Origin of the sequence: Mesorhizobium sp. ESP-6-2, from assembly GCF_020164675.1 — a bacterium.
Classification (GTDB): Bacteria; Pseudomonadota; Alphaproteobacteria; order Rhizobiales; family Rhizobiaceae; genus Mesorhizobium.
Window position 1 is genome coordinate 386628 of sequence record NZ_JAIUGT010000003.1, and the last position, 56512, is coordinate 443139.

The 56512-nt window shown below is 63.5% G+C and carries 56 protein-coding genes (2 of these 56 only partly in view); 25 read left to right on the plus strand and 31 right to left on the minus strand.

Annotated features, from left to right (window positions below):
* On the minus strand, positions 1 to 268 hold the 5' end (the start) of the coding sequence (gene epmA / locus LB532_RS11405) for an EF-P lysine aminoacylase EpmA (protein ID WP_140637723.1). Its footprint begins 779 nt before the window's first position; the window shows 268 of its 1047 coding nt (coding positions 1-268); it begins with the start codon at positions 266 to 268; its stop codon lies off the left edge, out of view.
* Positions 269 to 391: 123 nt separating this feature from the next.
* On the opposite strand from epmA, the gene efp reads away from it, so the two are divergent.
* The gene (gene efp, locus LB532_RS11410; RefSeq protein WP_140637722.1) at positions 392 to 961 is read left to right on the plus strand and encodes an elongation factor P; all 570 of its coding nucleotides are present in this window, start codon (positions 392 to 394) and stop codon (positions 959 to 961) included.
* Between the two features lie 22 nt (positions 962 to 983).
* Here the strand turns inward: efp and LB532_RS11415 are convergent, their stop codons facing one another.
* Positions 984 to 1883, minus strand: a complete 900-nt coding sequence (locus LB532_RS11415) for an HNH endonuclease (protein WP_140637721.1) — start codon at positions 1881 to 1883, stop codon at positions 984 to 986.
* A 216-nt stretch (positions 1884 to 2099) separates the two neighbouring features.
* On the opposite strand from LB532_RS11415, the gene LB532_RS11420 reads away from it, so the two are divergent.
* Positions 2100 to 2642: a dihydrofolate reductase family protein gene (locus LB532_RS11420; RefSeq protein WP_140637720.1), complete on the plus strand. Its 543-nt coding sequence runs from the start codon at positions 2100 to 2102 to the stop codon at positions 2640 to 2642.
* Positions 2643 to 2739: 97 nt separating this feature from the next.
* On the opposite strand, the gene LB532_RS11425 is transcribed toward LB532_RS11420, so the two are convergent.
* From LB532_RS11425 to LB532_RS11445, 5 genes are all read right to left on the minus strand, one after another.
* Positions 2740 to 3609, minus strand: a complete 870-nt coding sequence (locus tag LB532_RS11425) for a patatin-like phospholipase family protein (protein ID WP_140637719.1) — start codon at positions 3607 to 3609, stop codon at positions 2740 to 2742.
* On the minus strand, positions 3606 to 4982 hold the full coding sequence (locus LB532_RS11430; RefSeq protein ID WP_140637718.1) for a M16 family metallopeptidase: 1377 nt from the start codon (positions 4980 to 4982) through the stop codon (positions 3606 to 3608). The genes LB532_RS11425 and LB532_RS11430 overlap by 4 nt, the downstream gene beginning before the upstream one ends.
* A gap of 2 nt (positions 4983 to 4984) precedes the next feature.
* Entirely contained in the window at positions 4985 to 6364 is a 1380-nt protein-coding gene (locus LB532_RS11435) for a M16 family metallopeptidase (RefSeq protein ID WP_140637717.1), read from the minus strand.
* A gap of 141 nt (positions 6365 to 6505) precedes the next feature.
* Positions 6506 to 7060 carry a 16S rRNA (guanine(966)-N(2))-methyltransferase RsmD gene (rsmD, locus tag LB532_RS11440; protein WP_140637716.1) on the minus strand — a complete coding sequence of 185 codons (555 nt, stop codon included), beginning with the start codon at positions 7058 to 7060 and terminating at the stop codon, positions 6506 to 6508.
* Positions 7057 to 9081, minus strand: coding sequence for a pseudouridine synthase (locus LB532_RS11445; RefSeq protein ID WP_140637715.1), 2025 nt, complete (start codon positions 9079 to 9081; stop codon positions 7057 to 7059). The genes rsmD and LB532_RS11445 overlap by 4 nt, the downstream gene beginning before the upstream one ends.
* 182 nt (positions 9082 to 9263) lie before the next feature.
* Here LB532_RS11445 and LB532_RS11450 point away from each other — a divergent pair, with 182 nt between their 5' ends.
* On the plus strand, positions 9264 to 9713 hold the full coding sequence (locus LB532_RS11450; RefSeq protein WP_140638294.1) for a nucleoside deaminase: 450 nt from the start codon (positions 9264 to 9266) through the stop codon (positions 9711 to 9713).
* A gap of 41 nt (positions 9714 to 9754) precedes the next feature.
* Here LB532_RS11450 and LB532_RS11455 read toward each other — a convergent pair whose 3' ends face one another.
* The 3 genes from LB532_RS11455 to LB532_RS11465 form a co-directional block, all read right to left on the minus strand.
* Positions 9755 to 10435 (minus strand): hypothetical protein, encoded by a 681-nt coding sequence (locus tag LB532_RS11455; RefSeq protein WP_140637714.1) that lies wholly within the window; start codon positions 10433 to 10435, stop codon positions 9755 to 9757.
* A 304-nt stretch (positions 10436 to 10739) separates the two neighbouring features.
* The gene (ileS, locus tag LB532_RS11460; protein ID WP_140637713.1) at positions 10740 to 13703 is read right to left on the minus strand and encodes an isoleucine--tRNA ligase; all 2964 of its coding nucleotides are present in this window, start codon (positions 13701 to 13703) and stop codon (positions 10740 to 10742) included.
* A 234-nt stretch (positions 13704 to 13937) separates the two neighbouring features.
* Positions 13938 to 14708 (minus strand): MipA/OmpV family protein, encoded by a 771-nt coding sequence (locus LB532_RS11465; protein ID WP_224556794.1) that lies wholly within the window; start codon positions 14706 to 14708, stop codon positions 13938 to 13940.
* Positions 14709 to 14936: 228 nt separating this feature from the next.
* Between LB532_RS11465 and LB532_RS11470 the strand changes: the two genes are divergently transcribed.
* Positions 14937 to 15491, plus strand: a complete 555-nt coding sequence (locus LB532_RS11470) for an HdeD family acid-resistance protein (protein WP_140637711.1) — start codon at positions 14937 to 14939, stop codon at positions 15489 to 15491.
* Between the two features lie 58 nt (positions 15492 to 15549).
* Here LB532_RS11470 and LB532_RS11475 read toward each other — a convergent pair whose 3' ends face one another.
* Positions 15550 to 16530: a bifunctional riboflavin kinase/FAD synthetase gene (locus tag LB532_RS11475; RefSeq protein WP_140638293.1), complete on the minus strand. Its 981-nt coding sequence runs from the start codon at positions 16528 to 16530 to the stop codon at positions 15550 to 15552.
* Positions 16531 to 16536: 6 nt separating this feature from the next.
* The gene (locus tag LB532_RS11480; RefSeq protein WP_140638292.1) at positions 16537 to 17397 is read right to left on the minus strand and encodes a TIGR01459 family HAD-type hydrolase; all 861 of its coding nucleotides are present in this window, start codon (positions 17395 to 17397) and stop codon (positions 16537 to 16539) included.
* A 247-nt stretch (positions 17398 to 17644) separates the two neighbouring features.
* Between LB532_RS11480 and LB532_RS11485 the strand changes: the two genes are divergently transcribed.
* The 3 genes from LB532_RS11485 to LB532_RS11495 all read left to right on the plus strand — a co-directional run bounded on the left by LB532_RS11485 (position 17645) and on the right by LB532_RS11495 (position 22472).
* Positions 17645 to 19555: a pilus assembly protein gene (locus tag LB532_RS11485; RefSeq protein WP_140637710.1), complete on the plus strand. Its 1911-nt coding sequence runs from the start codon at positions 17645 to 17647 to the stop codon at positions 19553 to 19555.
* 193 nt (positions 19556 to 19748) lie between these two features.
* Positions 19749 to 21725 (plus strand): TadE/TadG family type IV pilus assembly protein, encoded by a 1977-nt coding sequence (locus LB532_RS11490; protein ID WP_181169237.1) that lies wholly within the window; start codon positions 19749 to 19751, stop codon positions 21723 to 21725.
* Between the two features lie 114 nt (positions 21726 to 21839).
* Complete coding sequence (locus LB532_RS11495; protein ID WP_140637709.1) at positions 21840 to 22472, plus strand: LysE family translocator; 633 nt, start codon at positions 21840 to 21842, stop codon at positions 22470 to 22472.
* Between the two features lie 19 nt (positions 22473 to 22491).
* On the opposite strand, the gene LB532_RS11500 is transcribed toward LB532_RS11495, so the two are convergent.
* Positions 22492 to 23316 (minus strand): DUF2189 domain-containing protein, encoded by an 825-nt coding sequence (locus tag LB532_RS11500; RefSeq protein ID WP_140637708.1) that lies wholly within the window; start codon positions 23314 to 23316, stop codon positions 22492 to 22494.
* Between the two features lie 329 nt (positions 23317 to 23645).
* Here LB532_RS11500 and LB532_RS11505 point away from each other — a divergent pair, with 329 nt between their 5' ends.
* Positions 23646 to 24152 carry a CAP domain-containing protein gene (locus LB532_RS11505; RefSeq protein WP_140637707.1) on the plus strand — a complete coding sequence of 169 codons (507 nt, stop codon included), beginning with the start codon at positions 23646 to 23648 and terminating at the stop codon, positions 24150 to 24152.
* A gap of 38 nt (positions 24153 to 24190) precedes the next feature.
* On the opposite strand, the gene LB532_RS11510 is transcribed toward LB532_RS11505, so the two are convergent.
* The 4 genes from LB532_RS11510 to LB532_RS11525 form a co-directional block, all read right to left on the minus strand.
* Positions 24191 to 25723, minus strand: a complete 1533-nt coding sequence (locus LB532_RS11510) for a DHA2 family efflux MFS transporter permease subunit (protein ID WP_140637706.1) — start codon at positions 25721 to 25723, stop codon at positions 24191 to 24193.
* Positions 25724 to 26033: 310 nt separating this feature from the next.
* Positions 26034 to 27212, minus strand: coding sequence for an HlyD family secretion protein (locus LB532_RS11515; protein ID WP_140637705.1), 1179 nt, complete (start codon positions 27210 to 27212; stop codon positions 26034 to 26036).
* Complete coding sequence (locus tag LB532_RS11520) at positions 27209 to 27688, minus strand: MarR family winged helix-turn-helix transcriptional regulator (protein ID WP_140495025.1); 480 nt, start codon at positions 27686 to 27688, stop codon at positions 27209 to 27211. Before LB532_RS11520 ends, LB532_RS11515 begins: the two co-directional genes overlap by 4 nt.
* 368 nt (positions 27689 to 28056) lie before the next feature.
* A complete protein-coding gene (locus LB532_RS11525; protein WP_140637704.1) occupies positions 28057 to 29082 on the minus strand; it encodes a LacI family DNA-binding transcriptional regulator in 1026 nt (341 codons plus the stop codon).
* Positions 29083 to 29262: 180 nt separating this feature from the next.
* Here LB532_RS11525 and LB532_RS11530 point away from each other — a divergent pair, with 180 nt between their 5' ends.
* From LB532_RS11530 to LB532_RS11550, 5 genes are all read left to right on the plus strand, one after another.
* Positions 29263 to 30294: a Gfo/Idh/MocA family protein gene (locus LB532_RS11530; protein ID WP_140637703.1), complete on the plus strand. Its 1032-nt coding sequence runs from the start codon at positions 29263 to 29265 to the stop codon at positions 30292 to 30294.
* Between the two features lie 2 nt (positions 30295 to 30296).
* On the plus strand, positions 30297 to 31202 hold the full coding sequence (locus tag LB532_RS11535) for a sugar phosphate isomerase/epimerase family protein (protein ID WP_181169236.1): 906 nt from the start codon (positions 30297 to 30299) through the stop codon (positions 31200 to 31202).
* A gap of 84 nt (positions 31203 to 31286) precedes the next feature.
* On the plus strand, positions 31287 to 32291 hold the full coding sequence (locus tag LB532_RS11540; protein ID WP_140637702.1) for a substrate-binding domain-containing protein: 1005 nt from the start codon (positions 31287 to 31289) through the stop codon (positions 32289 to 32291).
* A gap of 85 nt (positions 32292 to 32376) precedes the next feature.
* Positions 32377 to 33174: an ATP-binding cassette domain-containing protein gene (locus LB532_RS11545; protein WP_140638289.1), complete on the plus strand. Its 798-nt coding sequence runs from the start codon at positions 32377 to 32379 to the stop codon at positions 33172 to 33174.
* Positions 33171 to 34214, plus strand: coding sequence for an ABC transporter permease (locus LB532_RS11550; protein WP_140637701.1), 1044 nt, complete (start codon positions 33171 to 33173; stop codon positions 34212 to 34214). Before LB532_RS11545 ends, LB532_RS11550 begins: the two co-directional genes overlap by 4 nt.
* Before the next feature lie 62 nt (positions 34215 to 34276).
* Here LB532_RS11550 and LB532_RS11555 read toward each other — a convergent pair whose 3' ends face one another.
* The 3 genes from LB532_RS11555 to LB532_RS11565 are packed head-to-tail and all read right to left on the minus strand — an operon-like array spanning position 34277 to position 37899.
* On the minus strand, positions 34277 to 35416 hold the full coding sequence (locus tag LB532_RS11555; RefSeq protein WP_140637700.1) for a DSD1 family PLP-dependent enzyme: 1140 nt from the start codon (positions 35414 to 35416) through the stop codon (positions 34277 to 34279).
* A complete protein-coding gene (locus LB532_RS11560) occupies positions 35413 to 36705 on the minus strand; it encodes a D-arabinono-1,4-lactone oxidase (protein ID WP_140637699.1) in 1293 nt (430 codons plus the stop codon). Before LB532_RS11560 ends, LB532_RS11555 begins: the two co-directional genes overlap by 4 nt.
* Before the next feature lie 12 nt (positions 36706 to 36717).
* Positions 36718 to 37899: an MFS transporter gene (locus tag LB532_RS11565; RefSeq protein WP_140637698.1), complete on the minus strand. Its 1182-nt coding sequence runs from the start codon at positions 37897 to 37899 to the stop codon at positions 36718 to 36720.
* 126 nt (positions 37900 to 38025) lie between these two features.
* Here LB532_RS11565 and LB532_RS11570 point away from each other — a divergent pair, with 126 nt between their 5' ends.
* The 3 genes from LB532_RS11570 to groL all read left to right on the plus strand — a co-directional run bounded on the left by LB532_RS11570 (position 38026) and on the right by groL (position 41064).
* Positions 38026 to 38652 carry a TetR/AcrR family transcriptional regulator gene (locus LB532_RS11570; protein WP_181169235.1) on the plus strand — a complete coding sequence of 209 codons (627 nt, stop codon included), beginning with the start codon at positions 38026 to 38028 and terminating at the stop codon, positions 38650 to 38652.
* A 393-nt stretch (positions 38653 to 39045) separates the two neighbouring features.
* On the plus strand, positions 39046 to 39342 hold the full coding sequence (gene groES / locus LB532_RS11575; protein ID WP_006203049.1) for a co-chaperone GroES: 297 nt from the start codon (positions 39046 to 39048) through the stop codon (positions 39340 to 39342).
* A gap of 69 nt (positions 39343 to 39411) precedes the next feature.
* Positions 39412 to 41064 carry a chaperonin GroEL gene (gene groL, locus LB532_RS11580; protein WP_140637697.1) on the plus strand — a complete coding sequence of 551 codons (1653 nt, stop codon included), beginning with the start codon at positions 39412 to 39414 and terminating at the stop codon, positions 41062 to 41064.
* Positions 41065 to 41176: 112 nt separating this feature from the next.
* Here the strand turns inward: groL and LB532_RS11585 are convergent, their stop codons facing one another.
* On the minus strand, positions 41177 to 41782 hold the full coding sequence (locus LB532_RS11585; protein ID WP_140637696.1) for a TetR/AcrR family transcriptional regulator: 606 nt from the start codon (positions 41780 to 41782) through the stop codon (positions 41177 to 41179).
* A gap of 97 nt (positions 41783 to 41879) precedes the next feature.
* Here LB532_RS11585 and LB532_RS11590 point away from each other — a divergent pair, with 97 nt between their 5' ends.
* From LB532_RS11590 to LB532_RS11605, 4 genes are all read left to right on the plus strand, one after another.
* Positions 41880 to 42890, plus strand: a complete 1011-nt coding sequence (locus tag LB532_RS11590) for a zinc-dependent alcohol dehydrogenase family protein (protein WP_140637695.1) — start codon at positions 41880 to 41882, stop codon at positions 42888 to 42890.
* A 37-nt stretch (positions 42891 to 42927) separates the two neighbouring features.
* A complete protein-coding gene (locus LB532_RS11595; protein ID WP_224556800.1) occupies positions 42928 to 43374 on the plus strand; it encodes an OsmC family protein in 447 nt (148 codons plus the stop codon).
* 17 nt (positions 43375 to 43391) lie between these two features.
* Positions 43392 to 43772 carry a nuclear transport factor 2 family protein gene (locus tag LB532_RS11600; RefSeq protein WP_140637693.1) on the plus strand — a complete coding sequence of 127 codons (381 nt, stop codon included), beginning with the start codon at positions 43392 to 43394 and terminating at the stop codon, positions 43770 to 43772.
* A 106-nt stretch (positions 43773 to 43878) separates the two neighbouring features.
* Complete coding sequence (locus LB532_RS11605; RefSeq protein WP_140637692.1) at positions 43879 to 44157, plus strand: hypothetical protein; 279 nt, start codon at positions 43879 to 43881, stop codon at positions 44155 to 44157.
* Positions 44158 to 44257: 100 nt separating this feature from the next.
* On the opposite strand, the gene LB532_RS11610 is transcribed toward LB532_RS11605, so the two are convergent.
* The 8 genes from LB532_RS11610 to LB532_RS11645 all read right to left on the minus strand — a co-directional run bounded on the left by LB532_RS11610 (position 44258) and on the right by LB532_RS11645 (position 49078).
* The gene (locus LB532_RS11610; protein WP_140637691.1) at positions 44258 to 44869 is read right to left on the minus strand and encodes a LysE family translocator; all 612 of its coding nucleotides are present in this window, start codon (positions 44867 to 44869) and stop codon (positions 44258 to 44260) included.
* Between the two features lie 75 nt (positions 44870 to 44944).
* Positions 44945 to 45277, minus strand: coding sequence for a YkgJ family cysteine cluster protein (locus LB532_RS11615; protein ID WP_140637690.1), 333 nt, complete (start codon positions 45275 to 45277; stop codon positions 44945 to 44947).
* 54 nt (positions 45278 to 45331) lie between these two features.
* Entirely contained in the window at positions 45332 to 45496 is a 165-nt protein-coding gene (locus tag LB532_RS11620; protein WP_181169234.1) for a hypothetical protein, read from the minus strand.
* 1 nt (position 45497) lies between these two features.
* Positions 45498 to 45905 carry a hypothetical protein gene (locus LB532_RS11625; protein WP_140637689.1) on the minus strand — a complete coding sequence of 136 codons (408 nt, stop codon included), beginning with the start codon at positions 45903 to 45905 and terminating at the stop codon, positions 45498 to 45500.
* On the minus strand, positions 45905 to 46132 hold the full coding sequence (locus tag LB532_RS11630) for a hypothetical protein (protein ID WP_140637688.1): 228 nt from the start codon (positions 46130 to 46132) through the stop codon (positions 45905 to 45907). Before LB532_RS11630 ends, LB532_RS11625 begins: the two co-directional genes overlap by 1 nt.
* Positions 46133 to 46466: 334 nt before the next feature.
* Complete coding sequence (locus tag LB532_RS11635; protein ID WP_010915421.1) at positions 46467 to 46676, minus strand: cold-shock protein; 210 nt, start codon at positions 46674 to 46676, stop codon at positions 46467 to 46469.
* 493 nt (positions 46677 to 47169) lie between these two features.
* Positions 47170 to 48303 (minus strand): metallophosphoesterase, encoded by a 1134-nt coding sequence (locus tag LB532_RS11640; RefSeq protein ID WP_140637687.1) that lies wholly within the window; start codon positions 48301 to 48303, stop codon positions 47170 to 47172.
* Positions 48304 to 48412: 109 nt separating this feature from the next.
* The gene (locus LB532_RS11645; RefSeq protein WP_140637686.1) at positions 48413 to 49078 is read right to left on the minus strand and encodes a TetR/AcrR family transcriptional regulator; all 666 of its coding nucleotides are present in this window, start codon (positions 49076 to 49078) and stop codon (positions 48413 to 48415) included.
* Positions 49079 to 49197: 119 nt separating this feature from the next.
* Here LB532_RS11645 and LB532_RS11650 point away from each other — a divergent pair, with 119 nt between their 5' ends.
* From LB532_RS11650 to LB532_RS11670, 5 genes are all read left to right on the plus strand, one after another.
* Entirely contained in the window at positions 49198 to 49980 is a 783-nt protein-coding gene (locus tag LB532_RS11650) for an NIPSNAP family protein (protein WP_140637685.1), read from the plus strand.
* A gap of 220 nt (positions 49981 to 50200) precedes the next feature.
* A complete protein-coding gene (locus tag LB532_RS11655; RefSeq protein WP_140637684.1) occupies positions 50201 to 50974 on the plus strand; it encodes an SDR family NAD(P)-dependent oxidoreductase in 774 nt (257 codons plus the stop codon).
* A 142-nt stretch (positions 50975 to 51116) separates the two neighbouring features.
* Entirely contained in the window at positions 51117 to 52514 is a 1398-nt protein-coding gene (gene fumC, locus LB532_RS11660) for a class II fumarate hydratase (protein WP_140549217.1), read from the plus strand.
* Positions 52515 to 52692: 178 nt separating this feature from the next.
* The gene (locus tag LB532_RS11665; RefSeq protein ID WP_140637683.1) at positions 52693 to 53115 is read left to right on the plus strand and encodes a DoxX family protein; all 423 of its coding nucleotides are present in this window, start codon (positions 52693 to 52695) and stop codon (positions 53113 to 53115) included.
* Between the two features lie 150 nt (positions 53116 to 53265).
* The gene (locus LB532_RS11670) at positions 53266 to 53670 is read left to right on the plus strand and encodes a DoxX family protein (RefSeq protein WP_140637682.1); all 405 of its coding nucleotides are present in this window, start codon (positions 53266 to 53268) and stop codon (positions 53668 to 53670) included.
* Positions 53671 to 54008: 338 nt separating this feature from the next.
* On the opposite strand, the gene ppx is transcribed toward LB532_RS11670, so the two are convergent.
* Together ppx and LB532_RS11680 are read right to left on the minus strand one after the other, a co-directional pair.
* Entirely contained in the window at positions 54009 to 55544 is a 1536-nt protein-coding gene (gene ppx, locus LB532_RS11675; RefSeq protein WP_140515513.1) for an exopolyphosphatase, read from the minus strand.
* A 2-nt stretch (positions 55545 to 55546) separates the two neighbouring features.
* Positions 55547 to 56512, minus strand: the 3' end of a protein-coding gene (locus LB532_RS11680; RefSeq protein WP_140637681.1) for an RNA degradosome polyphosphate kinase. It continues 1227 nt past the right edge of the window; 966 of the gene's 2193 nt are visible here — the last part of the coding sequence; its start codon lies off the right edge, out of view; its stop codon occupies positions 55547 to 55549.

Sequence of the window (56512 nt, forward strand, 5' to 3'; positions counted from 1 at the left end):
CGGCGAGCAGCTTCTTGCAGGCGAATTCCGGCGACGTGTGCAGATAGAGCGGCTTGCGCTGCCCGTCCGGCGCGACCGCCTCCGTGGCGAAGGCCGCCAGATGCGCCTCGTTGCCGGGCGATATCTGCAGGGCCGATGCCTGCACCTCGACGAAATCGCGGCGGGCGAACCAATCGCGCAAGGCGGCGGCAAGGCCGTTGCGCAGCATCAGGCGCGGGCGGCGATCGGCATGCACATGCGGCGTCCACCAGGGGGAAGCGGCGGTCATGGGCGGTTTGAAGGCGGGCTGGTTCGCGTTGGGGGCTGGCGGTTCGCGCCGAGATGCGCTAGGCCCCCATCCAGCGCCGCGCAAGCCGGCAAACGCCCGTCAACTCTCGCAGGATAAAAAACCGTGGTGAAAGTCATCGCCAGTTCGCTCCGCAAAGGCAATGTCGTCGACAAGGACGGCAAGCTTTATGTGATCCTCTTTGCCGAAAACATCCACCCAGGCAAGGGCACGCCCGTGACGCAGCTCGACATGCGCCGCATTGGCGACGGGGTGAAGGTTTCGGAGCGCTACCGCACCACCGAACAGGTGGAGCGCGCCTATGTCGAGGAGCGCGAGCACACCTTCCTCTACGCGGATGGCGAAGGTTATCACTTCATGAATCCGGAAACCTACGACCAGGTGGCGGTACCGGAAAGCGTCGTCGGCGACGCGGCGCCCTATCTCCAGGAAGGCATGCCGGTTCAGGTCTCCCAGTTCAACGGCATCGCAATCGCGCTGGTGCTGCCGCAGCGCGCCACTTTCGAGGTGGTGGAGACCGAGCCGACGACCAAGGGCCAGACGGCGTCGTCGTCCTACAAGCCGGCTGTGCTCTCCAACGGGGTGCGCACCACTGTGCCGCCGCACATCGCGCCGGGGACCCGCGTGGTGGTGATGACGGCCGATGGATCCTATGTGGAGCGGGCGAAGGACTGAGGGGACGGGCGTCAGCGGAGCATTACTGCTTAAAACAGTTTTCGCGATGCCATTGCAGGAAACGGGGATGCGGCCGCTCGAACGGCCGGCCCGGCGGAAGTGCTCGCCGAGTCTTGTTTATGAATGACTGCACGCTTCCGGGGTCATTGACCTGCCTCGATATCAGGATTTCCAGGTCATCGGATAAGCTGATCAATCCGCGATCGAACATCCAATGCGCGGTACCGGACAGTGCGATCCCGTTATTGATGACATCGGGTCCGTTCGCTTCGACCGACCGAATATGAGCGGCTGAAACCTCTGCTCGGCCGCCGCCATTTATCAACTTGAGTCCCGTAATCGCGCACCGCTCGTCATAGGCGCGCAAGACGATACGGCGGAAAATACGATCTCGTACGATTCGCGATCCGATGTAGCTCACGCGGTCACGGCTCTGCTCGAATTCAAATGGCGCCTGCACATCCTGAAAGCCGGCGGATGGATCGGCCTTATCCAAGCGTGGCAGCAACATCTCATTTGTGTCCAGGCCCAAATCGATGATGCGGTTGAAGTCGGCTGCACTAAGCGGGCGCACGGCAGATTGCGCACGACCGGAAATCCGCCCCTCGGGGTTGAGCAATGCTCGCTCCATGAGACCATCAGGTCCGTTAAATGGAACAGGATTGACGAAATCGAGGTAACTCCCGGGCTCAATCAGAGCGAGATACATGTCGGGTGCCACAGGATCGGAAATGACCTTCTGGACTTTCGCTACAGCGTAGTAACCCCGAGTATCGTTCACTTTGCTAGGTTCGTAGTAAATGATCCAGCTGCCGACACATTCTTCAACGCGGCGCAGATACGGGCGAGGAAACTGGTATTGCTCTGCGGGGCGGTCGTTGTATCGCGAATCCGAGCGGTGAATGAAGACGCCGAATCCCATGATCTTCCTGCGAGGCGTTCTTAAGAACAATTGCTTCAGACGCAGTACCAAAATCCGATCTTGGGGGCTTAGTCCAGGCCCGTCGTACTTTTCCCACGATATCGATCTTTCCTAAACGCGCTTAGATCCATCCTCTGAAGGGCGTTGCGATATTTTTCCCAAGCGTGTCGCAGAAAGCTGGCGCGGCACGTCCTCTGAGCGGAGAAGGAGAACGCCATGAGAAAGCTTATCGTCACCGAATTCATCAGCGTCGATGGCATTGCCGAGGTCGAGAAGCTGCCCGGCGTCACCTGGAACGACGAGATGGACAGGTTCAAGGAGGACGAGCTTACCGACAGCGGCGCCATGCTTTTGGGGCGCACGACCTACGAGATTTTCGCCGGCTCGTGGCCGAGCGAAACCGGAGACTTCGCCGACCGGTTCAACGCGCTGCCTAAATATGTCGCGTCCAGCAGTTTGAAGGTGCTCGACTGGAAACCGGCCGAGCTGCTCAGGGGGCCGCTGCCGGAGGCGGTCAGGACACTGAAGCAAGGTAGCGGCGGCAACATCTATGTGCATGGCAGCCTCAGCGTCGCGCAGGAACTGTTGCGCCATGGTCTGGTCGACCGCGTCAGGCTGCTGAGCTACCCCGGCACCGTCGGCCAGGGCAAAAAGCTGTTTCCGGCCGGCGATCCGGTGTCGCTTGAGTTGATTTACGCCAAGCCATTCAGCAACGGCGTGGTGGCGCTGGAGTATGCGCCGGTGCTGGCGAAATCGTGAACGGTTAGAGTGCCCATCTTCCAGAGAGGACTGGAGGGCGCCGGGCTTTCGGGATCAAAGCTATAGCGGTGACGTGAGGCAACCTATGGACCTCGCGTCACCCGGTCTGCTTTTCCCGTCTTTGCTCGACGGCAGCACTTTCCCTAGCCTCCACAACCCTCTCCACCTCGCGCTTCAATTGGTCCTTGATATCGGCGGTCTCGGTCATCAGGACCTCGATCTTCAGGAAGTCGAGCACGCGGTATTTGGACACCGCCGGGCGGATCAGGATATCGGGCTGGCACTGCTTCAGCTTGTTGGCGATGATCGACTGCATCATCAGTTGCGTGGCGCCGAACATCAGGTCGACGGAGGTCGGCCGCCTGCGGTCGGCCTCTTCCGGCGCGCCGACCACGTCGACGCCGATGATGATGTCGGCATCCTCCTCGATCAGGTCGAAGGGCACGGGGTTGTAGATGCCGCCGTCGATCAGCAGCCGGCCGTCGCGCATCACCGGGCCGAACACGGCAGGAATGGCCGCTGAAGCTGCGAGCGCCGAATGCAGGTCGCCTTCGGCGAACACGGCCAGCTTGTGGCCGAAATAGTCCGTCGCCGTCACCTTCAGCGGGATTTTCAGCTCGGCGAAGGTTTCTGGAATGGCTTCGGGCAGGAATGCCTTGAGGATGCGTTCGACATTGAACTGGCTGACGCGGATGCCGGCCTGCATGGCCTCGGCGATGGTGCCGGGCCGCGCCCGCCACATGCGGCTCGCCACCTCGGCGCGACGGCCGAGGATCGAGCGGGCATAATCATGAATATCCTTGCCGGTCATGCCTGAGGCCATACCGGCGCCCATGATGGCGCCGATCGACGAGCCGGCGATTGCGACCGGACTGATGCCCAGTTCGTCCAGCGCCTCGATAACATGGATGTGCGCCAGACCGCGCGCGCCGCCGCCGCCAAAGGCGATGCCGAAGGTGAGGCTCATCCCTTATTGGCTCCGGCCAAGGGCGGTCCGACGACCATAATGGTCGGCTCGGCCGACAAAAGCTTCTTCGCCGCGGCCTTGACCTGGTCGAGCGTCACTGCGTTGATGAGGCCGGTGCGGCGCTGAATGTAATCGACGCCGAGGTCGTCGAGCTGCAGCTCGACCAGGGTCGCGGCGATGGCGCTGGAGGAGTCCAGGTTGCTGATGGCGTAGGCGCCGATCAGGTATTTCTTGGTTGCCGCCAGTTCCTCCTCGGTAGGGCCGTCCTCGGCAAGCCGCCTGACCACGTCGCGCACGATGCCGAGGGTTTCGGCGGCGCGGTCCGAGCGCGTGCCGGTGGTGACGATCAGCGCGTCGGCATGGTCCTGGTTGATGAGCGAGGAGTTGACACTGTAGGCCAGCCCGCGCTTCTCGCGCACCTCCTGGAACAGGCGCGAGGTGAAGGTGCCACCGCCGAGGATCTCATTCATCAGAACCGTGGGGAAGAAATCCGCCGCCTTGCGTTTCACGCCAGGCCAGGCGAGCTGCAGCGAGGTCTGCGGCAGGTCGTAGTCGACCTCGACATGCTGCGCCAGATTTGGCTTGACGTCGGCGACCGGAGCTAGCGTCTGGTTCTGCGGCAGGTCGCCGAACACCATGTCCAGTTTCTTCTTCAGCGTTTCCGGGTCGATGGCGCCGACCACCGCGACATGCAGCCCGCTCCGCGCGAAGACCGCCTTGTGCAGCGCCTTCAAATCGTCCCGCGTGATGGCGGCGATGCTCTGCCTGGTGCCCTGGTCGGAGCGCGAATAGGGATGATCGCCATAGAGCGCGCGCGCCCATCTGTCCTGCGCGATCGTGTCGGGGTCGTTCTCTCCGGCGATGATGCCGGACAGGATCTGAGCGCCGATGCGATCGATCGGCGCCTGGTCGAAACGCGGCTCGTTGACCGCCAGCCGCAGCAGGTCGAACGCCTCGTCTCGCTGCTCGGCCAACATGCGCATGGAACCGTAGATGCCGTCGCGGGTCTCCTCGAAGCTCATCTCGGCGCCGGCGTCGTCGAGCTTCACCTGGAAAGCGTCGCTGTCCAGAGGGCCTGCGCCTTCGTCGAACAGACCGGTCATCAGATTGGCCAGCCCCTCCTTGCCCGGCGGATCCTGCGTCGAGCCGCCCCCAAAGACAAAACGGACGGCCACCATCGGCACCGAATAGTCTTCGACCAGCCAGGCGGTGACGCCCTTGGGCGAGGTGACCTGCTGGATGTCCATGGCGCGGGCGGCAAGCGCCGGCAGGACAAGGAAGAAGATGGTGAGGAGCAAAGTGACAAGCGCAGCGCGTGCCTTCCTTTCTCCCCTTGTGGGAGAAGGGAGAGAGCCGTGGTGCTCGCTATTCATCGTCAATTCCCCGCCCGTTGCTGCGGCAAGAGATAGCCGGTCGTCGACCGGGCCAGCACCAGGTAGCGCGCGGCGACGGCCTTGATCTCGCCGGCGGTGATCTTGCGGATGCGCTCCGGCCATTGCTCGATGTCCTGCACATTGCCGCCGGTGGCGAGCTCGGCGCCATAGATATTGGCCATTGAATCCTGCTTGTCGCGGGCGAAAACCATCGAGCGGACATAGCGGTCCTTGGCCTTGTCCAGCTCCTTGACGGTGACGCCGTCCCTGGCGATGCGCGCGACCTCCGCGTCGACGGCCGCCTCGACATCAACGAGCCTGGCGTCGCCGCGCGGCGTGCCATAGACGGTGAAGTTGGTGTCGTCCAGCATGGTGCCCTGGAAATAGGCGCCGGCGTTGGAAGCGATGCCTTGCCTGACCACCAGCGCCTGATAGAGCCGGCTGCGGTTGCCGCCGCCCAGTATTTCCGCCAGCAGGTCGAGCGCCTCGGCTTCGCCGGGCTTGGCCGTGTGGTAGGACGGCACCACCCATTGGGTGGAGAAATTCGGCACGCTGACGCGGGCGTCGGACAGCGTCACCGTTCGCCTGGTGTTCTGCTCCGGTTCGACCGGGCGCACGCGCGGCGGCAGGTCGGGCCCGCGCGCGATCTTGCCGTAGGTTTTCTCGGCCAGTGCCTTGACCGTGTCCGGCTCGACGTCGCCGGCCACGATCAGCACCGCGTTGTTGGGCTGGTAGTATTTGTTGTAGAAGGCGATGGCGTCGGTGCGGTTCAACTGCTCCATTTCCTGCATCCAGCCAATGACCGGAATTCGGTAGGGCTGGTTCTGCCACAGCGTGGCGTCGAGTTCCTCGTCGAGCACGGCCTCGGGACTGTTGTCGATGCGCGAACGGCGCTCCTCGAGGATGACGTCGCGCTCGGTCTTGATGACATCGTCGGTGAGGATGAGGTTGCGCATGCGATCGGCCTCGAAGCTCATCATCAGCTCGAGCGCCGACGGCGCCACCGTCTCGTAGAAGGCGGTGTAGTCGTAGGAGGTGAAGGCGTTGTTGGAGCCGCCTATGTCGGAGACGGCACGGTCGAACTCGCCTGCGGCGTGATTGGCAGTCGCCTTGAACATCAGATGCTCGAAAAAATGGGCGATGCCGGATTTGCCTGGCGGTTCGTCGGCGCTGCCCACCTTATACCACACCATATGGGTGACGATCGGCGAGCGATGGTCGGGAATGACGACCACTTCCATGCCGTTGTCGAGCAGGAAATCCGTCACCTTGAACTCGGCCGGCCGTTTGTCGGCGGCGAAGGCTGGGCCCGGCCCGGCAATGATGAAAGCCAGCGATGTCGCCAAGAGGGTCTTGCGCAGCCAGTCAGCCTGAAATGTCATCAATGGCTCCGGTTTCTCATCACGGACGATAGGCGGCGAGCCGATGTTGGGAAAGTGAATTGTTGATCATTGGCATGGCACAACCTGCTCCCTGGGAAAGAAGGGGTCGCATTCCATCTTCGCCTGCAAATGAAGCTTAACTCAGGCGGCCTCGACAAACCGGATCAGCGTCTCGCCATAGTGGCGCTCGTCGACAACTGAAAATCCCGGTCCCGGCTCGAAAGGCGCCGCCGCTGCCTCCTCGACCACGCACAGCGCGCCGGGACGCAGCCAGCCGCCTTGATTGGCCGACCTCAGCGCGCGCTCGCCAAGACCCTTGCCGTAGGGTGGATCGGCGAAAACGAGGTCGAACGGCGCCAGCGTGCCGGCCTCGCCCAGAGCCGTCGCATCGCGCCGGAATATCTTGGTGCGGCCGGTCAGGCCGAAGGCCTCGACATTGTCGCGGATCAGGCCCCGGCCTTCGGCCGATTCCTCGATGAAGACGCCATAGGACGCGCCGCGCGACAGCGCCTCGAGACCGAGCGCACCCGTTCCGGCGAACAGGTCGAGCACGCGCGCGCGCTGCAGCCGATCGGCAAAGCGATGCGCCAGCACATTGAAAACAGCCTCGCGGGTGCGGTCGGTCGTGGGGCGGATGGCGCTGCCGCGGGGCGTCGCCAGCGGGCGCCCGCGAAACTCGCCGCCGACGATCCTCATTTCGCCCTGGGACCCTTGGGACCGCCGCGCGGCCGCTCGCCGCCGCCACCCGAACGCTCGCCACGCGGCTTGCCGAACGGCTTTGGGCCGCCCGGCTTGCCGCCGGGCTTGCCATAGGCCGGCTTGAAAGACGCCTTGCGGGCCTTGGCTTCAGCGGCTTTGGCAGCATCCGCCTCCGCCCTGCCCTTGCCGATCGGCCGCGCGCCCGGCGCCATCCAGACATTGGCCTTGCGCTGGCCCGGCGGTTCGATCGGCCGCTGCTCGCGCTCGGATTTCTTGCCGCCCGGCTTGCCGCCAAAACCACCGCGCGGCTTGTCGCCGAAGCCACCGCGCTCGGGTCGCGGGCCGCGGTCGCCAAAGCTTTTTTCCGGCCTGGCGCCTCTGTCGGGGCTGGTCGACAGTTTGCCCAGCGCTTCGTCACGGCTGCCTTCGCGGCGCTTGCGGTTCTTGATCAGGCCGCCCTCGCCGATCGGCCGGTGGTCACCCTCGCGCGAAAATCTCGGCCGCTCGGCCTCCTCGCGGCGCGGCTCGACCCGCCGCACCGGCAGGTTGGAAAACGGCTTTGTTATCTCGGCATCGAAATTGGCGCCGGATTCCTCTATCAGGCGTTCGCCGAGCTGATCGCGCAAAACCTTGCCCTTGATTTCCAGCACATGGCCTTCGGGAAGATCCTCGAGCTGGAACGGACCGTAGGAGATGCGGATCAGCCGCGTCACGTCGAGGCCGAGCGCGCCGAGAATGTTCTTGACCTCGCGATTCTTGCCTTCGCGCAAGCCGATCGTCAGCCAGGCGTTCGAGCCTTGCTCGCGGTCGAGGCTCGCCTCGATGGCGCCATAGAAGACGCCGTCCACGGCAATGCCTTCGCGAAGGCCCGCAAGCGCACTTTCCTCGACCTTGCCATGGACGCGGACCCGGTAGCGGCGCAGCCAGCCGGTGGCCGGCAGTTCGAGCACGCGAGACAGGCCGCCATCATTGGTCAGCAGCAGCAGGCCTTCAGTGTTGATGTCGAGCCGGCCGATGGTCATCAGCCGGGGCAATTCGGCGGGCAGCACGTCGAAGACGGTCTTGCGGCCCTCGGGGTCGCGGTTGGTGGTCACGACGCCGGCAGGCTTGTGGAACAGGAACAGCCGGGTGCGCTCGATCGGCGGGATCTCCATGCCGTCGAGATGGATGATGTCGTCGGGCATTACATTGAAGGCTGGCGAAGACAGAACCCGGCCGTTGACCTTGACGCGGCCGGCCGCGATCAACTCCTCGGCGTCGCGGCGCGAGGCAAGCCCGGCGCGAGCCAGGCGCTTGGCGATCCGCTCGCCGGCTTCTTCCGCCGCCTCGGCGGGACGCGGACGGGACTTGAAACCGCCTTGCGGCCGGTCGGCAGCGAAATCGCGCTTCGGACGGTCAGAGAAGACGGGTTTGGGCCGATCGGCAAAATCACGCTTAGGTCGATCGAAACGTCTTTCACCCGCCGCACCTTCAGCCGCCATCGGCCGCTCGCCGCGCGGTGCATAGGGCTTGCGCGGCCCTTCGCGGTTTTCATAAGGCTTGCCTTGCGGACGCAGACCCTTGTTGAAGGGCCGCTCCGAGCGCCCGCCTTCGCCGCCTTCGCGCGGCTTGTACTCACGCTTCTGGGGCCGTTCGCCATCGGCGGCCATTGGACGCTCGCCACGCGGCGCGTAGGGCTTGCGCGGGCCTTCGCGCTTCTCATAAGGCTTGCCTTCCGGACGCGGACCGTTGTTAAACGGCCGCTCCGAGCGCCCGCCCTCACGCGGTTTGTACTCGCGCTTCTGGGGCCGTTCGCCTTCGGCTGCCATTGGCCGCTCGCCGCGCGGCGCGTAGGGCTTGCGCGGCCCTTCGCGTTTTTCGAAGGGCTTGCCGCCGTCGCCACGCTTGGCAAACGGTTTCTTGGCGCCGAAGGCCGGTTTGCCGCCTTTGCCGGTATCGCGCCCACGCGCGGCCGCCGGCTTCGGACCGCTTTTGCCCGGACCCTTCTGGCGCGGAGATTTCTTGTCGTTGTCGTCCATGTGGCCTTTGTCCGTTTGCGCTGCTACAGCGTGGCGCATCCTTTCGGGCGCGCAACGAACGCTGTAGCATTTTTAATTTGGCGCATGATCATTGCCGAAAACCGTACCCGATTTTCGAGGTTATGCGCTCAATAACAGGATCACCGTCGAGTGGCGAGGAGATAATCGGAATGGAAACCCGCGTGAAGCGGCCCGATTTCATGGCGCTGGCGCTGGCGGAGGCGCAGGCGGCAGCCTCGCGAGGCGAAGTGCCGGTTGGCGCCGTCATCGCCAGCGCCGGCACGGTGGTGGCCAGTGCCGGCAACCGCACCCGCGAGCTTGCCGATCCGACGGCCCATGCCGAGATGCTGGCCATCCGCGAAGCCTGCCGCAGGCTGTCGAGCGAGCGGCTCACCGGACACGATCTCTATGTGACGCTGGAGCCTTGCGCCATGTGCGCCGGCGCCATCTCCTTCGCCAGACTGCGCCGGCTCTACTTTGGCGCCGCGGACGAAAAGGGCGGCGCGGTGGTCAACGGCGTGCGCTTCTTCGCTTCGCCGACCTGCCATCACACGCCCGACATCTATGCGGGCATGGCAGAGGCCGAAGCGGCCCTGCTGCTGAGGGATTTCTTTCGGGAGCGCCGGGACTGAACCGAGGCAATGCCCGTCGGCAAGCAAACGCGGCCCGCTTTTTACAGAGACGGCAGCCAGTCGAACCAGCCGCTGCCCTTCTTGCCTTCCGCCTCTCTCTTGAGGCGGCGTTCCTTTTTATACTCGTCTTCGCCGAGTTCGTTTTGCGGCGCCGTGTCGGATGCGACGCGATAGGCAAGGGGCGGTTCGCTCAGATATTTGCGGGTATTCGGATCGCCCTGCTTGCTTTCGGCGAGGCGGCGCTGGATGTCGGCGGCGCGACCCTTGTCGGAATCGGCAGGCGTCCAGCGCGGCGGGTGACTTGAGCCGGATTCCTCCATCGCCTTCTTCACCGAGGCGGGATCCGTCTGCACGTCGTCGACGATCTGCGACTGGTAGGAGGGATCATCCTGGTGTGCGGTGGCGTCGGCGCGCAGGCGGGCACGGCGCTGCTCGGGCGATTCGGGCCATTCGGCGCTTGCGGTTTCGATGCTCTCCTGTGGCGCCGGCAGCGCTTCCTTCTGACCAGGCGCCGGCTTCACCAGGGTGGGACGCGGCTTGTAATCGATGTGTTCCTTGCGCTTGGGGGCGAACGAAAAAGCGCCGGTGAGATCGCCGGCCAGTTGTTCGCCGGCGGTCTTGTCGGTGCCGTAGGTCGGAGAACCGACACAGCCGGACAGAGCGAGTCCCGATGCGACAAGCGGCGCCAACAGCGCGAGGCGCGCGTTAAATCTCTCGGTCATGCCAAAAAGTCCCACTCTAGACAGCCTCTCGATCGCCGCCGGTCCCAAGGTCCGGTCCCCATCGTTCAAGCACTTGCGACGGAAATCCGGCGACAATTTGTCTTCCGGAGTTTCGCGTGTTTACCTCAACCACTCGTTAAGGGCAACGCACGGACGGGTTTCGCCCGTCCGGCGTGGCATTTGTGCACTATTTCATTGATGCATGTCGTTGTCCCAAAACCGCGGCACACTTTTGGGCGACATGCATTTTGGTTGATGCATGTCGTTGTCCCAAAACCGCGGCACACTTTTGGGCGACATGCATCTAGAGCCTTCCCAGCGCCTTCAGTTCATGCAGCACGGCGGCGTCGCGCGCCGAGACATCGGGAAAGGCAGGATCCTGCCCGACATCGGCGGTGTAACGCCACGACCGCGCGCATTTGACCAGACCGCGGTCCTCGGCCTTTTCGATCACCACGGCGACGCCCTTGACGTCTTCGAGTGTGAAGGCGCCTTGTTGCGCCTCCCCATGGACGATGACGAGATCGCTGGTGATCGCCATTTCGGCCATGTCGACGTCCGAAATAGCCGCTTCAAGCGCTGCGTCGTTGATGGTGACGACCGGCACCGCTTCCAGCGACGAGCCGATCACTTTCTGGGCACGCGCGATTTCCAGCGCACCGGTGACGACACGGCGCACCTGCCGCACCTTACGCCATTTCTCCGCCAGCGCCTCGTTCTTCCAGTTTTCCGGGATCGCCGGGAACTGGTCGAGATGCACCGAGACGGCATCGGGATGGCGGTCGAGCCAGGCCTCTTCCATGGTGAAGGGCAGCATCGGCGCCAGCCATCTCACCAGGCAGTCGAACAGGTGGCGCACCACCTGCACCGAGGCCTTGCGCTTCGCGCTCGACGGCGCATCGCAGTAGAGCGCGTCCTTGCGGATGTCGAAATAGAAGGCCGACAACTCGACCACCATGAAATCGAGGAGCGCACGGGTGATGCGCTTGAACTCGAACGCATCGTAGCCCTGGCGCACCACCTCATCGAGTTCGGCGAGGCGATGCAGCATCAGCCGTTCCAGCTCCGGCATCCCTTCCAGCGGCACCTCCTCGCCATCGTCATGGGCGAGCGTGCCCAGCATCCAGCGGATGGTGTTGCGCAGCTTGCGGTAGGCGTCGATGTTGGTCTGCAGCACGTTCTTGCCGAGCCGCTGGTCTTCCCAATAGTCGGTCGTCACCACCCACAGGCGCAGGATGTCCGCGCCGGACTGCTTGATCACGTCCTGCGGGACGACGGTGTTGCCGAGCGATTTCGACATCTTGCGGCCGTCCTCGTCCATGGTGAAGCCATGGGTGACGACGGTGTCGTAGGGCGCCCTGCCCCTGGTGCCGCAGCTTTCGAGCAGCGAGGAGTGGAACCAGCCACGATGCTGGTCGGAGCCTTCGAGATAGACGTCGGCCGGCCATTTGAGGTCCGGACGATCCTCCAGCGTGAACACGTGGGTCGAGCCTGAATCAAACCAGACGTCGAGGATATCCGTCACCTGCTTCCATCTGGAGGCATCGTGATTGCCGAGGAAACGTTCCTTGGCACCGGCGGCGAACCAGGCATCGGCGCCTTCTTTCTCGAAAGCGTCCATGATGCGCTGGTTGACCGCCTCGTCCTGGAGCACATTGCCATCGACGTCGGCGAAGACCGCGATCGGCACGCCCCAGGCGCGCTGGCGCGACAGCACCCAGTCGGGCCGCTCCTCGATCATGGCGCGAATACGGTTCTGCCCCGCCCCTGGCACGAAACGGGTGTCGTCGATCGCCTTCAGCGCACGGCTGCGTAGCGTCGTGCCGTCGCCGAGGTCCTTGTCCATGTAGACGAACCATTGCGGCGTGTTGCGGAAGATGACCGGTTTCTTCGACCGCCAGGAATGCGGATAGCTGTGCTTGAGGCGACCGCGGGCAAACAGGGCGTTGCGCTTGATCAACTCGTCGATGACCGCCTGATTGGCATTGCCCTTCTTGCCGTTGTCGTCGAGAACGCGCGCCGCGCCACCCTCACGATCCGGACCGAAGCCCGGCGCATCCTTGGTGAAAAAGCCGGCATCGTCGACGGTGAACGGGATCGCGGTGTCGACGCCGCGCGCACGCAGGTCCTGTGCCGCATCCATCCAGGCGTCGAAATCCTCGCGGCCATGGCCCGGCGCCGTGTGAACGAACCCGGTGCCCGCATCATCGGTGACATGGTCGCCGGCAAGCATGGGCACCGGAAACCCGTAACCGCCGCCAAGACCCTTGAAGGGATGCGAAAGCGTAAGACTTCCAAGCTCTTGCGCCGACACGCTGCGAAGACGATTCAAGGTGACTTTGGCCTTGGCCGAAGCCTCTTCGGCCAGTGTATCGGCAAAGATCAGCTTTTCGCCCGGCTGCGGGCCGAAGGCGTTCTCAGCTGCCGTGACCTCGTAGAGACCGTAGTTGATGCGGGGCGAATAGTTGACGGCACGGTTGCCGGGGATCGTCCAGGGCGTCGTCGTCCAGATGACGACATGGGCCTGCAGCAGATCGAGAGCACCCTCGGTCAATGCGGTTTCCCCGTCAGCAACGGCGCGCACCAGACTGGCGACCGGGAACTTCGCCCAGATCGTATCCGACTCGTAGTCCTGGTATTCGATCTCGGCCTCGGCGAGTGCGGTGCGCTCGACGACACTCCACATCACCGGCTTGGAGCCGCGATAGAGCTGGCCCGACATGGCGAATTTCAACAGTTCGCCGGCGATACGCGCCTCGGCGTGGAAGGCCATGGTCGTATAGGGGTTCTTGAAGTCGCCGATGACGCCAAGGCGCTGGAATTCCGCCCCCTGAACGCCGATCCAGTGAGCTGCGAAATCCCGGCATTCCTTGCGGAACTCGTTGACCGGCACCTCATCCTTGTTCTTGCCCTTGGCGCGGTACTGCTCCTCGATCTTCCATTCGATCGGCAGGCCGTGGCAGTCCCAGCCGGGCACGTAATTGGCGTCGCGGCCGCGCATCTGGAAGGAGCGGTTGATGACGTCCTTGAGGATCTTGTTCAGCGCATGGCCGATATGGATGTTGCCGTTGGCATAGGGCGGACCGTCATGCAGCACGTATTTCGGGCGGCCGGCGGAGGCCTCGCGCAGCTTGCGGTAGAGATCCATCTCCTGCCAGCGCTTGACCAGCACCGGTTCCTTCTCGGGCAAACCGGCACGCATCGGGAAATCCGTCTGCGGCAGGTAAAGCGTCTTGGAATAGTCGATCGTCTCAGCTGTATCGGTCATTGGTCTGCCATTGTGGATTGCCCGGCGGCAAGGGAGCTCGGGCCTGAACTATCATGATCTGGAAAAAGCGCGAGGGGTCGCGCGCAAGATTCCCGGCGGCTCCGACAGCTCTCAGGCCGTCCGGAACACCGGGCTGGTAATTCGTATCGTAATCGCGACAGAACGCGAAAAGCTCGTCATTGGTGGGCTTTTAGCGGAGATGAGCGCAGGAATAAAGCGTCTCGTTCGATTCACCTACATCTTGAAATCGAAGCGATAGGTCGTCGACACGCCGATCATGAACTGGTTGCGGTCGCCGCGCTCCTTGACCAGGCTGGAATCGGCGGCCGGGCCCTCGAGGCGCGAATATTCGCCGAACAGGCTGGCAGTCATCGGGTCGGTCACCTTCCACGTCACCGCACCGCCAAGGCCGACCGATTTCAGGCCGCCGCCGGGATTATACTGGTTCAACCCCGAGGCCACGGCTTCCTGCGCGTTGACGCCGTAATAGGCGTCGAAATATTTGGCGGAGGCGAACGAGACGCGCGGCCCGCCAGAAATCCTGACGGTTGGCGTCACATCGTAGAAGGCGTCGGCGGCGATGTCGGCGACGAAGCCGTTATGGGCGCGGATGCCGTGCCGCAGCTCGGCACGCGCACGTATCCAGTCCGTCGGATAGAATTCGAAGAAGCCGCCCACCTCGCCGCCCCAGCGGACCGGATCGAGGCCTTTCAGCTCGTCGGCATCGCCGTCGTCGCGCGAGAACAGGAACTTGCCGGTCAGGCCGGCGCGGACGCCGCCGTCATCGACCAGCGCCAGCGAAATGTTGTCGTTGCGCGAGGTGAAGCGGGCCGCCGGGCCAGCCTTGCCCAAGGAGATAATCGGCGAGGCGCTGAGCAGGTACTTCTTGCCCCCCTCGAAATTAGGCGCCACCATGCCGGTGGCGCCGACCGTCAGATACCAATCGCCGGACAGCCAGCCGAAGGCGCCCCCGCCGGCATCGGCCGCACCCGAGGTAGCCAGCATGACGGTAGCCAAGGCTGCAGAAATTTTCCCGACCGGACTCATGGCTACCCCATTAACACGATACGACTGTCTTTCGGTCACAGCTTTGAAGAGGCTTTGGTAAAATTTGATTTAAGGTCGAGACGTCCGGCTCGCATTGCTTGCACCATCCGGCCGCCGTCGGCTGGACGCGGGTCGGCACCGAGGGTAACTTCATTCCTGCTGGCGGTCCTCGATGGAGGTGGCGACATGACCTTGCACGGCGATGCACTGAAGGACGCGATCGGACAGACGCGAGCAAAGTGGGGATGGTTTGTTGGCCTGGGCGTGTTGCTGCTGATCCTCGGCGGCATTGCTTTCGGCAACCTCTTCATCGCTACGGTGGCTTCCGTCTATGTCGTGGGGTGGCTGATGCTGGTGGCCGGCATCATCGAGATCATGCATGCCTTCGGGGTCAAGACGTGGGGCCGCTTCTTCTACTGGCTGCTCAGCGGATTGCTCTACGCGGTCGCGGGCTTTTTCGCCTTCGACAACCCGCTGCTGGCCTCGGCGGTGCTGACCTTCCTGCTGGCCGTCGCGCTCGTCGCTTCCGGCGTGCTGCGCGCCTGGGTCGGCTACAGCCACCGGCCTGAGCGCGGCTGGGGCTGGATCGTCGCGGCCGGCGCCATCAGCGCGATCGCAGGGTTGATCATAGCCATGGGCTGGCCGGTCAACAGCGTATGGGTGCTCGGCCTGTTCCTGGCAATCGACCTGATCTTCCAGGGCTGGACCTTCATCGCCGTCGGTCTGGCGCTGAAAAAATAACGTCTGATTCGAACATGATCTAACCCGAAAACCGGGCTCCACTTTTCGGGATCATGCTTCAAAAAGCCATGGCCGCGTCGAGTTGCGAAAGCGGCTTGACGCCGGCCAGCAGTGCTCTCGCCTCGGCCTCGTCGCGCTTCATCTGCGCGACCAGCGCATCAAGCCCGTCGAACTTGACCTCGCTGCGCAGGTAACCGAAGAACGACACCTCGCAGATCTCGCCATAGAGGTCACCGGAAAAATCGAAGACGAAGGTTTCCAGAAGCGGCGCGCCATCATCGTCGACGGTCGGACGGCGGCCAAAGCTGGCAACGCCATCATGCAGCCTTCCGTCGGCGCGGCGAAAGCGAACGGCATAGATGCCTTCCCTGAGGGTGGCCTCGGCAGGAAGCCTCATGTTCGCGGTCGGAAAGCCGAGCGTTCGCCCCAGTTTCTGGCCGTTCACGACTTCGCTCTCCACCGTGAAGCGATAGCCGAGCAGGCCGGCGGCCTCCGCCACCTCACCATCGCAAAGCAAGGCGCGGATGCGGCTCGATGAAACCACCTCGGCGCTCTCGTCCCGAAATGCATCGACCAGCGTGACGCCGAAGCCATGGCGCTCGCCAGCCGCCATCAGATAGGCCGGCCCGCCCTGGCGGTCCTTGCCGAAATGGAAATCGAAGCCGGTCACCGCATGGGTGATGCCAAGCGTTCTCTCCAGAACGTCGGTCACGAAGGCTTCCGCCGATAGCGAGGCGAAGTCGCGCGTGAAAGGCTGTTCGACGAGCGCGGCAAAGCCCAGCAGCGACAGGAGCCGCGCCTTCATCGGCGGCGGCGTCAGCACGAACAGCGGTATTTCGGGCCTGAATACCTTTCGCGGGTGCGGTTCGAAAGTCAGCACCAGCGCCGGCACGCCACGCCGCCGCGCCTCCGCCAATGCCCGTTCGAGCACCGCCTGGTGACCGCGATGGACGCCGTCGAAATTGCCGATGGCGACAACGCCGCTGCGCAAATCGGCCGGCAGCGGCGCGGTTGCCGAAAGGTGCTGGAAAGCGTCCATCGCCATCTACCGCAGCCTGGGAATGACGGCCACTGGATGATAGCCGTGCCTGTCAAGAAACGCGGCGAGCCTTGCCGGATCCGGCTGCGATGCATCGCCATAGTCGCGGGCATGGATGCCGCCCGAGACATAGAGAACGTCGAAACCGTTGTCGGCCGCGCCTTTGATGTCGGTCAGCATGCCGTCGCCGATGGCCAGCACCTGGCGGCGCTCGACCGGCCGGCCAAGGATCTCCGCCACCTCCTTCATCGCCACATCATAGACGGGCGTATAAGGCTTTCCGGCGATCAGCGTGCGACCGCCGAGCTGCGCGTAGTCGCGCGCCAGGGCGCCGGCGCACCAGATGATGCGTTCGCCGCGCTCGACCATGATATCCGGATTGGCGCAGATGAAAGGCAGGTTCCTGGCGCGCAGCCGCCGCAGCAGCTCCGCATAATCTTCGGGCTTCTCCACTTCGTCATCGAACAGGCCGGTGCAGACGACGCCGGATGCCTCGAACTCCTCCACGAGATCGACGTCGAGCCCGTCATAGAGGGTCAAGTCTCGCTCGGCGCCCACATGGAAGATCTTTCGCGGGCCTTCCACGATCAGGTCGCGGGTCACGTCGCCCGAGGTGACCACGCGGTCGTATGCCGATGGGGGAACGCCGATGACGTTCATCTGGGCCACGACGTCGGCGCTGCGGCGCGGCGAATTGGTGATCAAGACGACGGGGATGCCGGCCGAACGGGCTGCCGTCAGCGCCGAAGCCGCCGCCGGAAAATGTGTCTCGCCATTGTGCACCACGCCCCAGACATCGCAGAGAATGGCCGAATAGTTCTTCGACACGTCTTCGAGCGAACCGATAATGTCAGGCGAGGCCGCCATGCCGTATCCTTCAGTCATGATCGTTGCGGTGCCGCAGCCGACGGTTTGCCGCAGCCGGTTGGAATTATCCGAACCGGCCCAGCCTGTCACCAGCTTTCGCCCTGAAGCGGACATCCGCCACCGTTCACCGGTTGGTTAACGAGCTTTGAAGGTGCGGCCTGACCTTGGATATATTCCAGAAACCTGAAATTTAACGATTTATGACACCGTCCCCAATGACTATCGATTTCGCGGGGCAGCTGTGACAATGATCCGAAGATTCGGACGCGACCGGCGTGGCAATTATGCGCTGATGACCGTGCTCGCCATGGTGCCGCTGATGGGCGCCGTGGCTATCGCCGTCGACTATACGGAAATGGTGGGCCAAAGGCAAAACGCCTTGAATGCCTTGGACGCGGCAGGCTTCGCCACGGCCCAGCAGATCGTTGCCGGCGCCAGCGACGCCGACGCGGTGGCCTATGCCAAGAATTTCTTCGAAGCCAATCTCGCGCATATAGATCCGGCCAACACCACGCTGGCCGTGACGCTGCCCAACAACAACACGGGCGGCGGGACGCTGAAGCTCTGCGCTACCTTGGTCTACAAGCCCTATTTCGAGCCGACGGCTAAACTACTGCTGGGCGGCAGCGCCGGCAGCACCGATATCGGCTTCAGCACCTGCTCCGAAGTGCGCCTGAAGAACACGCTGGAAGTGTCGCTGGTGCTCGATAATTCCGGTTCCATGAAGGAGCTCGGCAAAGGCTCGAACAAGGTGAGGTTCGACCTTCTCAAGAGCGCCGCCAAGCAGCTGGTCGACCAGTTGGCCGGCCAGGCCCAGCAGATGAGGCAGGTCACCAAGCCGGTCCAGTTCAGCCTGGTTCCCTTTGCCGCCTCGGTGAATGTCGGTCCGGGCAACGCTTCGGCGGCGTGGATGGACACGACCGGCATCTCGCCTATCCATCATGAGAATTTCGACTGGACGACCATGAGTTCGTCCTTTTCGTCCACCAAATACGCGCAGAACATCGCCGGCGTCTGGTACGCGAAAGGCACCGGCTGGGACGCGAGCCAGAAAGACCAGCCGCTGACCCGGTTCTCGATCTACAAACAGATGAAACGCACCACGGGGTGCAGTTCAAGGAACCGGGACGGCAGTTGCAGGACCTACACCTACGATACGGTTGCCAACTGGGGAGGCTGTGTCGAATCTCGGCCCTATCCATACAACATCCAGGATACCGCAGCGTCCATACCCGCTACCCTGTTCGTGCCGATGTTCGCGCCCGATGAAACCGATCTCATCGACAGCAGCAGCCGCCCGGCCAACAACAATTGGCGTGCCGATGTGCCGTCAGGGACACTTGTGCCGCCAGTCACCAGCGCCGAACGCCAGCGCTACATGCCGAAATATTTCAATGATCCGGGCACTACGGTGACGCCGGCCTACGGCATGGACGCCGGGCCGAATACAAGCTGCAGCACGACGGCAATCACGCCCCTGACCGATGTTTCCACGACAGCCGGCGCAACTTTGATCAAGAACGCTGTCGACGCCATGGCGGCCGCCGGTGCCACAAACGTGCCGGAAGGCATGGCGTGGGGCTGGCGAACCCTTTCCAGCACCGCACCTTTCACCGAGGGACGGCCCGAGACGGAAAGGGGCAACGACAAGGTGCTGATCGTGCTGACCGACGGCGCCAATACCTACTACACGCCGACCTCGGTGACGGCGCAGACCTACTCTGGAACCAATTGGAGTTCTGGCGGCAACGACCTGGCCGGCAGCAAGGCGATCTATGCGGCTCTCGGATACGTCGTACCTTTCATCAAAAGCTATACCTATGGCCGCATGTTCCTCGGCACCGATGTCACCAAGGACGACTACAGCAACGCCAACTACACCAAGGCGATGAACGAGCATTTCACCGCGCTCTGTAACAACGCCAAGGCCGCCGGGGTCATGGTTATGACCATCGCGCTTGATCTGGACGCCACCAAGACGGCGGAGAAAACGCAGATGGATGCGCTGAAGGCCTGTTCTTCGGATTCCCGCTTCAGCAAGGACAAGACCGATCCGAACAAGCCGATGAAGCTGTTCTGGAATTCGACGGGCGCAACGCTGTCCGACGATTTCAAGGCGATCGGCAACGAGCTGTCCAACCTGCGCATCGTCAGCTGATCCGACGAATTCCACGTCGACGCCCTGCATCGGCGGGGCGTCGTTCTGGACGGCACCGGGGGGCCGCTCCAGATTGGTTAGTGCTTGGTGAAGCGCGAACCAAGCAATCGAGCGGTTTCCCAAACCCGTCCTTCAGCGTTTTGTGGAAAGCTGGCGCCGATCGAGAATCCGCCGGCGGGGGCCGCTGCAAGACATGCGTGAAATCTGGCGTCAGTTCCGCCGCGACAGGCGCGGCAACTATGCTCTCATGACGGCCTTCGCGATGGTCCCGCTGATGGGCGGGCTTGCGCTCGCGGTCGACTTCACGGAAATGAACCGCGAAAAGCAGACGGTGTTGAACGCGCTCGACGCCGCCAACTTCGCCACGGCGCGCCGCCTGACGGAAGGCGCCACCGACGACCAGCTGAGGGCCTATGCGCTCGACTTCTTCAACGCCAATCTGAACGATGTCGATCCCGCCAACACGACGCTCAACCTCACTTTGCCCAGCAACGCCGCTGGCGGCGGAACAATGAAGCTTTGCGGCACCTTGACCTATAATCCTTACTTCCTGCCGACGGCGAAGATACTGCTCGGCGGCACCGGCGCCACCAATATCGGCTTCACCGCATGCTCTGAGGTGCGGCTGAAGAACACGCTCGAAGTGGCGCTGGTGCTCGACAATTCCGGATCGATGGTCACGCCCGGAACCGGCTCGGGGCAGAAGCGCATCGATCTCCTCAAGACTGCGGCGAAGCAGTTGGTCGACACGCTTGCCCAACAGGCCGCGATGATCAAGCAGGTCGACAAGCCGGTGCAGTTCGGCCTCGTACCCTTTGCCGCCTCGGTCAATGTCGGTCCTGGCAATGGCAATGCGTCCTGGATGGACACCGAGGGCTTGTCACCGGTGTCGAACGAGAATTTCGACTGGTCGACGCTGAACGCCGCCAACAAATACGCCCAGCAGACCAACGGCATCTGGTACAAGCGCGGCACCGGCTGGGGCGACGAGGAAGGCCAGATGCTGACCCGGTTTTCGCTCTACCGCGACATGAAGGTCGTCACCAGCCATGAGCGTGTTAAAAACAGCAAGCACGTTGTTTGTGCTGAATACAACTGGAACAATACCTGCAAGCGCAGTTACGACGCGTACGACTATGTCGATTCCTACGGTCCGTTCGCCAGTTGGCAAGGCTGTGTCGAAGCCCGGCCCTACCCCTACAATGTCAACGACGCCCCGCCGTCCGGCGGCTCGGCCAACACGGGGATAGGCGTGGGCGATCCGGCGACGATGTTCGTGCCGATGTTCGCCCCGGATGAACCCGGCAATCACTGGAAGATCACCCAGGATCCCAACGAAGCCGCGCCAAGGACCTACGGCGCCATTAACAGCTGGTGGAACGACGATCCTTCGAGCAGCAGCGGCCAAGTCCGGCTGCGCAACATGGCCAAATATTTCCAGCCGCGACCGATCGATGCGCCGGTATTGCCCGCAGGCAACGGCCCGAACTACAGCTGCACCACCAACCCGATCACGCCGCTGACCGACGTCAGCGTCGCCGATGGGCTCGCCACGATCAAGGCCGCGATCGACCTGATGCAGCCGGATGGCGGCACCAATGTTCCCGAGGGCATGGGCTGGGGCTGGCGGGTGGTCTCGAGCGGCGAGCCGTTCACGCAGGGGCGCCCGGAAACAGAAAAAGGCAACGACAAGGTGGTGATCGTGCTGACCGACGGCGCCAACACCTATTACACGCCTTCCTCGCTCAGCTATTCCGACCCCGCCGATTCGAAGTCGACCTACGCGTCCTACGGCTATCTCAAGCCCGGCTATGCCGGCACCTCGGTCGGGCGCCTGTTCATGGGCACATCCAGCGCCATCGGCCAGTTCGACTATTCGAACGGCAATTACACCAGCGCGCTCAACGAGCAGATGACGACGCTCTGCAACAACGCCAAGGCGGCCAACATCATGGTGATGACGGTGGCTCTCGACCTGTCCACGACCAAGACCAGCGACAAGAACGCCATCGATGCGCTGAAATCATGCTCGTCGGACTCGCGCTTCCGCAAGGACCCGGCGGACCCGAGCAAACCCGCCAAGCTGTTCTGGAACGCGACGGGCGCCAGCCTGTCGAACGATTTCAAGGAAATCGGCAACGAATTGTCGAACCTGCGCGTGGTCGGTTAACCGAACTCTGGCGCAACGCCTGGCGACGCCAAGCCCTTGTGGGCGCCTGCCGCAACGGGCACATAGGGGCCGCACGCCGGATCGCATCCATCGCGGCACGCCTGGGGACGAACAATGCCCGATACCGCCAACCACCTCGCCTTCGCGCTGGTCTGCCTGGGCATGGTGCTGACGCCGGGTCCAAACATGATCTACCTGATCTCGCGCTCCCTGTCGCAAGGGCCGAAGGCCGGACTGATCTCGCTTGGCGGGGTCGCCGTCGGTTTTCTCTTCTATGTGCTGTCGGCGGCCTTCGGCATCACCGCGCTGCTGCTGGCCGTGCCCTTCGCGTATGATGCGCTGCGCTTTGCCGGCGTGCTCTATCTCCTGTGGCTGGCCTGGCAGGCGGTGAGGCCGGGCGGACGCTCGCCATTCCAGGTGCGCGACCTGCCGAAAGACGGGCCGCGCAAGCTGTTCGCCATGGGGCTGATGACCAATCTGCTCAATCCGAAGGTGGCGGTGCTCTATTTGTCGCTGCTGCCGCAATTCATCAGCATTGGCGAAGGTCACGTCCTGTCTCAGCTTCTTGTGCTCGGCGCGACGCAGATTTCGATCAGCCTGACCGTGAATGCCATCATCGCGGTGACGGCCGGCTCCATCGCCGCCTTTCTCGCCGGGCGGCCTTTGTGGCTGGTCATCCAGCGCTGGATGATGGGAGGCGTGCTGACGGCGCTGGCGCTGAAGATGGCGACCGACGCGCAGCGCTGAGGGCGGGCCCGGTGTTGGTCTACATCGGCCGTCTTGTCTGCTGCGTCCGCTCCGGCTCCACCACCTTGCGGTAGAGGTGCCAGGTGGCATGGCCAAGGATGGGCATAACGACCGCGAGCCCGGCAAACAGCGGGATCGAACCGATCACCAGCAGCACCGCGACCGTCAGGCCCCAAAGAGCCATCTGCAGCGGGTTTGCCATCACCGCCCGCACCGAGGTTTCTATGGCCGAAACGGCGCCGACATCACGGTCGAGCAGCAGCGGGAAGGCGACGACTGTGGTGGCCAACACGATCACGGCGAAAACGAAGCCGGCGGCGTTGCCGAGAAGGATCAGCGTCCAGCCCTTGCTGGTCGTCAGCACGTCGCGGACAAAGGCGCCGATCGAAGCCGGCGGCTGGTCGCCGAACAGGCTGGTGTAGATCGACTGCGCGGTGAACAGCCACAACAGGAACAGCACGAAAAGCATGATGCCGATGACCGCGATCGAAGGTACCGCCGGCGAGTGGCGGACATCGAGGGCATGCCGCCAGTTGGTGTTCATGCCGAGCTCGCGGCGGCGGCTGATCTCGTAGAGGCCGAGCGCGGCGAAAGGGCCGACAATGGCGAAACCCGACATCAAGGGATAGACGAGCTGAATGGCGTTGGAGCCAGACGTCCACTGCGTCAGGATCAAGCCGACGATGGGATAGATCAGGCACAGGAAAACGTAGTGAGACGGTTTTGCCCAGAAATCCTCGGCACCGAGCCGCAGCGCATCCCAGAGGTCCGATGTGGTGATGTGGCGCACCGTGGGCTGCACATGCATTCCACGCGCGTCCGCCATGACATGAAAGCTGGCCATAAGCTTTCTCCCTTTGTCGGGGGCGGTCACCACCGTGATGGCCGCCCGTAGCTGCCACTAGTAGATGTAACAGCATACCCGATTTGCCAGGGGCTGTCGCCAATTCGATGGTTCCGGACAGGCCATCACGGGATTGTCATCGCTGCCCGGCAGAAGCCGCGCGATCTTCGACATCGGATTTCTCGGATGGTGGGTCATTCGAAGCTGGATGGCCAAACGGAACGTTTGAAGACTACGCGGTGCGATCAGCGAAGGCCAAGGCATCAATTTCCTCGACAGTTTCTTCGGCTTGCCCGTCAAAAGCCATGATCGCGACTATGCAGGCAGGAATGAGCATTGTCATCGACCTCCCTCCAGAACCGCGCCCGACAAGGCGCTCCTTGCTGATCGGTCTTGCGGCCATTGCGGGGCTTGCCGCCTGCAGCACCGTTTCCGTGCCCACCGGTGAGGGCGCAGGTGTCTCTTCCTCCGCCACGGCCACCCTAGCCGACTTGCGCGCCGCGGCCGGGCGGAGTCCGCTGACCGCGGACACCCAGCTCGAACAGGCGGCGTTGCAGCAGGCCGGCTACATGGCGTCGCGGACGCGCATGAGTCACACCACCGGCTGGGGCAAGGATTTCGCCTCGCGCATGAAGGACAATGGCGTGCGCGGCGCTGCGGCCGAGAACATCGCCGAAGGCCGCTTCGACCAGCAGAAACTGTTCGATATCTGGATGCATTCGACCGGCCACCGGCGCAACATACTCGACGCGGACTTCAGCCGTTTCGGGCTTGCCTATGTCCGCGACGGCCGCGACCCCAGCCTCCGCTACTGGGCCCTGGTGCTCGGAAGGTAGCAAAGCCATCGCCGGCAGCGGACAGCCGTCGGCGAATATCAATCCATATGTGCCGCCGGCGCGCCGCCAGCCGGCGCCGTCTTCGGCTTGCGCAGCAGGATCACGAACGGAATGGCGGCCAGCGTCATGATCATCAGGATTTTGAAGTCGTTGACGTAGGAGATCATCATCGCCTGGATGTTCACCATCCTGTCGACCTGGGACAATGCCATCTGGTCGCCGCCGGCCGCCGCCGGCGAAACCGCCCACAGATTGGGGTTGAACGGATTGATAAAGGCGGAAAGCTCGGCGTGATTTATCTGTGTATTGCGCACCATGAGCACCGTCACGACCGATACGCCGATGGAAGAGCCGAGGTTGCGCACAAGGCTGAACAAAGCCGTGGCATCGGTGCGGAAGCGCACGTCAAGCGTGGCGAAGGCCACCGTCGACAGCGGAACGAATACCATTCCCATTCCCAGGCCCTGGATGATGCCGGAAGTGATGATCAGCCAGTTGTCCATCTGCGGCGAGAAGCCGGCCATCGTGTAGAGCGACTGCGCGGTCAGGAGGAAGCCGATGACGACGAGGATTCTGGCGTCGACCTTGCTCATGAGCCGGCCGACGACGAGCATCGAAATCATCGTGCCGACGCCGCGCGGCCCTATCACGACGCCGATGGTGATGGTCGGATAACCGAAGATGGTCGACAGCATGGGCGGCAGCAGCGACATGCTCGCCAGAATGAGCACGCCCATGACGAAGATGAACGCCAGCCCGGTCACGAAATTGCGGTCGAGGAAGATCTTGGGGTCGATGAAGGGATGCTCCGCGGTCATCGTGTGGATGATGAACACCCAGAAGCCAGTTATCGAAAGGCCAAGCTCGATCCAGATCTCGACCGACGAGAACCAGTCGACCTCGGCGCCACGATCGAGCAGCAGCTGCAGCGCGCCGACGCCGAGCGATATCATGGCGAAGCCGAAGAAATCGAAGCTTCGCACCCGCCGCGCAATGGCCGGCAGATAAGCGGCCATGCCGAGGAAGGCGACGATACCGACCGGCAGGTTGATGAAGAACACCCAGCGCCAGCTGAAATTCTCGGTCAGCCAGCCACCAAGCGTCGGACCCAGAATCGGCCCCAGCATGATGCCGGCGCCCCAGATGGCCATTGCCTGGCCGTGACGTTCCTTCGGGTTGATGTCGAGCAGGAAGGTCTGCGACAGCGGCACGATCGCGGCGCCGAACACGCCTTGCATGAGCCGGAACAACACGATGGTTTCAAGGCTCCAGGCCAGGCCGCACAGCATCGAGAAGATGGTGAAGCCGACCACCGCCGTCAGGAACAGTTCCTTGCGGCCGAAACGGTCCGCAAGCCAGCCGGTGACCGGCGTCATGATCGCCGCCGCGACGATGTAGGAGGTCAGCACCCAGTTGATGTTGTCGGGCGAGGCGCCGAGATCGCCGGTCATGGTCGGCAGCGCGACGTTGGCGATCGTGGTGTCGAGCGCCTGCATGATCGTCGCCAGCATGAGCGCAACCGTGATCAGGCCGCGATGCGGCACTTCTTTGAAAGGTTCTGGCGTGCTCATGATGCGGAACTTCCAGCCGGTAACAAAAACGTGTACACAGGGTTTCCGGGCGGCAAAGCCTTCCGTTGAGAGACCCTCATCGCGGTGGGACGCGATTATCGATGTGGGGGTTACATCGACCGAAGGTCTCGATTGAGCGGATGCCTGCCGCCCGGAAACATGAGGACCGACGGGTCCGTGTCGAAGATTTCAGCTTTCGATCAAACCGCGATGCGGTTTGCCCCGAAGGCTGACCCTTCCACTCCTCCCATCAGACCAATCCCCCTGCTCTGTGCGTCCACCCGCATGATCCCCGCGGGCTTCCGCTGATTTACTTCGCGGCCTCGCCAGCCGTGGCGTGGCCGAAAATGCCAGGCAGGCCGCGCGCCACGCCTGTGTCGACGGTGACGGCCGCGCTCATGCCTGTGCGCAGCATCATCTTGGCGTCGGGATCGCTCAGCTCCAGACGGACCGGAATGCGCTGGGTGACCTTGACCCAGTTGCCGGTGGCGTTCTGGGCGGGCAGCAGCGAGAAGTCCGCGCCGGTGCCGGCGCCGATGGCCTTGACGGTCGCTTCGAAGGTCCTGCCCGGATAGGTGTCGACCACGATTTCGGCCTTCTGGCCCGGCTTCATATTGGTCAGCTGCGTTTCCTTGAAATTGGCGTCGATCCAGGTATCGCCGGTCTCGACCAATGAAAACAACGGCGTGCCGGAGCCGACATACTGGCCGACCTTGAAGGAAGCGGCCTGGTAGACGACGCCATCGGCGGGCGCCTTCACGGTGGTCTGCGCCAGGTCGTAGGCAGCCTTGTCGCGCGCGGCGAGCGCCGACATCACGGTCGGATGTTTGTCGGTCTCGATATCGGGATTGCCGCCCAGCGCGGCCTTGGCGCTGACGATGCCCTGCTCGGCGACGGCAAGCTGCTGTTTTGCCTTGTCGAGATCGTTCCTGGCCTCATCGAGCGAAGACTTGGCGTTGATGCCTTTCTGGGCGAGATCGGCGGCACGGTCGTATTGCGACTGGGCATAGGCAACTTCGCTGCTGGCGGATTTCTCCTGCGCCATGGCCTGGCTGTAGGCGGCACGCAGCTGCTCGACGTTGAGCCGCGCCGCGGCCACCGCCGCGTCGGCCTGCGCAAGCGCGATCCGGTAAGGCTCGGGGTCAATGGCGAAGAGAAGATCGCCTTGCTTCACGCTCTGGTTGTCCGAGATTGCGACCTGAACGATGCGGCCCGCCGTGTCCGAGGCGATCGATACCTTGGCCTGCTGCAGGTTGGCGTTCTCCGTCTCCTGGTAGCGCCCCCCAGTGACCCAGACATAGCCGCCACCAATGACCAACGCCGCCGGCAGGGCGAACATCAACAAGAAGCGGCCGAGACGGCGCTTCTTCCTTGGCGCCGGTGCCGGCTCTGCCGGAGGTGCCACTGTAACAGGGGCCGCGGCCGGCTGCTGCGGCGCTTCCATTTCCACTTTGGCGGCGTTTTCGTCAACCTTGGCTACCGCGTTCATGCTGCTGCGCCTTCCGTATTCTTGACCTTGTCGCAGGACGGTGAATCGCCATCCGCGAGATTCTGTGCCATCGCATCCAATGCCCTGATCAGGACGCGGCGATCGTCCGGCGAAACGCCGGTCAGCGACTCCTCATAGACTTCGCCGGCGAGGCTCTTGACCTCCGCATACGCGGCACTTGCCTTGGGAGTTGGGAAGATCATGCGCACCCGGCGATCGGCGGCGTCGGAGCGGCGCTCGATCCAGCCGCCCTCCTCCATCCGATCGACCAGCCGCGAGACGCTGATCGGCTCGATTTCGAGCAGTTCGGCAAGCCGCGCCTGCGAAACGCCGGCTTCCTTGGCGACGCGAACCATCAGGCGCCATTGCGCCGAGGACAGGCCAAGGCCGCTGGCGCGCGCTTCGAAGCGCTTTCGCATCAGCCGCTGCACGTCGTGGATCAAAAATCCCAATCTGTCTACGCCTTCGGAAACCATGAGTGGGATATATAATAAGCGTGCTTATCATTCAAGTCCGGCACTGTTCCAGAAGCCGGCAAACGTGCATGGCAGCCGTGCGGCACAATCATGGCTGCGTCCCATGATTTGCGGCCGCCGCTACACCCATCACAAGCGGTTGCGGATCAGCATGGTGACAACGAAGAAGGCGCCGAGTGAGCTGGTGATGATGCCGATCGGCAGTTCCTGCGGGCAGCAATGGCTTCGACCCGAAAATCGGGCTTCACCATGTTCCCTTTTCACCCCTTGCCTTGCGGCGCGGGGACCATCACGAGTCGGAGCCTAGGATGCAGGCAGCGTCAAGGCAAGGTCGATGTATGTTCTGTTATAACAATACAATCGTCTGGTCAATCGCTATCGCGCGCCACCAGTTCCAGCGGCCAGACCTCGCGAATGATCTCTGGCCCTTTCGCGCCGGCGAAAGCCGGGAGCGAGGCGAGCAGGATTTCGCCAAGCCGCCGCCCCATCGGGTCAAGGCTCGGACGAAAGCCGGTCAGCGCCGGCGAGAAATAACGGCAGAGCGGCGTGTCGACGATGACGATCACCGCGACATCCTGCCCGGGCTTGATCCCCATTTCGGCGAGCGCTTTGCAGCCGCCGAGCGCCATCGAGTCGTTGTTGAAGATAATCGCGGTCGGCGGATCCTTCGACCGCATGACTTGCGGTGTCACCGCGTAGCCACCGGCTTCGTTGATAAAACCATCCACAATCAGGCCGGGATCGACTTCGATGCCGTGCCGCCGCAGCGCCTTGCAATAACCCTCCAGAAACAGATAACCGAAATTCAGGTCAAGCGACGGCCGGATGGCGGCGATGCGGCGGTGGCCACGCGTAACCAGCCGGTCGACCGCATCGGCGCCCGCCTTCTCGAAATCCAGATCCAGAGAGGGATAGCTGTCGTCGCCGGACCGGCTTCGGCCGAGCGTCGCGAAGGGAAAGCCGGCCTTGCTCAGATAGTCGATGCGATCGTCCTCGCGCCGCGTCCAGGCCAGCACGACGGCATCGGCACGACGCGTCTCGACGACGCGGCGCAGCCGCTCCTGCTGATAATCCGCCGGCGCGCCCATGACGATGATCAGGTCCAGCCCGCATTCGGCCAATGTCGCTTGCAGTCCGGTGAGGAAGGGAATGAAGAACGGCTCGCCATATTGCTGATCGCCCGGATGCGGCTGCAGCATGAAAGCCACTGCATGAGTGGTGCCGCGGCGCAGGTTCCTGCCCGAATGGTTCGGTGAATAATTGAGCTTCCGGGCCGCCTCGAGCACGCGCTGGCGTGTCTCGGCGTTCACGTCGGCACGCCCGTTAAGCGCGCGCGAGACCGTACCGATCGAAATATTCAGGTGCCGCGCAAGATCGTGAATGCTGGACGCCAAGACCTCCCCCTCCTGCTTCTGGCTAGCACCAGCCGGTCGTGCGGCCAAGGCGTTTCAGAACCGACGGTACAAATCCGATTGACAATATACGCCATCGGGTGTGTCATCGTAAACGTTTACGGAAGTCATTTACGGACTGCCGTGGTGCCAGCCAGGAGGGGTTGGCCGGAGGAGCGCTGGATGATGCACGTCGTCCTGGTCGGGTGCGGAGCCATGAGCAAAACCTGGCTCGAGGCCATCAGCCAATCCCCTGCCGTCAGGATCGTCGGTCTCGTCGACCTCGACGCCGACAGGGCGCGCCAGCGGGCCCGCGAATACGACCTCGCCGGGGTCGCGATCGGGACCGATCTCGACGCCATTCTGGGCCAGACCCGACCCGATGCGGTGTTCGATGTGGTCGTGCCCGCCGCCCGCCGCGCCGTGGCGAATTCGGCCTTTGCCCATGGCTGTCATCTGTTGACGGAAAAGCCGCTGGCCGACAGCCCGGACAATGCGCGCGCCATCATCGACGCTGCCCGGCGTGCGCGACGCGTCCATGCCGTGGTGCAGAACCGCCGCTACGTCGCCAACGTCCGGCGCATCCGGCGCTTTCTCGGCTCCGGCGCCATCGGCGCTGCGACCAGCATCCACGCCGATTTTTTCGTTGCGCCGCATTTCGGCGGTTTCCGCGAAGACATGCGCCACGTGCTGCTGCTCGACATGGCGATCCATACGTTCGACGCCGCCCGCTACATGATAGATGGCGAGCCGACCGAAGTGTATTGCCGGGAATGGGAGCCGGCCAATTCCTGGTACCGGCAGGGATCGTCGGCAAGCGCCACCTTCGAACTCGGCCAGGGCAAGATGTTCACCTATCGCGGCAGCTGGTGCGCCGACGGCTTCCGCACCAGTTGGGAAGGCAGTTGGCGCATCGTCGGCGAACGCGGCAGCCTGACCTGGGATGGTCATGACGAGTTGAAGGCCGAAGCCGTGCTGCCGGAACGTGAAGGCCTGCTCGACAAGGTCGTGCCGGTAGCGGTGCCGCCGCTCGACCCTACCGACCGCATCGGCGGGCATCTCGGCGTCATGGAAGATTTCGTCCGCGCCGTGGAAACCGGCACAGAGCCGGAGACGCGCGGGGCCGACAACGTCAAGAGCCTGGCCATGGTTTTCGCAGCGATCGAAAGCGCCGAGACCGGGCTCCGGATCGAAATCCCCAGGCAGGAAGGATGATCATGCCGAACCCGCTTCTCGACATCAGGATCGGCACCATGGTGCGGGCCAATCTCGAAGATCCGGCCGCCTATATCAGGCAGATCCTGCCGCTCGGCTTCGAGAGCATTCAGCCCTTCTTCTGGCAGACGCTGGGCGGCAAGGACCTGCCGCGGCTGGCCGGCGAGATTCGCGAGGCGATCGGCGACGCCGACGTCACCCTCTCCTCGATCGGCGTGTTCGGCAATCCGCTCGAGATCGGCGATACCGACCGGGGCGTGCTCAAGGCCTGGGAGACGGTGATCGACAATGCGCATCTGTTCGGCACCAATTTGGTCAGCGGCTTCACCGGTCGCATTCGCGGCAAGCCGCTGACCGACAGCCTGTCGCGCTACCGCGAAGTGTGGGGCGAATTGGCCAGGCGCGCGGCCGACAAGGGCGTGCGCATCGCCTTCGAGAATTGCGCCATGGACGGCAACTGGGCGGGTGGAGACTGGAACATCGCCCACAATCCCGATGCCTGGGAGCTGATGTTCAACGAATTGCCCAACGACAATCTCGGCCTGGAATGGGAGCCCTGCCATCAGCTCGTCTACCTGATCGACCCGATCCCGCAGATCCGCAAATGGGCGCCGCGCATCTTCCATGTCCACGGCAAGGACGCGACGGTGCGCTGGGATGTCATCCGCGAGCACGGCGTCTTCGGCCGCCTGCCTTTCGTGCAGATGCGCACGCCCGGCTTCGGCGACAGCGACTGGACGCGTGTGATCAGCGAATTGCGGCTGGCCGGATACAAGGGCGCCATCGATATCGAAGGTTGGCACGATCCGGTCTATCGCGACGATCTTGAAATGACAGGCCAGGTCCGCGCGCTGGAATATCTCCAGCAATGCAGAGGAGGCCTGAGCTACCTGCCGAACCCGACGTGAGAATTGGCCGGCGGGAGGAGCCGGACGGGATTGCCGAAGCAGATGTCGAAACCCTCGCTCGCGAGGACAAAGGGAGGAACGTGCATGAGCATCGCCAAGAGAACGACACTTCTGCGCACGACCGTGGTGGCGGCCGCCACCGCGCTCGCCGCCATCTCCACCTTGCCGGCACAGGCGCTCGACGCGCAATGGTGCAAGGACGTTCACATCCGCTTTTTCGTCGGCGGCGCCGAGGGCGACGCCTTCGGCACCATTGTCTACAATGGCGCCAAGCAGGCTGCGGCCGATCTCGGACCGAAGGTCGACTACATCTTCTCAGGCTGGGACATCGAAAAGATGGTCCAGCAGCTGCGCGAGGCGGTCGCTGTCAAGCCCAGCGGCATTGCCATGATGGGCCATCCCGGCGACGCCGCCATCATGCCGCTGGCCGAACAGGCGCATAAGGACGGCATCAAGATGATGTATCAAAACGTGCCGGTGCCGACGGTGGTGGCGGCCTTCGGCGGGGGCTATGTCGGCGCGCAGCAGGAACAGCAGGGCCGCGCGCTTGGCGCGGAAGCCTTCAAGCTGGCCAAGCTCAAGGCCGGTGACAAGGCCATCATGATCGGCCCGTTCGAGAACGAGAGCCGCGGCGCCCGCGAGCGAGGAACCGTCTCCGCCTTGAAAGAGGCCGGCATCGATGTCGTTCAAATCAATTCCGCAACCGAATGGGCGGCCGATCCGAATCTGGCGATCCCGGTGATCACCGCCGCCTTGCTCAACAATCCCGGCGTGAAGGCCGTCGGCTACCCCGGCGGGCAGATGCTCGGGAACGTTCAGACCTATATGACGGCGGCGGGCCGGAAGCCGGGCGACATCTTCAATTTCGGCTTCGACACCAGCCCGCAGATCGTCGAGGCCTTCAAGGGCGGCTGGGTGCAACTGACCGCCGACCAGCAGCCGTTCATGCAGGGCTATCTGCCGATCCTCAGCCTCTGCCAGCAAGTGGTGCTGGGACTGGCACCGATGAATGTCGATACCGGCGCCGGCTTCGTCACGCCTGAGAATTACAAGATCGTCGCCGAACTGGCCAAGCAGGCACTGCGCTGACCTCCCAAGCCGCCGGCCGGGGGCTTAGGCCCGGCCGGCGGGACCGCCGGCGAGAGCCGGCATGCGACAAGCAAGCGAGGACCCGATGGCCGAACGCATCATCGAACTGCGCGACATCACGAAATCCTACGGCCAGGTCTATGCGCTTGGCGGGGTCAATCTCAGCGTCGACCGCGGCGAGGTGGTCGGACTGATCGGCGACAATGGCGCCGGCAAGTCGACGCTGATCAAGATTCTTGCCGGCGCGGTCAAGCCCACCAGTGGCGAGATCCTCGTTCGCGGCAAACCGGTCACCGGCTGGAACGCGGCGCGCTCGCGCGACGCCGGCATCGAGACCGTATTCCAGGATCGTGCGCTGGCCGTGCAGCAGACCATCGTGCGCAATATCTTCATGGGGCGCGAACTCACCGGTTTCCTCGGCTGGCTGAAGGTCGGCACCGAAATCAGGGAGGCGAGCCGGCTGATGCGCGAGATCGGCTTCACTTCGAAAGTGTTCACGCCGCAGTCCGTTGTCGGCCAGCTTTCCGGCGGCGAACGCCAGGGCGTGGCGATCGCGCGCGCCATCTACAAGCAGGCCGACCTGATCATCCTCGACGAGCCGACGACGGCTCTGTCGCTGACCGAAACCGCCAAGGTCTTCCACTTCGTGCGCCAGGTGCGGGCGAGCGGGCGCTCGATCCTGTTCATCGGCCACAACATCCACCATGTCTTCGACATCGCCGACCGTTTCGTCGTGCTCGATCGTGGCACTGTGGCGCTACAGGTCGACAAATGCGACATCAAGTCGGCCGACACGCTCGTCAATTTCATGGAAGACCTCGCGCATCCCGGCGGCCTGCCCGGCTTGGGCGAAGCCCAGCGCGCGGAGGACACAAGGCCATGAGCAACATCGCCGAACCCAATCGCCATGCCCCCTCGCCCCGTACCGAAATGGGCGAAGCGGCGTGGAAGCACCCGTCCGATCATTTGCTGCGCGGCTTCGTTCTCGACAATCGCGCGGCGCTGGGCACGCTCGGCGTGTTCGTGGTGATGATGGTCGCCTTCACCATCGCCAATCCGACCGTGTTCACCACCTGGTTTCTTTACAGCTCGGTGCTGACCACGCTGCCGGTGGCGCTGTTCGTGGTCGTGCCGCTGGTCTTTGTCGTCACTGCCGGCGAAATCGACCTGTCGTTTCCGGCGACGATGGGTTTTGCCTCGTGGGTTTTCGCGCTGGTCGTTCAGGCCGGCTACGATCCGTTCCTCGGCATCGTCGCAGCACTCGCCACAGGCATGCTGCTCGGCTTCCTGGTCGGCGTGCTGGTCGTCTATGGCAGCCTGTCGTCGCTGATCGCCACGCTCGGCATGAACTTCCTGCTGCGCGGGCTGATCCAGATCATCAACGAAGGCAAGTCGACCGCGCTGCCGACGCTCGGGCAAAGCTGGACCTATACGATCTTTTCCAGCCAGGTTTACGGCATTCCGGTGCAGATTCTGTGGGCGCTCGCCTTCGTCGTCTTCGCCGCGCTGCTCTACAACCGCCACCGCTTCGGCGCGCAGGTGAAGGTGGTCGGCGACAATCCCGACAGCGCCCAGCAGATGGGCATCGACGTCAAGCGGGTGAAGGTCAAGGTGTTCGTTTTCGTCGGCATCGGGGCCGCGATCGGCGGCACCTTCTCGACGATGATCAACTTCACCTGGTGGCCAACCGCCGGCGACGGCTATCTGTTGCCGGTGCTGGCTTCGGTGTTCGTGGGCGGCACGCCGACCTGGGGCGGCATCGGTACCGTGCTTGGCGGCGCGATCGGCGCACTGACGGTGGCGTTCATCCAGACCGGCGTCGTCGCCGCCGGCCTCAGCGGCTTCTATGTGCAGTTCTTCAACGGGCTGATCATCATCCTGTCGCTGCTTGGCCACCGATGGAACCAGGCGCGCTACCGCTGAAGCATTGCCGTTCGGCACGACCGTCGAGCTCATCCGGGTGGTGAAGCAATGGCCGCAACGCCCTACCCCATCGGCAGCGCGGGCCAGCGGTCCACGAGCCTGCCGCCCGAAAAAACCGCGATCGGTCCGAACTGCTGCAGCACCGCCTCGCTCTGCGTTGGGCGCAGGAAGGCGTAGTCGCCGGACCTGGTGGTGGCATCGCCGGGTAGGCCCATGAACTGCTGGTTCGAAGAAAGGCCAAGCAGGCCATTGGCCTTCATGCCTTCGGGAAACACCGGTTCGGCCATCCATTTGCCGCCATAGAGATAGCAACCCTTGCGCGGAAACCGACCGATCGTCTGCAGCAGGCGGGTGACCGCCGGCGGGCCTGGCAGCATCGGCTCGACCACCTTGAGGATCGGCGTGGCGATGAAGGCCGCGGGCTGGAAGCCGTCGAGGCCGGGCGTGTCGAAATCGCCGGGCAGCACGAAGGCCGACCCGATCGACACTTCGTTGGCCATGCCGCCACGATGAAGCAACGCGGTCTTCGAGCCGCCGATGTTCAGTATTCGGCGCTGGTCCTCGCCGAGAGCCGCGATGAACGCCGCGGCCCGCTGCGACGCCTCTGCCAGCGCCTTCTTGGGCCCGCCGAACAGACCGGGAATGTGCGGCGCGTGCGCCTCATAGGCCATGACGCCTTCGCAGCGCAACCGGGCGGGCAGCGCGTTCAATGCCTTCGACAAGGCCTGCGGTTCGGCGAACCCGCCGCGATGCAGCCCGACATCGATCTCGAAAACGATGCGCAACTCGGTCTCGAGTTCGGCGGCCAGAGCGCCGTATTCCGCCAGTCTTTCCTCGCTGTCGATCAGCCAGCAGACGCGCGACCAGTCGGCGGTGCCGCCTGAAATCGCCTGCTTTGCCGCGCCGACCGGCATCGGCTTGCCGTAGAGCATGTCGGCATCGGGAAAAGCGTCGAGCACGGCCCTTGTGATCGGCGGATGAAACGTCATGAAGCGATGGGTGCCGAGCGCCCCGGCGATGTGCGAAAGCAGCGGCAGGCAAGCAAGCGACTTGTCGACCAGCCGCACGGCAAGGCCGGGCGCCAGTCTCTGCTTCACCAGGTCGATGTTGCGGTCCAGCCGGTCGCGGTCGAGCACGAGACAAGGCTGAAAGACGCCGGCTGCCCTCAACGCATCCGACAGCGCGGTGAAATAGCCGCTCATTGGCCGATGCCGAACAGGCCGGCCATGTAGGGCGAGACGAAACGGTTCTCGGGATCGGTGTCTCGCCGAACGGCCATGGCATCATCCCAGCGCGGATAGAGCTTTTTGAGATCCGCCGCCTTCAGGCTGTGCATCTTGCCCCAATGCGGCCGGCCGCCATGCCTGCGGAAGATCGGCTCGGCCGCCCGCATGAAGGGTTCAGGGTCGTTGGCGGCATCGTGATGAATGGCGATCGAGCAGGTGAGACGCTTGTAGAAGGGCGAAAGCCAGAACATGTCGGGTGCCACCGAGCGCACCTCCATCGGAAAATAGACTTCCGGAAAGTGCTTCTCGGTCAGCTCGATGATCTGGGTGATCACCTTCGGCCCCTCCTCGAAGGGCAGATGATACTCCATCTCGTTGAACTTGGTCTGCCGGTCGCTGGCATAGACGTTGAGCCAGTCCTGCACATAATCCTCGGCCGCCACCTTTTTCACGGCGCCGCGGATCAAAGAGCGGCGCAGCCATGGCAGCCGGCGCAGCGCCCTGCTCAGCTTGCGTAGCGTCGCCAGTCCGGCCTCGTCGTCGTCGGTGGGCCTGGTGGTCGGGTTCGCGTCGCTGAGGTCGCTGGCGATGAACTGCGCGTAGCCGGAAAACGGAATGTAGTAGAATTCGGCCGACCGGTGCGCGGCCATCATCGTCTCGAAGTCGCGCAGCATGTCGGCGATCGGCAGCACCCACTTGCGGCGGCGCAGCCGGTAGGTCGCGATGTTGTTCAGCGTGACTTCGCTCAAGATGCCGAAGGAGCCGAGCGCAACGCCCATCGCATGGATCATGTCCTGGTCGCGGGTCTGATCGAACTCGCGCAACTCGCCCCGCCCATCCACGATCTGCACCGTCTCCAACCGGGTGTGATAAGCACCCAGTGTCAGCCCGGAACCATGGGTGGCGGTGCCCAGCGCGCCGCCGATCGCCTGGCGGTCGATGTCGCCCATATTGGGCAGGCCCTGGCCGATGCCTTGCAGCATGTGCATCAGCGGGCCGAGCCGCGTCCCTGCCCGCACCCGCGCGCGATGGCTTTGTACGTCGTGCGAGACCAGCCCCTCGATCTTCTCCAGGGAAACGATCGCGCCTTGCGATGCCACCAGCGGCGTGAAGGAGTGGCCAGCACCCGCCACGCGCAGCGGCCCAGGTGCCGTGCGCACCAGATCGGCAAGCTCGCCGGCGTCGGTTGGAGTGGCGACCAGCTTCGGCTCGGCGCGCACGAAGCCCGACCAGTTGCTCCAGTTCCGCGCGGTGATCGTCGACATCTGGCCGTCCCGTCAGACGCGCCGACGGCGCATAGTGGCCACGAACAGGCCAAGCAGGGCCACGCTGACAAACGCGCTTGCCGCAGCGAATTCCGGCACGGGCCGGAAATCCTTGCCGTCGATGAGCAGCGACGCCGCCACCGGCCCGATCGCCAGGCCGAAGAGCTGTGCGGCCGGCACCAGCAGCACGGCGGTACGCGTCTCGTCCGCCGTGATCGCCAGCCGGATCTGGTAGGGTACGATGAACAACAGGATGAAGCCCATGACCAGGGCGGCGATCCAGAATGTCGTCAGGCCAGGTGCGCTGGCAAGAACAAGGGAGGAGACCAGCGCGACGGCACCGATGGCCGCAATGGCAATGCGGTAATCGATGCGCGCCTCGAACACGGTTGCCGTGATCGCGCCCAGGACCTGCGTCGCCAGGCTGGCCGAGACGATCAGGCCGACGGTCCAGCTATCAATCCCATACTGCGCACCGAGCGGTTCAAGGAAGGCCCAGATCGCGCCGAAGTACATGAAGTAGCAGAAAACCGACACTAGCGCGGTGATCGACGGAACCGTCAGCACATTGGCCAGGTTCTCCTCTTTCGGCAGGTCGGCGTAGTCACCGGGCACGGTGATGGCGGCCACCAGCGAGACGATGCAGACGACGGCAAGCACGATGAAGCCGCCGGACGACCCGGCCTTGGGAATGACATAGAGCGCCAAAAGCAGAGCGAGCGCGCATTGCGCCAGGGTCTGCAGCGTCATGAAATAGCCGCCGATGCGCTCGGCCCGGCGCGAACGGGCGATCAGTTCGGTGGCGATCGCGACCAGACCACCTTCAGCCAGCCCGGCGAGGGCGCGGGCGGCGATCAGCGCATTGGCGCTTGCGGCGTGCGCCGTCCATACATTCGCCAGGGCCAGCAGGATCAGAAGGACGGCGCTTTTCCAGCGCATGTTGCGCGCGGAAAACAGCATCGCCACCACGGCTGAACCGATGGCGATGGCGATCATCTCCGCGGTGGCGACCAGCGCCAGTTCATCGCCGCTGACATGGCCCTCGGTGTAGAGAGCGCCAAGCAGCACCGGCTGAAGCCCGAGGATCAGCAGCCCGACCGAGCCGATCCATAATGCGGAGCCGAGCTCGACCCCGGTCGGATTGCCGACCAGCCAATCGCCATTTTCCGCTTGTACGGCTTCCGTCGCAGTCACGAGGCGCCTCCCAACGTCCTTGCAGCGCGATAAAAAAACTGACAACTTGTCAGCATTCACGAAACTGATACTTGATCATGTTTCTTGTCAACCGGGAATTTGCAGCTCTCGCGAGAGATTGGGCGCATGGCGGAAGCAAGACGGATGGCGACGGCGCCGAGGCGCAGGCCCAAGCAGGAGCGGAGCCGCGAACGCATTGACGCGATCCTTTCGACGACCATGCGGTTGATCGGCGAAAAAGGCATCGACGCGGTGACGATGAAGGAAGTGGGCGCACTGGCGGGCGGACCGATCGCCACCGTCTACCATTATTTTCCCAACAAATCGGCGATCCTGGCTATGCTCTATGAGCGCTTCTCGGAAGAAAGCCGCGCACGCTTCGGTGTGATCATCACAGAAATAAGCGGGCTTGAGGACGTAACGGCTGCCGCGGACCGCATGCTCGAGGACTATTACCAGCGCGTGGCCGACGACCCGGCCATCCAGGATCTGCAGAACGCGATCCAGGCCGACAAGGCGCTGCAGAACCTCGACATCGCAGAGACAAGGCACCAGGCCAAGATGTTCTGCGACCACGTCGCTCCGATGCTGCGGCCCGACCGGCGCGAAGACTTCGCGCGCGTGGTGTTCCTGATCTTCCAGCTTGCCGGCGGCGTCGTGCGGCTGGCGCTGACGCAGGACGAGAAGGAAGGCCGGCGCACGATCGACGACTACAGGTCCATCATCCACACGCAGCTGAGATTGTTTCTGTAGTTTCGGCGGCGGCTTTCGTGCCCCTCTCTCCCCTGACATCGACACGTCTTGCGTATCGAAGTGTCGGGCGGCAGGATCTCTGACCGGTAGCGGCAGAGCACCCCTCCGCGCCTTGTTTCGCCATCGATTGCTGGTGGAACCGGCGCATTTCGCATGAAAGGCCGGCGGCAACTGGCACGTTCTGCGAGCGGGCTTTCGCGGAAAACAAAATTTCGCGCCGCTGCCCGCTCGCGCGCGCCTTGACTCTCGCCGGCCAGCAGCCTATTTCACCGCCACGTTAGCACTCGCCCTTGGTGAGTGCTAACCACAGGTCCGCTACCCCGGGCTTTGTAGATTGTCCGGCTTCGCCGGACGGAGGAACTGTTTCTCACCGTTCTCATCGAGGAAGAAAACATGGCAAAGTCGAAGTTCCGCCCGCTTCATGACCGCGTGGTCGTACGCCGGGTCGAATCCGAATCCAAGACCGCCGGCGGGATCATCATCCCAGACACGGCGAAGGAAAAGCCGCAGGAAGGCGAGATCATCGCCGTCGGCTCCGGCGCCCGCGACGAAGCTGGCAAGCTCGTGCCCCTGGACGTCAAGGCTGGCGACCGCATTCTGTTCGGCAAGTGGTCGGGCACCGAAGTCAAGCTCAATGGCGAAGACCTTCTGATCATGAAGGAATCCGACATCATGGGCATCATCGGCTGAATATCGGCCTTTCCATCAACTGAATCTTAAATCTTCGGGCTCGATCCGAGCCCCTGCCAGGAGTTGAACATGGCTGCCAAAGACGTAAAATTCTCCCGCGACGCCCGTGAGCGCATGCTGCGCGGCGTCAATATCCTCGCCGACGCGGTGAAGGTCACGCTCGGCCCCAAGGGCCGCAACGTCGTCATCGACAAGTCGTTCGGCGCACCGCGCATCACCAAGGACGGCGTCACCGTCGCCAAGGAAATCGAGCTTGAGGACAAGTTCGAGAACATGGGCGCGCAGATGGTCCGCGAAGTCGCTTCGAAGACCAACGACATCGCCGGCGACGGCACCACGACCGCGACCGTTCTGGCGCAGTCGATCGTCCAGGAAGGCCACAAGGCGGTTGCCGCCGGCATGAACCCGATGGACCTGAAGCGCGGCATCGACCTGGCCGTGACCGAAGTGGTCGCAGCTCTCGGCAAGGCCGCCAAGAAGATCAAGACCTCCGAGGAAGTCGCCCAGGTCGGCACGATCTCGGCCAATGGCGACGAGTCGGTCGGCAAGATGATCGCGGAAGCGATGCAGAAGGTCGGCAACGAAGGCGTCATCACCGTCGAGGAAGCCAAGACCGCCGAGACCGAACTCGAGGTCGTCGAAGGCATGCAGTTCGATCGCGGCTATCTCTCGCCCTACTTCGTCACCAACCCCGACAAGATGGTTGCCGATCTCGAGGACGCCTACATCCTGCTCCACGAGAAGAAGCTCTCCAACCTGCAGGCGATGCTGCCGGTCCTGGAAGCGGTCGTGCAGACCTCCAAGCCGCTGCTCATCATCTCGGAAGACGTCGAAGGCGAGGCCCTGGCCACGCTGGTCGTCAACAAGCTGCGCGGTGGCCTGAAGATCGCCGCCGTCAAGGCTCCGGGCTTCGGTGACCGTCGCAAGGCCATGCTGGAAGACATCGCCATCCTGACCGGTGGCCAGGTCATCTCCGAAGACCTCGGCATCAAGCTCGAGAATGTCGGCCTCAACATGCTCGGCCGCGCCAAGAAGGTGTCGATCTCGAAGGAGAACACCACCATCGTCGACGGCGCCGGCAAGAAGGCAGAGATCCAGGGCCGCGTTGCCCAGATCAAGCAGCAGATCGAGGAGACCACCTCGGACTACGACAAGGAGAAGCTGCAGGAACGTCTGGCCAAGCTTGCCGGCGGTGTTGCCGTGATCCGCGTCGGCGGTGCGACCGAAGTGGAAGTGAAGGAAAAGAAGGACCGCGTCGATGACGCCCTCAACGCGACCCGCGCGGCCGTGGAAGAAGGCATCGTTGCCGGCGGTGGCGTGGCCCTGCTGCGCGCTTCGGGCAACCTCAAGGCCACCGGCGTCAACTCCGACCAGGCGGCCGGCATCAACATCGTTCGCCGCGCACTGCAGGCTCCGGCCCGTCAGATCGCTGCCAACGCCGGTGCGGAAGCATCGATCGTTGCTGGCAAGATCCTTGAGAACAAGGGCGCGACCTTCGGCTACAATGCCCAGACCGGCGACTATGGCGACATGATCGCCATGGGCATCGTCGACCCGGTCAAGGTCGTGCGCACGGCTCTCCAGGACGCGGCTTCGGTCGCCGGCCTGCTGGTCACCACCGAGGCCATGATCGCCGAGGCTCCGAAGAAAGAGTCGGCTGGTGGCATGCCTGGCGGTATGCCCGGCGGCGGCATGGGTGGCATGGGCGGCATGGATTTCTAATCCAGCCCACATCGCAGGACTTACGGAAAGGGCGGCCGACAGGTCGCCCTTTTCTTTTCGAGATGATGCAGGAGCCGAAAGGCTCGACCATCGCTTACCGAGACATTGAGCCTCAGATAATGTCCGCGCGTGGGCGCGCTTCACCGGCCAGCACCGCGGTTTCGATCAGCGCCGCAACCTCGTCGGCCACCGCCAGCAGCGGCGCACGATCGCGGGTGGCGCGGGCGATCACCATCAGCCCCTCCAGCGAGGATTCGACCAGAAGCGCCAGAGCGTGCGCGCGGCGCTCCGGCACCCCTGCCCTGACGAAGGCGTCCCGCAGCAGGCCGATCCATTGCTCGAAGGCCGAGCGGCACAGTTCCGCCAGCTCCGGGACATCGGTCGGCGAGTCCAGCACGACGGGCGCGATCGGGCAGCCGAGCGAGAATTCGTTGTCCTCCAGCATGCGAGCGACCGACTGGTAAATGTGGTGGACGGCAACCGCCGGGTCGCTTTCCGCCGCCAGCTCGGCGCCAAGCCTCTCAGTCACCTCGGCCACGCTGGCGCGCGTCACTTCGACGACCAGTTGATCCTTGCCACCGGGAAAGTGAAAATAGAGCGAGCCGCGCGGGGCGCCGCTGGCGCTCAGTATGTCATTGAGCGAAGTACCGTGATAGCCGCGCCGCCTGAGCAGCAATCCGGTCGTTTCGAGTATGCGGGCTCTCGTATCGTTCGCCATGTCAACCCCTGTCAGGAGGAATCATTATAAGCCTTGTCAGGAATATGACAATCGGTCTATATATTATGTAGATCAGTCTATATAATCGAGAACCGGAATGCGCAGCTATCGTCTTGAAGGTTTGGGCGGAACCGAATGTCTGGTGATGCGGGAAGGGGTACGGCCGGAGCCAAGGCCTCAGGAGATCGTGGTGCGGGTGCGCGCCACCTCGCTCAACCGACGCGACACGATGATCCTCAATGGCACCTACCCCTTGACGCCACGCCGCGGGATCGTTCCGCTCAGCGACGGCGCCGGCGAGGTCGTCGCCATCGGCGATGATGTCACACGCTTTGCGGTCGGCGACCGCGTCACCGGCAGCTATTTCGCCCGCTGGATTGATGGCCGCATCAATGCCGGACTGATCGACCAGTTGGGCTGCACGCTGGATGGCATGCTCGGCGAATACGCCGTACTTGACGAACAATGGGCGGTGCGACTTCCCGAGCATCTCGACTGGCGCGAGGCGGCAACGCTGAGCTGCGCCGGCCTGACAGCCTGGAACGCATTGACCGGGGCGGAGATTCCCAAGCCCGGCCAATGGGTTCTGGTCATCGGCTCGGGCGGCGTCTCGCTGTTCGCGTTGCAATTCGCCAAGCTGCTCGGCTGCCGCGTCGTCGCCGTCACCTCTCGCGCCGAGAAGGCCGGCAGGCTACGGGCGATGGGGGCCGACCTCGTCGTCTCCTCGACCGACATGCCGGAATGGGGGGCGATGGTGCGTGGCGAGACCGGCGGTGTCGACCTTGCCATCGAAACCGGCGGCCCGCCGACCTTCGCGCAGTCGATGATCGCCAGCGCGCTTTACGGGCGCATCGTGCTGCTCACCATTCAGGACGCGAAGGGTGCAACGGTGCAGATCCCGGGCGCCATCTATCAGCGCAGCCTCGCCACCATCAGCCGCCTGTTCGTTGGCAGCCGCGCGAACCTGGAAACGATGCTCAACGCCATCTCGGCGCACCGGTTGAGGCCGGTCATCGACAAGGTCTTCCCCTTCGCCGAGGCCCGCGACGCCTACCGCTATTTCCAGCAAGGCGACGTGTTCGGGAAGGTCGTCATCGACGGAGCCTGATCTTTCAACATCGATCGAACCTGAAGGAAGAACAGCAATGACAATTCGTGAAGCTTCGGCCGAGTGGCAAGGCACGCTGAGGGAAGGTTCAGGCCGGCTGCGGCTCGGCAGCGGTGTGTTCGAGGGCGCCTATTCCTTTCCGTCGCGTTTCGAGAACGGCCCCGGCACCAACCCGGAAGAACTGATCGCGGCCGCGCATGCCGGCTGCTTCTCGATGGCACTGACCTTCATCCTCGGCCAGGGAGGTCATGTGCCCCGGGACATCCGCACCATCGTCAGGGTGCACCTCGGAGCGACGGCGGCCGGGCCGACCATCACCCGCATCGACCTTGAAACGGCGGTGGAGGTCGCGGGGCTCGCCGAAGACCAGTTCGAGCGCCTTGCCCAGTCCGCCAAGGCGAGTTGTCTCGTCTCGCGCGCGCTGGCCGGCGTGGCCCAGATCAACCTCAAGGCGACCCTCGTGGGTACCGTCGCGCAACAATGAATCAGGAGAAGCACGAGATGAGACAGGACAGCATCATGGACAGCCATCCAGACTCGCGGCGGACAGCCGAGATCATGCGGCGCTTCAACGACGTGTTCCAGTTGCACGATCCGTCGGCGCTGGCCGAGCTGGTGGGCGAGGACTGCGTGATTGAAAACACCGTGCCGGCACCGGACGGTGCGCGCCATGCCGGCAAGGCGGCCTGTGTCGGGCTATGGGCGGCGATCGCGACCCAGCCCGGCACGCGCTTCGACATCGAGGAGACCTTCGTCGCCGGCGAGCGGGCGACGATCCGCTGGCGCTACTGGATGGCGGGCGGCAATTCGCTGCGCGGCGTCAATCTGATGCGCGTCGAGGGCGGGCGGATCGTCGAGGCGATGGGTTACGTCAAGGGATAGGCCGACTTCACCATATGAGTTACTCCTAATACACATCGGTTCGTGCTAGGAATTGAGTCCGACCGCCATTCGACGATCGAGAAAGACCATAGGGAGGACTAATGTCATGAACATCAGAACCGCCTGCTTTGGAGCACTCGCGTTGACCGTTCTCAGCGGCACGGCACTTGCCGGGGCGCTCGACTCGCCCAAGATGATGGAACCGTTCTTCACCGATGCGAGCATGAAGACGATGAAATCCGACGCCGAGATGAAGGCCGCCTGGGCAAAAATGTCCAAGGACGACCAGGCCATGATGATGAAGGACTGTCAGGATGCGGCGATGAGCAAGCCGTATGCCCCGTTCTGCGAAAAATTGAAGGCGCTCGGCGGCGCGAACAAATGATTGCCGGCTAGTCCGGAGTGGAAGAACAAAAGAAGGCGAGCCAAGGCTCGCCTTCTCATTGCTTAGCATCGATTTCGTGACAAGGTGAGGCGAACGAATTCTACCTGTCCGCCAGCGCAAGCTTGGCGCCGAGCATGACGAAAGCGCCGGCGAAGGTGCGGCGCATCCAGGTCAGTACCCTCGGCCGCGACGCGACATGGCTGCGGATCGAGGCGGCGAAGATGCCATAGCCGACGAAGATGACGAAGGTCAAAAGCATGAAGACGCTGCTCAGTTCCAGCATCTTCGACAGCGCGTGCGGCTCGGTCGTGCTGACGAACTGCGGCAGGAAGGCAAAGAAGAAGATCGACAGCTTCGGGTTGAGCACATTGACGAGGATGCCTCTCGCAATCACCTTGCCGGTGGAGCGCGGCGCGACATTGTCCTCGACGCTCAGACCACCCCTCTCCTTCAGCGTGTTCCAGGCCATGTAAAGGAGGTAGGCGACGCCCAGATATTTCAGCGTCTCGAAGGCGAGCGCGCTGGTGTGCAGGAGCGCGGCGAGGCCGGTGATGGCGGCAGCCATATGCGGGATGATGCCGAGCGTGCAGCCGAAAGCGGCGACGATTGAGGCGCGGGCGCCGCGGGAAAGCCCGGCGCTCAGCGTGTAGAGGACGCCGGTGCCGGGCGAAGCCACCACGATCAGCGACGTCAACAAGAATTCGATGCTCACGATTTGATCCTCCGCTGTGCTGCCCGCAGCAGCGTAGCAGCGAAATCCCCGCACACAAGCCGCGGCGCCGTCAGATCAGAGGACAGGCAGCCCGTGTGCCCGACGCGCCATCAGGCAATCCTCGTCGCCGGGCATGCAGGCGCGGCAGACATCCGGGCGAAGCTGGTAGATGCCGCAAGCGGTTGCCTTGCCGACTTCCCCACAGAGGGCCGAACAGCGCGCGCCCTCGCAGCGCATACCCGACAGATCGGCCGCGACATACTTGTCCGGGATACGGTCGAGCTGCGCGTCATCCTCGGTGGAAAAGCGCGGCCACTCGGCCGAGTAGGAACAACAGGCGCCGCAGCTCTGGCAATCGAATGCCGGGACGGTGCCTCGTTGGGGCGATGAAAGGCTTGCCGCGGTCACCGACGAGAACGGTCCCTGCACAGCAGATTGCGGTCGGCGTCTTGCGGCAAGGCGCTATTTCTTCTTGCCTGCCTTGCGCGACGGCGCCTCGGCCGGCGACTTGAATAGATCGGTCGCGGCCTCGACAGCTGCATCGGCCTTCGGCGCGGCACCCGGCTTGACCGGCTTTGCAGCGGCCGGTGCCGCCGGGTGGTCCTTGGCGGAGAATTTTATGGCCATCTCAGTCCTCGTCGGCGAAGCGCGATGAGGGTGCGCGCGGATTGCGCAAACGGCCAATCAGAGCCGAAACCGCCGTTATGTTCATTTCCTCAGGCGACCAGTTCCTCGCCTCCGCGATGTGATGCGGCGCCAGTTCGCGATGCGTGCTGCCGCTGTAGGCGGCGTCCTGATGGGTCACCGGCTCACGGGTCTTGGCGTCTTGGCGGACATATTCGATCAAATAGTTCGGGCACTCGGCACGGCCGCGCACGCCGACGCGCACCTGTGCATCGCCATGGGCGCGCTTGCAGCGTTCGAGTTTTTCCAGCACACGCCGGACATATTCGACTGGCTTGTCCAATGTTTCGACCATGTCGGCGATGGTCGCATCAGCGGCGATGGGTGTCGCCGGCACACGCTTCGTCGCCATCAGCGTCTTCCGGCCCGTTTCGGCAACGCCGCCAGTGCGGCCGCCGCAGCCATTTCATCAGCTTCTTTTTCCAGGCGCAGTTCGCGCAAGCGCGCGGTCTTGGCTTCACGCGCCTCGGTGACGGCATCGCGTTCGGAAATGATGCGGTTGAGCGACATCGACTGGGTTTGCGTCTTGCTGAACAAGGGCGCTGCCTGATCAGCAGCTGTCTTCGAGTTGGCGGTCAAAATCTTTCTCCTGTCAGGAGTCTTATGCCAATAGGGCAAGACCGGTCTTCAGTCAGGACCCACGCGCAAAAGCATTGGGGCGGCGGATTCAACTTGCTGGAGCGTCCCTTAGCACGTTCAGGCCGACGCGCAGCGCATTTTCGGCGGCGAGACCCACAAAGTGAAAAAGGCCAGGCACCGCCTGACCTTCCATGAGAGCGTCGCGCATCCAGTGGATGCACAGGACGCTCCGGCGCGCAGGGTGCGAAAACTCAGGTTTCCACCGCCATGCGCCCGAATTCGCCATTCACCGGTGCCAGTACATCCGTGGTCACCGGGAAGGCTGAATTCTTTTTCAGGCCGCCTTCAACTGGTCGGCCGACATCTTGCCGGACTTGTTGTCGCGGACCATCTCGTAGCCGAGCTTCTGGCCCTCGACGATGTCACGCATGCCGGCGCGCTCTACGGCCGAGATGTGGACGAAAACGTCGGCAGAGCCGTCGTCAGGCTGAATAAAACCAAAACCCTTGGTGGCGTTGAACCATTTAACTGTGCCGGTGCTCATGACGAACCCTTTCCATGGCAAATACTCGTTCGCCGCCATGCGGATGCATAACGTCGTTTGTCTCGATTTTTTGTGTGGGAAGTTCGTCAAAGGCGCGCTGCAAAACGCGGATAACAAAAGTCGGTCAACAAATATCGACAAAGGTCTTATAAGCTATTTAAACGGCCATGTCAAATTCTTGGCTCACCCGCCGCGACGGTTCACGCCAATCGGGCATTGAACAAAGCGGCCCTAAAAAAATGTGGACGCGCCGGGAGCCATTTCGGTCGAAGCACGTTTCATGGTTGTCGTCAGCAATTCACGAGAGCAATCGAAGGAAAAGCTAACGGCAAAGACGCCCCCCGCACGATAAAAGGTGCGAGGGGCGTTTTCTTTCGGCCCTTACATCCGCGGCGGTCATCATCGGCGGCATCTCGTAGCGGAGGCCGAGGCCCGAGCGTACTGCCAGGTCGACGTCGGTCAGCGTCCGGGATGAAAAGGCCGCTGCGGGCTTTCATGTCTCGAACGGTTTGCTGAAGGCGTTGGTGAATGTGACCTCGCCGTGATCGTCGTTGGCTTCGCCCAGCACGACATCCATGCCATCATTGGTGACCCGCGCCAGTGCGAACCCGCCCATATAGGCTGCCTTTGGTTTGAAGAGATCAAGGCCGTCGCGCTGATAGATCATCGGCACCTCGTGCTGATGGCCATGGAAGACGGCAATCACGTTATAGCCCTTCAGAGCCGCAAGCAGTGCCTGACGGTCCGCATCGCTCCACCAATGCGGCGGCCCCTTGCCGTCGTCGTCGAACGCCTTTTTAGCGGGATCCCATCGCTCGGTCGAAAAACTATCCCAGCCATAATGCTGAAACAGGATGACCGGGCGGCCATCCGCCGCATAGGTCGCCAGATCCTGCTTCAGCCAGGGCAGGCTGCTGTCCGCACCATGGCCGGTGTCGCCGGCGAAACGGTGGGTCTGGACAAGATGCAGCCCGCCCCAGTCCCACGCATAGCAGTCGGTCTCGACATCGTAGTCGATGGCAGGTACCGGTGGCTTGAAGAACACGCCGGCACGGTGATTGACTTCGACATAGTCGCGCATTTCGCGCCGGTACCAGTCGACGTGATGCCGCGGGCCGTTCTGGTCGAGGTCATGATTGCCGAGCCCGACATAGACTGGAACATGCACGCGGTCAGGCCCCATGCCTTGCTGGTAACGCTGGCTGAATTGCAGCAATTGCGTGCCTTCGCTCGGCTGGGTGATCTGACCACCGCCATCGTCGGTCATGTCGCCGCCGATGACGAGGCCGAGCGGCGTGCCGATTCGGCTGCCGGCGGAGCGCAGGCCCGTCGGGACGCCGCCGATCTCGAGGGGCCATGTCTTGTCCCCAATGCCGTTCAGAGCCGCCACATTGCGCAGCAAGGCGGCATCGGTCTTGCCTTCCTGCTGGCAATTGGGGCTCAAGCCGCTGGCCATGCGGCAGGCATGGACATCGGCGATGAACAGGAAGGTGGCGTCGACAGGCTGAATGCGCTGCCCGGTCTGGCCGAGCGCCGGGCGTGGAAGCGCAAGGGCCGTGGCAAGACCGGCGGCACGCGCCAGGAAACGGCGTCGTGATACCGATTTTGGTGAGAAGCGCTTCATCATGGGTTGAAGTTCAGCACGGACACCGGTCAGCAGTAAAGTTCAGCGCCCGGTCCACGGCTACCCTCCCCCAGAACCGAACTGAGTTGTAGGATCGTTCCCGCCCTCGGCATCAAAGGTTTCCCGGTGGCAGCAATATCCTGCGACGCCGCCTCGTTGCAGCCACCGGCGAAGCTTGGGCGACATTCTGCTCCAGCCCCGCCAGGCAATCGCGCAACATGCCGGCATCCTGCGCCGTCTTGGCCATCGACATCGCGCCGGAATAGGCCGCGACGGCCAGGGCGGCGAAACGCTGCGGGTCGGTGTCCTGCTCCCTGCCCGCCTGCTGATCGGCCCGGACCTTGTCGGCGATCGCCTGGCGCCAGCCGGCAAAAATGCCGGCGAGGGCGGCGCGCAATTCGGCATCGGCGAGCGACAGTTCATGCGCAAGGTTGTTGAGCGGGCAGCCGCGCACGAAGCCTTGCCGCTCAAGTTCCGCCGCCACGGCTTCGAAGGCTGCACGCACGCCTTCGCGCGCCGAAGCCGCCGCCCGCAAAGGCGCCATCCATGTCTCTTCGACCGCCGCGGCCACACGCTCTTCGATCACTGCCAGCGCCAACGCCTTCTTGGTCGGGAAATGATGATGCAATGCGCCGCCGCTGACACCCGCCGCCGCCATCAGATCGCCGAGACTGGAGGCGTGATAGCCGCGTAGCTGAAACCCTTCCTGCGCGGCATCGAGCACTCTGTTGCGCATGCCTTCGGGATCATTGGTGCGCTTCTGGGCATGCCCTGCCATCGCGAATCTCCACCTTCTCCTTCCAGGAGGGAAGAAAAAGAAGCTAGCACATTGACAAAACAGGACAACCGGTCTGTTTTATAAAACAGGATGATCACCCTGTTTTTGGAGACGAGCTTATGAGCCTGCCCCTGAGTGCCCCATCGGAGACCGCAGCGCTCGTCTCCTCGGTCGTCGAACTGCGGCAGTACACGCTGAAGCCCGGCAAGCGCGATACCCTTATCGACCTCTTCGACGGCAAGCTGATCGAAGGCCAGGAAGAGGCCGGGATGACCATCATCGGCCAGTTCCGCGATCTCGATCGCCCCGACATGTTCGTCTGGCTGCGCGGCTTCGAGGACATGGAGGCGCGGAAACGTGCCCTGAGCGCCTTCTATGACGGTCCGGTATGGGCAGCGCACCGCGATGCCGCCAACGCCACGATGATCGATTCCGACGATGTGCTGCTGCTCAAACCTGCGTGGCCCGGGGCTGGCTTCGATCTCTCCGGCGCCTTGTGCGCGGGCTTGGCCGTAGACGAAAGGCCAGGCAGAAGCACGCCGCTGTCAGGCATGGTCGTGATTCGGATTTATCATTTGCGGCCGGGCGCAGAGGCCGCGTTCGCCAGCCGCTTCGAGGCCGAAGCGGCGCCGATGACGGCGTCGCCCGGTGCGCGGCTGCTCGCTGCTTTCGTCACGGAGCATGCGGAAAACAGCTTTCTACGCCTGCCGGTGCGAGCGACTGAGAATGTTTTCATCAGTGTGATGGGTTTTGATGGCGAAGAAACGCACGCCCTGCATGAAACCGCGCTTGCCGCCTCACCTGCATGGCTGGCCTTCTCGCACGCCGTCCGACATGACCTGGCCAGACCGACCGAAATCTTGCGCCTGTCGGCGACATCGCGCTCGCGGCTTTGTTGCTGATCTCCAGTCCGCGCGGAGGCGGCGTCTGATCCGCTATATCTCCCCGGCATCGAGGCGGGCGTAAATTCCCGCTGGCTCCCTGCCCACTTGCGAATGCAAGCGCCGGCAATTGACCCCGACGCCGGCCGCCGCCGAAGTTCATACCATGGGATAGGCAGCCGGCTTGACCTCGACCGCCGATATGCGGTGCTCTCGTCACCAAACAGGCTTGGAGCGTTCAATGAGACTTTCCGGCAAACGCGCGCTGGTGACCGGCGGTTCGGACGGCATCGGCCTTGCCGTAGCGGACGCTTTCTTGCGCGAGGGTGCCGAGGTCCTGATCATCGGGCGCGACATCGGAAAACTCGAGGCGGCCCGCGAAACACTCACGGCTTTCCATCCGAACGGCGCCGTCGAAACGCTGTCGGCCGACCTCGCCACCCGCCCCGGCGTCGCGGCGGTTGTCGAGCTTGTGAAAGAATCCGGCCGGCCGCTCGACATCCTCGTCAACAATGCCGGTGTCGCCTATCTCGTGCCGTTCGAGACTGTCAGCATTGACCAATTCCAGCAATCCTTCGCGCTCAATGTGGCGACGGCGTTCTTCCTCACGCAAGGGCTGTTGCCGCATCTCCCGGTCGGCGCATCGGTGATCAACATCTCCTCCTACTTCGCCAACAAGATGATCCCCAACCGGCCGTCTAGCCTCTATTCCCTGTCGAAGGGCGCACTGAATTCGCTGACCAAGTCACTCGCCTTCGAACTCGGCCCGCGCGGCATCAGGGTCAACGCCATAGCGCCCGGCACCGTCGACACCGCCATGCGGCGCAGGACCGTCGACAATCTGCCGTCGCAGGCAAAGGTTGAGCTCGAGGCCTATGTCGAGCGCAGCTACCCGCTTGGCCGCATCGGCCGCCCCGAGGATCTCGCCGGCATCGCGATCTATCTCGCCAGCGACGAGGCGGCATGGACCAGCGGCGGGATTTTCGCGGTGGATGGCGGATATACGGCGGGGTGAGCGGGACAGCCGATCTCCCCGCGAGCGGAGAGATTGGCTCCGTCTTCAACCGATTTGCATCTTCACCGCCCGCAATCTCCGCTTGATGCGTTTTGTGCAACGCGATACGCCGTTGCCCAAATCGACAGACCGGAGACTTGCCGTGAGCGCTGCAAAGACCAGAACCGAAACCGATACGTTCGGTGCCATCGAGGTCGCCGCCGACCGCTATTGGGGCGCGCAGGCGCAGCGTTCGCTCGGCAATTTCAAGATCGGTTGGGAAAAGCAGCCGGCATCCGTCGTGCGCGCGCTCGGCATCGTCAAGCGGGCGGCGGCGGAAGCCAATATGGAGCTGAAGCGGCTGGATCCGGCGATCGGCAAGGCGATCGTGGAAGCCTCTCAAGAAGTCATCGATGGCAAGCTCAACGACCATTTCCCGCTGGTGGTCTGGCAGACCGGCTCGGGTACGCAGTCCAACATGAACGCCAACGAGGTGATCTCCAACCGGGCAATCGAGATGCTGGGCGGCGTCATGGGCTCCAAGAAGCCGGTGCACCCGAACGACCACGTCAATATGAGCCAGTCGTCGAACGACACCTATCCGACCGCCATGCACATCGCTTGCGCGGAGCGCATCGTGCATGACCTGTTGCCGGCGCTGAAGCACCTGCACAAGGCGCTCGCCGCCAAGAGCAGAGAGTTCAACCATATCATCAAGATCGGCCGCACTCACACGCAGGACGCCACCCCGCTTACGCTGGGCCAGGAATTCTCGGGCTACGCCGCGCAGGTCGCTTCGTCGATCAAGCGCATCGAGCTGACGCTGCCCGGCTTGCAGGAACTGGCGCAGGGCGGCACCGCGGTCGGCACCGGCCTCAACGCGCCCGTCGGCTTCGCCGAGCGGGTGGCCGACCGCATCGCCGCCATCACCGGTATCGCCTTCGTCACCGCCCCGAACAAGTTCGAGGCGTTGGCAGCACATGATTCCATGGTGTTCTCACATGGCGCCATCAACGCCGCTGCCGCCGCGCTGTTCAAGATCGCCAACGACATACGCTTCCTCGGTTCAGGGCCGCGTTCCGGCCTTGGCGAGTTGTCGTTGCCGGAAAACGAGCCGGGTTCCTCGATCATGCCGGGCAAGGTCAACCCGACGCAGTGCGAAGCGATGACCCAGGTCTGCGTGCAGGTGTTCGGCAACAATGCAGCGCTTACCTTCGCCGGCAGCCAGGGCCATTTCGAGCTCAACGTCTATAATCCGCTGATGGCCTACAACTTCCTGCAGTCGGTGCAGTTGCTCGCCGACGCTTCGGTCTCCTTCACCGACAATTGCGTCGTCGGCATCGAGGCGCGGGAAGACAACATCAAGGCGGCCCTCGACCGCTCGCTGATGCTGGTGACGGCGCTTGCGCCCACCATCGGCTACGACAACGCCGCCAAGATCGCCAAGACCGCGCACAAGAACGGCACCACGCTGCGCGAGGAAGCGCTTGCCACCGGGCTGGTCAGCGAAGCCGATTACGACCGGATCGTGCGGCCCGAAGATATGACCCATCCGGGGTGAAGGCACTTTTCGGCGGAGAATATCCTCCCGCCACCGCGTCAACCGGCACGAATTTCCGTTTTTCACCGGTTCACGGAAAACGTATGTCCTGTGAACAATGTGTCGCCAGACAGGCGGCTTTGGTGAACAGTCAGCATGGTCTATCTGAAGGGTGATCAACCCTATTCGGAGAGCCACCATGTCCACCAACACTTCCTTCGCCGGCACCGGCACCGCGTCCAACAGTTCTGTCACCATCCTGCTCGGCCGTATCCTGCTCGCGGTCATTTTCCTGCTTTCCGGTTTCGGCAAGCTCAGCGCCCTTTCCGGCACCGCGGCCTATTTCGGCGGCCTCGGCCTGCCCTTGCCGACCGTGACGGCCATCGTCGTCGGCCTCGTCGAACTGCTCGGCGGTCTGGCCATTCTAGTCGGCTTCCAGACCCGGATTGCCGCCTGGGTGCTGGCGATCTTCACCGTCGCCACGGCCCTGGTCGCCCACACCGGCTGGGCCGACCAGATGCAGATGATCAACTTCATGAAGAACCTGGCGATCGCCGGTGGCTTCCTCGTGCTGGCTTCCTCAGGCGCCGGCGCCTATTCGGTCGACGCCAAGCGCGGCTGAAGCCACCCTGGCAAATAGCTGAACCAAAAGGCGGCGCGGAATTTTCCGCGCCGCCTTTTCGTTGTCGGGATATACCGGTCGGAATTTTCCGCCAGGCGGCAATTCTGCTAGAGCGGAGCCAAGGACTGCCGACGATGGAGGGTAACCAGCATGCCCCGCAATGCGCTGCTTCTGCTTTCCCGGCTGTTGCTGGCCGCCCTGTTCGTCCCGTCCGGCTTTCATGCCTTGAGCGACATTGCCGGCACCGCGGGCTATTTCTCCGGCCTCGGCCTGCCGTTGCCGACGCTCGCCGCCTGGGGAACCGGCTTGTTCGAACTGATCGCCGGATTGCTTATCCTGGTCGGTTTCCAAACCAGGATCGTTGCGCTGTTGCTCGCCGCCTTCTGCATCGTTGCCGGCTTCATCGGCCATTACGGCCAAGGCGGCGACGACGCGATGCTCGCCTTGCTGCATTCGCAGATGCTGATGAAGGACATCGCGATATCGGGCGGTTTCCTGGCGCTGGCGATGGCCGGGGCCGGCGCCTGGTCGGTCGACGGGCGGGCTGCGGTTTGATATCGCCTAAATCCAAGGGCAGGCCCGGAACGAACCAGACATATGCCCCGGGTTGAACTCTCGACGCCCGAGCCAAGTCAACGCCCGAGCCAAGTCGACCCCCACTCCGTCGTGCTGCGCTCGACACTTCTCCCGCGATCGACGGGGGAGAAGAAGGGCGCGAGTTCGCCAATCTTGGCGCCCTTCCTCTCACTCCGGAGGGGCGAGAGGTGGCTTGGCGAAGCCAAGACGGAGTAGGGAAAGCCGGTCTTCAAACGCGAAGCCGCTGAACAAGTGGCGCGATTGAGTTGGTCTAATATCGGCGTGGATCAGATAACTCACGCTCTGGTAGGCCGTACCTATTTCACCGAAACGCTCGGCCCGCCTTCGACCGCCAGTACCAGGCGGCGGCCGGTAATTCGCGCCAGCTGGGCCAGGCGCCCGGCGGGCCGCTCGCCGTAGAGATCTGCCAGAGATGCCGGCAAGACCAGCGCCAGCACGCCATTGCCGCGCTGCTCCCATTTCAGCCTGGGCATGACGCCGGGCATCGAGGCGGTCAGCAGGTAGACAACGCGCATCGATGCCGCCAGCACCCGCGCCCTCTCCAGATAGCGCGGTGTCGCCAGCGCCTTGATCTCGGGCGCGATGGCTTCGTTGAAGATGCCATCGTGCCGATAAGCGTTGGCCATCGCCAGGTAGGCGCGGCCAGGGTGGTCGACGCCGAAAAAGGAGGCGTGGGCGATGATATTGAGCGATTGCTTGCCGCGATATTCGGGATGCGCGCGCCAACCGATGTCGGCCAGCAATGCCGCGGCGTGGCGGTAGCGCGCCTCGTCCTCGGTCTCGTCGATGCCGAAAGCGGCAAAGGTTTTGGCTGTCCAGTCGACGAGTTCATGCGCATGGGTGACCGAGCGCGAACGCAGCCGGGCGAGTTCTTCCGATGCCGAGATCAGCGGATCGGCCTTCTGCTCGGCCTGGTCGAGCAGCGAATAGAGGAAGCCTTCGCGCACGCCGAGCGCCGAGACGATGATCTTCGACGGCTGCATCGCCGCCATGATCTCCTGCAGCACGATGGCACCGTAAGGCAGGAGCGAGCGGCGGTTCTTCGAAACGCCCTCGATGCCTTTGATCTTCTCGATCTCGCCTTTCGCCACTTGCCGCAGGAAATTGGCTGCACTTTCGACGCCGATCTCGTAGTGGTGCATGACGCCAAGCGGATAGTTGGTCATCTCCATGTGCAGCCGGGCGAGATTTCGCCAGGTGCCGCCGACGGCATAGAAAGGCCTGCCCTGCCCGCCTTTCAGCAGCTTCGCCCGCCCCAGCTCGTCGCGCACGATTTTCGCCGCCTGCGTGAGGGAGTTCTTGGCCATATCTTGGAGGCGCAGGCCGCCCAGCGGCAACGTTATGCCGTCGCCGATCGCCTCGCCATTGACGTCGACCAGTTCAAGGCTGCCACCGCCGAGGTCACCCGCAATACCGTTGGCCGGATGAAAGCCGCAGATGACGCCGAGCGCGGAATAATAGGCTTCCTCGCGGCCGCTGATCACGCGGATCTCGGTCTTGAGCACGTCTTCGGCGCGGTGGATGAAATCGGGGCCGTTGACGGCCTCGCGGGCAGCCGCGGTCGCCAGCACGTACATGTGCTCGGCGCCGGCCTGGTCGGAGAGCGCGCGGAAGCGGCGGAACTCCTCCATCGACCGTGTCACGCCCTCGGGGTCGAGCTTCCCCGTCGACACGATGCCGCGGCCGAGGCCCGCCAGCATCTTTTCGTTGAACAGCATGGTCGGCGAGCGCGCCAGCCCCTCATAGACGACAAGGCGGATCGAATTCGAGCCGATGTCGATGATGGACAGCGGTCGGCGATCCTGCAGCCGGCCCTGGGAATCGGACAGCAGCATCAGGCGGCGGCGTTCTTCTTGCGGCGCTTGAATTGCGCGATCCGCTTCGGCGCATGCGATTTCAGCGCATCACCCCGTCCCGACAGGCTCGGATTGGTCATGAAATATTCCTGCGCGTTGAACGGTTCCTCGCCCTCCTCGAGCACGACGCGCCGGGAAGTTCCATCAGCCAATACGTCGAAACTTTGCTGATTGTCCATGATGTTGCCGAGCATGATCTGGCCCAGCACCTGTTCATGCACAGTTGGGTTGGTGATCGGCACCATGGTCTCGACGCGACGGTCAAGATTGCGCGGCATGAGGTCGGCCGAGGAGATGTAGACGACGGCCTCGTCCGACGGCAGGCCGTGGCCATTGCCGAAGCAATAGATGCGGCTGTGCTCGAGGAAACGGCCGACGATCGACTTGACCCTGATGTTTTCCGACAGGCCCGGCACCTGCGGCCGCAGGCAGCATATGCCGCGCACGACGAGGTCGATCTCGACGCCCGCTCGGCTGGCGTCGTAGAGCGCGTCGATGATGATCGGATCGACAAGGGCGTTCATCTTCATCCAGATGCGCGCCGGCCGTCCCTCGAGCGCGTGGGCGACCTCATCGGAAATGTGCTGCAGGATGCGGTTCCTCAGGGTGAAGGGCGAGATCGCCAGCCGCATTTCGGCGGTCGGCTCGGCATAGCCGGTGATGAAGTTGAAAAGCTGGGCGACATCGCGCGCGATCGTGGCATCGGTAGTGAAGAAGGACAGGTCGGTGTAGATGCGCGCGGTCACCGGATGGTAGTTGCCGGTGCCCAGATGCACATAGTTGCGCAGCTTGCCGTCCTCGCGCCGCACCACCAGAGACATCTTGGCGTGGGTCTTGAGCTCGAGGAAGCCGAACACGACCTGGACGCCGGCGCGTTCGAGGTCGCGCGCCCAGCGGATGTTGGCCTCCTCGTCGAAGCGGGCCTTGAGCTCGACCAGGGCCGT

Coding starts and splice junctions, on each gene's coding strand:
- LB532_RS11520 (WP_140495025.1), bottom strand. CDS start 27,688: ATGGTTTCCGAAGGCGTAGACAGATTGGGATTTTTGATCCACGACGTG.
- LB532_RS11510 (WP_140637706.1), bottom strand. CDS start 25,723: ATGAGCACGCCAGAACCTTTCAAAGAAGTGCCGCATCGCGGCCTGATC.
- LB532_RS11635 (WP_010915421.1), bottom strand. CDS start 46,676: ATGAGCACCGGCACAGTTAAATGGTTCAACGCCACCAAGGGTTTTGGT.
- LB532_RS11625 (WP_140637689.1), bottom strand. CDS start 45,905: ATGGCGACGAAGCGTGTGCCGGCGACACCCATCGCCGCTGATGCGACC.
- LB532_RS11470 (WP_140637711.1), top strand. CDS start 14,937: ATGACCTTGCACGGCGATGCACTGAAGGACGCGATCGGACAGACGCGA.
- LB532_RS11455 (WP_140637714.1), bottom strand. CDS start 10,435: ATGACCGAGAGATTTAACGCGCGCCTCGCGCTGTTGGCGCCGCTTGTC.
- LB532_RS11445 (WP_140637715.1), bottom strand. CDS start 9,081: ATGGACGACAACGACAAGAAATCTCCGCGCCAGAAGGGTCCGGGCAAA.
- LB532_RS11620 (WP_181169234.1), bottom strand. CDS start 45,496: ATGGCCATAAAATTCTCCGCCAAGGACCACCCGGCGGCACCGGCCGCT.
- LB532_RS11435 (WP_140637717.1), bottom strand. CDS start 6,364: ATGACATTTCAGGCTGACTGGCTGCGCAAGACCCTCTTGGCGACATCG.
- LB532_RS11485 (WP_140637710.1), top strand. CDS start 17,645: ATGATCCGAAGATTCGGACGCGACCGGCGTGGCAATTATGCGCTGATG.
- LB532_RS11545 (WP_140638289.1), top strand. CDS start 32,377: ATGGCCGAACGCATCATCGAACTGCGCGACATCACGAAATCCTACGGC.
- groL (WP_140637697.1), top strand. CDS start 39,412: ATGGCTGCCAAAGACGTAAAATTCTCCCGCGACGCCCGTGAGCGCATG.
- LB532_RS11465 (WP_224556794.1), bottom strand. CDS start 14,708: ATGCTGGCTACCTCGGGTGCGGCCGATGCCGGCGGGGGCGCCTTCGGC.
- LB532_RS11420 (WP_140637720.1), top strand. CDS start 2,100: ATGAGAAAGCTTATCGTCACCGAATTCATCAGCGTCGATGGCATTGCC.
- LB532_RS11605 (WP_140637692.1), top strand. CDS start 43,879: ATGAACATCAGAACCGCCTGCTTTGGAGCACTCGCGTTGACCGTTCTC.
- LB532_RS11505 (WP_140637707.1), top strand. CDS start 23,646: ATGAGCATTGTCATCGACCTCCCTCCAGAACCGCGCCCGACAAGGCGC.
- LB532_RS11640 (WP_140637687.1), bottom strand. CDS start 48,303: ATGATGAAGCGCTTCTCACCAAAATCGGTATCACGACGCCGTTTCCTG.
- LB532_RS11670 (WP_140637682.1), top strand. CDS start 53,266: ATGCCCCGCAATGCGCTGCTTCTGCTTTCCCGGCTGTTGCTGGCCGCC.
- LB532_RS11645 (WP_140637686.1), bottom strand. CDS start 49,078: ATGGCAGGGCATGCCCAGAAGCGCACCAATGATCCCGAAGGCATGCGC.
- LB532_RS11555 (WP_140637700.1), bottom strand. CDS start 35,416: ATGAGCGGCTATTTCACCGCGCTGTCGGATGCGTTGAGGGCAGCCGGC.
- LB532_RS11480 (WP_140638292.1), bottom strand. CDS start 17,397: ATGGCGGCCTCGCCTGACATTATCGGTTCGCTCGAAGACGTGTCGAAG.
- LB532_RS11585 (WP_140637696.1), bottom strand. CDS start 41,782: ATGGCGAACGATACGAGAGCCCGCATACTCGAAACGACCGGATTGCTG.
- rsmD (WP_140637716.1), bottom strand. CDS start 7,060: ATGAGGATCGTCGGCGGCGAGTTTCGCGGGCGCCCGCTGGCGACGCCC.
- LB532_RS11595 (WP_224556800.1), top strand. CDS start 42,928: ATGACAATTCGTGAAGCTTCGGCCGAGTGGCAAGGCACGCTGAGGGAA.
- LB532_RS11430 (WP_140637718.1), bottom strand. CDS start 4,982: ATGAATAGCGAGCACCACGGCTCTCTCCCTTCTCCCACAAGGGGAGAA.
- LB532_RS11490 (WP_181169237.1), top strand. CDS start 19,749: ATGCGTGAAATCTGGCGTCAGTTCCGCCGCGACAGGCGCGGCAACTAT.
- LB532_RS11515 (WP_140637705.1), bottom strand. CDS start 27,212: ATGAACGCGGTAGCCAAGGTTGACGAAAACGCCGCCAAAGTGGAAATG.
- LB532_RS11425 (WP_140637719.1), bottom strand. CDS start 3,609: ATGAGCCTCACCTTCGGCATCGCCTTTGGCGGCGGCGGCGCGCGCGGT.
- LB532_RS11495 (WP_140637709.1), top strand. CDS start 21,840: ATGCCCGATACCGCCAACCACCTCGCCTTCGCGCTGGTCTGCCTGGGC.
- LB532_RS11550 (WP_140637701.1), top strand. CDS start 33,171: ATGAGCAACATCGCCGAACCCAATCGCCATGCCCCCTCGCCCCGTACC.
- LB532_RS11590 (WP_140637695.1), top strand. CDS start 41,880: ATGCGCAGCTATCGTCTTGAAGGTTTGGGCGGAACCGAATGTCTGGTG.
- LB532_RS11475 (WP_140638293.1), bottom strand. CDS start 16,530: ATGGACGCTTTCCAGCACCTTTCGGCAACCGCGCCGCTGCCGGCCGAT.
- LB532_RS11535 (WP_181169236.1), top strand. CDS start 30,297: ATGCCGAACCCGCTTCTCGACATCAGGATCGGCACCATGGTGCGGGCC.
- LB532_RS11655 (WP_140637684.1), top strand. CDS start 50,201: ATGAGACTTTCCGGCAAACGCGCGCTGGTGACCGGCGGTTCGGACGGC.
- LB532_RS11415 (WP_140637721.1), bottom strand. CDS start 1,883: ATGGGATTCGGCGTCTTCATTCACCGCTCGGATTCGCGATACAACGAC.
- LB532_RS11560 (WP_140637699.1), bottom strand. CDS start 36,705: ATGTCGACGATCACCGCGCGGAACTGGAGCAACTGGTCGGGCTTCGTG.
- ileS (WP_140637713.1), bottom strand. CDS start 13,703: ATGACCGATACAGCTGAGACGATCGACTATTCCAAGACGCTTTACCTG.
- LB532_RS11650 (WP_140637685.1), top strand. CDS start 49,198: ATGAGCCTGCCCCTGAGTGCCCCATCGGAGACCGCAGCGCTCGTCTCC.
- LB532_RS11570 (WP_181169235.1), top strand. CDS start 38,026: ATGGCGGAAGCAAGACGGATGGCGACGGCGCCGAGGCGCAGGCCCAAG.
- LB532_RS11500 (WP_140637708.1), bottom strand. CDS start 23,316: ATGGCCAGCTTTCATGTCATGGCGGACGCGCGTGGAATGCATGTGCAG.
- groES (WP_006203049.1), top strand. CDS start 39,046: ATGGCAAAGTCGAAGTTCCGCCCGCTTCATGACCGCGTGGTCGTACGC.
- LB532_RS11540 (WP_140637702.1), top strand. CDS start 31,287: ATGAGCATCGCCAAGAGAACGACACTTCTGCGCACGACCGTGGTGGCG.
- LB532_RS11530 (WP_140637703.1), top strand. CDS start 29,263: ATGATGCACGTCGTCCTGGTCGGGTGCGGAGCCATGAGCAAAACCTGG.
- LB532_RS11600 (WP_140637693.1), top strand. CDS start 43,392: ATGAGACAGGACAGCATCATGGACAGCCATCCAGACTCGCGGCGGACA.
- LB532_RS11665 (WP_140637683.1), top strand. CDS start 52,693: ATGTCCACCAACACTTCCTTCGCCGGCACCGGCACCGCGTCCAACAGT.